Source organism: Actinokineospora globicatena (genome assembly GCF_024171945.1).
Classification (GTDB): domain Bacteria; phylum Actinomycetota; class Actinomycetes; order Mycobacteriales; family Pseudonocardiaceae; genus Actinokineospora; species Actinokineospora globicatena.
The window spans coordinates 2,918,316-2,975,986 of the sequence record NZ_JAMTCR010000002.1; the positions used below are offsets into that span (position 1 = coordinate 2,918,316).

General features: G+C 71.8%; 49 protein-coding genes (2 of these 49 cut by a window edge). 22 read left to right on the forward strand and 27 right to left on the reverse strand.

From position 1 onward, the window contains the following. The 3 genes in view from LV79_RS12960 to LV79_RS12970 are tightly spaced (at most 17 nt apart) and all read left to right on the forward strand, a layout consistent with a single transcriptional unit that may run on beyond the window. A protein-coding gene (locus tag LV79_RS12960; RefSeq protein WP_253835408.1) for a flavin reductase family protein crosses the window boundary here: on the forward strand, positions 1-501 show its 3' portion. The gene continues 27 nt to the left of window position 1, outside the view; 501 of the gene's 528 nt are visible here — the last part of the coding sequence; its start codon lies beyond the left edge, outside the window; the stop codon is at positions 499-501. Continuing rightward, the gene (locus LV79_RS12965) at positions 498-1,994 is read left to right on the forward strand and encodes an FAD-binding oxidoreductase (RefSeq protein WP_253835409.1); all 1,497 of its coding nucleotides are present in this window, start codon (positions 498-500) and stop codon (positions 1,992-1,994) included. Before LV79_RS12960 ends, LV79_RS12965 begins: the two co-directional genes overlap by 4 nt. A 17-nt stretch (positions 1,995-2,011) precedes the next feature. After that, positions 2,012-3,208 (forward strand): acyl-CoA dehydrogenase family protein, encoded by a 1,197-nt coding sequence (locus LV79_RS12970; protein ID WP_253835410.1) that lies wholly within the window; start codon positions 2,012-2,014, stop codon positions 3,206-3,208. Positions 3,209-3,384: 176 nt separating this feature from the next. On the opposite strand, the gene LV79_RS12975 is transcribed toward LV79_RS12970, so the two are convergent. The 4 genes from LV79_RS12975 to LV79_RS12990 all read right to left on the reverse strand — a co-directional run bounded on the left by LV79_RS12975 (position 3,385) and on the right by LV79_RS12990 (position 7,660). Further along, positions 3,385-3,876, reverse strand: a complete 492-nt coding sequence (locus LV79_RS12975) for a nuclear transport factor 2 family protein (RefSeq protein ID WP_253835411.1) — start codon at positions 3,874-3,876, stop codon at positions 3,385-3,387. A 53-nt stretch (positions 3,877-3,929) separates the two neighbouring features. Next, positions 3,930-5,423: an AMP-binding protein gene (locus tag LV79_RS12980; protein WP_253835412.1), complete on the reverse strand. Its 1,494-nt coding sequence runs from the start codon at positions 5,421-5,423 to the stop codon at positions 3,930-3,932. 66 nt (positions 5,424-5,489) lie between these two features. Further along, positions 5,490-6,968, reverse strand: coding sequence for an MFS transporter (locus LV79_RS12985; protein WP_253835413.1), 1,479 nt, complete (start codon positions 6,966-6,968; stop codon positions 5,490-5,492). 113 nt (positions 6,969-7,081) lie between these two features. Further along, positions 7,082-7,660, reverse strand: coding sequence for a TetR/AcrR family transcriptional regulator (locus LV79_RS12990; RefSeq protein WP_253835415.1), 579 nt, complete (start codon positions 7,658-7,660; stop codon positions 7,082-7,084). A 60-nt stretch (positions 7,661-7,720) separates the two neighbouring features. Between LV79_RS12990 and LV79_RS12995 the strand changes: the two genes are divergently transcribed. Further along, a complete protein-coding gene (locus LV79_RS12995) occupies positions 7,721-8,689 on the forward strand; it encodes an LLM class oxidoreductase (protein ID WP_253835417.1) in 969 nt (322 codons plus the stop codon). A gap of 141 nt (positions 8,690-8,830) precedes the next feature. Here LV79_RS12995 and LV79_RS13000 read toward each other — a convergent pair whose 3' ends face one another. Further along, positions 8,831-9,916 (reverse strand): amidase family protein, encoded by a 1,086-nt coding sequence (locus LV79_RS13000; protein ID WP_285469943.1) that lies wholly within the window; start codon positions 9,914-9,916, stop codon positions 8,831-8,833. 262 nt (positions 9,917-10,178) lie between these two features. Between LV79_RS13000 and LV79_RS13005 the strand changes: the two genes are divergently transcribed. Continuing rightward, complete coding sequence (locus tag LV79_RS13005; RefSeq protein WP_253835419.1) at positions 10,179-13,343, forward strand: S8 family serine peptidase; 3,165 nt, start codon at positions 10,179-10,181, stop codon at positions 13,341-13,343. Between the two features lie 42 nt (positions 13,344-13,385). Here LV79_RS13005 and LV79_RS13010 read toward each other — a convergent pair whose 3' ends face one another. Continuing rightward, positions 13,386-15,362 carry a sensor histidine kinase gene (locus LV79_RS13010; RefSeq protein ID WP_253835421.1) on the reverse strand — a complete coding sequence of 659 codons (1,977 nt, stop codon included), beginning with the start codon at positions 15,360-15,362 and terminating at the stop codon, positions 13,386-13,388. 44 nt (positions 15,363-15,406) lie between these two features. Here LV79_RS13010 and LV79_RS13015 point away from each other — a divergent pair, with 44 nt between their 5' ends. Both LV79_RS13015 and LV79_RS13020 read left to right on the forward strand, forming a co-directional pair. Continuing rightward, on the forward strand, positions 15,407-15,577 hold the full coding sequence (locus LV79_RS13015; RefSeq protein ID WP_253835423.1) for a hypothetical protein: 171 nt from the start codon (positions 15,407-15,409) through the stop codon (positions 15,575-15,577). A gap of 69 nt (positions 15,578-15,646) precedes the next feature. Continuing rightward, a complete protein-coding gene (locus tag LV79_RS13020; protein ID WP_253835425.1) occupies positions 15,647-16,126 on the forward strand; it encodes a WD40 repeat domain-containing protein in 480 nt (159 codons plus the stop codon). A gap of 57 nt (positions 16,127-16,183) precedes the next feature. Here LV79_RS13020 and LV79_RS13025 read toward each other — a convergent pair whose 3' ends face one another. Both LV79_RS13025 and LV79_RS13030 read right to left on the reverse strand, forming a co-directional pair. Further along, positions 16,184-16,984, reverse strand: coding sequence for a DUF1684 domain-containing protein (locus LV79_RS13025; protein WP_253835427.1), 801 nt, complete (start codon positions 16,982-16,984; stop codon positions 16,184-16,186). A gap of 95 nt (positions 16,985-17,079) precedes the next feature. Beyond that, positions 17,080-17,904 (reverse strand): SMP-30/gluconolactonase/LRE family protein, encoded by an 825-nt coding sequence (locus LV79_RS13030; RefSeq protein ID WP_253835428.1) that lies wholly within the window; start codon positions 17,902-17,904, stop codon positions 17,080-17,082. A gap of 324 nt (positions 17,905-18,228) precedes the next feature. Here LV79_RS13030 and LV79_RS13035 point away from each other — a divergent pair, with 324 nt between their 5' ends. From LV79_RS13035 to LV79_RS13055, 5 genes are all read left to right on the forward strand, one after another. Next, positions 18,229-18,369 carry a hypothetical protein gene (locus LV79_RS13035; RefSeq protein ID WP_253835430.1) on the forward strand — a complete coding sequence of 47 codons (141 nt, stop codon included), beginning with the start codon at positions 18,229-18,231 and terminating at the stop codon, positions 18,367-18,369. Then, positions 18,366-18,701, forward strand: a complete 336-nt coding sequence (locus tag LV79_RS13040) for a MafI family immunity protein (protein ID WP_253835432.1) — start codon at positions 18,366-18,368, stop codon at positions 18,699-18,701. Before LV79_RS13035 ends, LV79_RS13040 begins: the two co-directional genes overlap by 4 nt. Then, positions 18,691-19,173: a hypothetical protein gene (locus LV79_RS13045; protein WP_253835434.1), complete on the forward strand. Its 483-nt coding sequence runs from the start codon at positions 18,691-18,693 to the stop codon at positions 19,171-19,173. Before LV79_RS13040 ends, LV79_RS13045 begins: the two co-directional genes overlap by 11 nt. Positions 19,174-19,257: 84 nt before the next feature. Next, on the forward strand, positions 19,258-19,692 hold the full coding sequence (locus tag LV79_RS13050; RefSeq protein ID WP_253835436.1) for a hypothetical protein: 435 nt from the start codon (positions 19,258-19,260) through the stop codon (positions 19,690-19,692). Between the two features lie 79 nt (positions 19,693-19,771). Then, positions 19,772-21,046, forward strand: a complete 1,275-nt coding sequence (locus LV79_RS13055; RefSeq protein WP_253835437.1) for a hypothetical protein — start codon at positions 19,772-19,774, stop codon at positions 21,044-21,046. Positions 21,047-21,101: 55 nt separating this feature from the next. Here the strand turns inward: LV79_RS13055 and LV79_RS13060 are convergent, their stop codons facing one another. The 19 genes from LV79_RS13060 to LV79_RS13150 form a co-directional block, all read right to left on the reverse strand. Then, positions 21,102-21,377: a hypothetical protein gene (locus LV79_RS13060; protein WP_253835438.1), complete on the reverse strand. Its 276-nt coding sequence runs from the start codon at positions 21,375-21,377 to the stop codon at positions 21,102-21,104. 29 nt (positions 21,378-21,406) lie between these two features. Next, positions 21,407-23,809 (reverse strand): caspase family protein, encoded by a 2,403-nt coding sequence (locus LV79_RS13065; RefSeq protein ID WP_253835439.1) that lies wholly within the window; start codon positions 23,807-23,809, stop codon positions 21,407-21,409. Positions 23,810-23,833: 24 nt separating this feature from the next. Next, the gene (locus LV79_RS13070; protein WP_253835440.1) at positions 23,834-26,707 is read right to left on the reverse strand and encodes an ATP-binding protein; all 2,874 of its coding nucleotides are present in this window, start codon (positions 26,705-26,707) and stop codon (positions 23,834-23,836) included. A 25-nt stretch (positions 26,708-26,732) separates the two neighbouring features. Next, a complete protein-coding gene (locus LV79_RS13075) occupies positions 26,733-28,217 on the reverse strand; it encodes a hypothetical protein (RefSeq protein WP_253835441.1) in 1,485 nt (494 codons plus the stop codon). 70 nt (positions 28,218-28,287) lie between these two features. Next, entirely contained in the window at positions 28,288-31,011 is a 2,724-nt protein-coding gene (locus LV79_RS34425; protein ID WP_253835442.1) for a CHAT domain-containing protein, read from the reverse strand. A gap of 49 nt (positions 31,012-31,060) precedes the next feature. Further along, the gene (locus LV79_RS13085) at positions 31,061-31,993 is read right to left on the reverse strand and encodes a hypothetical protein (RefSeq protein ID WP_253835443.1); all 933 of its coding nucleotides are present in this window, start codon (positions 31,991-31,993) and stop codon (positions 31,061-31,063) included. Positions 31,994-32,156: 163 nt separating this feature from the next. Next, complete coding sequence (locus tag LV79_RS13090) at positions 32,157-32,813, reverse strand: 4Fe-4S single cluster domain-containing protein (protein WP_253835445.1); 657 nt, start codon at positions 32,811-32,813, stop codon at positions 32,157-32,159. Continuing rightward, positions 32,810-34,021 (reverse strand): hypothetical protein, encoded by a 1,212-nt coding sequence (locus LV79_RS13095; protein ID WP_253835447.1) that lies wholly within the window; start codon positions 34,019-34,021, stop codon positions 32,810-32,812. Before LV79_RS13095 ends, LV79_RS13090 begins: the two co-directional genes overlap by 4 nt. A gap of 15 nt (positions 34,022-34,036) precedes the next feature. Beyond that, a complete protein-coding gene (locus LV79_RS34430) occupies positions 34,037-34,606 on the reverse strand; it encodes an FHA domain-containing protein (protein WP_253835449.1) in 570 nt (189 codons plus the stop codon). Further along, entirely contained in the window at positions 34,603-36,543 is a 1,941-nt protein-coding gene (locus LV79_RS13105) for an AAA family ATPase (RefSeq protein ID WP_253835450.1), read from the reverse strand. The genes LV79_RS34430 and LV79_RS13105 overlap by 4 nt, the downstream gene beginning before the upstream one ends. Beyond that, a complete protein-coding gene (locus tag LV79_RS13110; protein ID WP_253835451.1) occupies positions 36,540-37,886 on the reverse strand; it encodes a hypothetical protein in 1,347 nt (448 codons plus the stop codon). Before LV79_RS13110 ends, LV79_RS13105 begins: the two co-directional genes overlap by 4 nt. Before the next feature lie 10 nt (positions 37,887-37,896). After that, positions 37,897-40,191, reverse strand: coding sequence for a serine/threonine-protein kinase (locus tag LV79_RS13115; RefSeq protein ID WP_253835452.1), 2,295 nt, complete (start codon positions 40,189-40,191; stop codon positions 37,897-37,899). A gap of 19 nt (positions 40,192-40,210) precedes the next feature. Then, entirely contained in the window at positions 40,211-41,413 is a 1,203-nt protein-coding gene (locus LV79_RS13120; RefSeq protein WP_253835453.1) for an OmpA family protein, read from the reverse strand. Then, positions 41,410-42,243 (reverse strand): hypothetical protein, encoded by an 834-nt coding sequence (locus LV79_RS13125; protein ID WP_253835454.1) that lies wholly within the window; start codon positions 42,241-42,243, stop codon positions 41,410-41,412. The genes LV79_RS13120 and LV79_RS13125 overlap by 4 nt, the downstream gene beginning before the upstream one ends. Next, positions 42,240-42,686 (reverse strand): hypothetical protein, encoded by a 447-nt coding sequence (locus LV79_RS13130; RefSeq protein WP_253835455.1) that lies wholly within the window; start codon positions 42,684-42,686, stop codon positions 42,240-42,242. Before LV79_RS13130 ends, LV79_RS13125 begins: the two co-directional genes overlap by 4 nt. Continuing rightward, on the reverse strand, positions 42,683-43,492 hold the full coding sequence (locus LV79_RS13135) for a hypothetical protein (protein WP_253835457.1): 810 nt from the start codon (positions 43,490-43,492) through the stop codon (positions 42,683-42,685). Before LV79_RS13135 ends, LV79_RS13130 begins: the two co-directional genes overlap by 4 nt. Further along, entirely contained in the window at positions 43,489-44,262 is a 774-nt protein-coding gene (locus LV79_RS13140) for a hypothetical protein (protein WP_253835459.1), read from the reverse strand. The genes LV79_RS13135 and LV79_RS13140 overlap by 4 nt, the downstream gene beginning before the upstream one ends. Positions 44,263-44,290: 28 nt before the next feature. Then, complete coding sequence (locus LV79_RS34435; RefSeq protein ID WP_253835460.1) at positions 44,291-47,431, reverse strand: CHAT domain-containing protein; 3,141 nt, start codon at positions 47,429-47,431, stop codon at positions 44,291-44,293. Continuing rightward, positions 47,424-48,470 (reverse strand): hypothetical protein, encoded by a 1,047-nt coding sequence (locus tag LV79_RS13150; RefSeq protein WP_253835461.1) that lies wholly within the window; start codon positions 48,468-48,470, stop codon positions 47,424-47,426. The genes LV79_RS34435 and LV79_RS13150 overlap by 8 nt, the downstream gene beginning before the upstream one ends. 129 nt (positions 48,471-48,599) lie before the next feature. Here LV79_RS13150 and LV79_RS13155 point away from each other — a divergent pair, with 129 nt between their 5' ends. The 10 genes from LV79_RS13155 to LV79_RS13200 form a co-directional block, all read left to right on the forward strand. Continuing rightward, positions 48,600-50,648, forward strand: a complete 2,049-nt coding sequence (locus LV79_RS13155; protein ID WP_253835462.1) for a hypothetical protein — start codon at positions 48,600-48,602, stop codon at positions 50,646-50,648. Between the two features lie 1,258 nt (positions 50,649-51,906). Then, positions 51,907-53,379, forward strand: coding sequence for an AMP-binding protein (locus LV79_RS13160; protein WP_253835463.1), 1,473 nt, complete (start codon positions 51,907-51,909; stop codon positions 53,377-53,379). Further along, on the forward strand, positions 53,372-53,635 hold the full coding sequence (locus LV79_RS13165) for an acyl carrier protein (RefSeq protein WP_253835465.1): 264 nt from the start codon (positions 53,372-53,374) through the stop codon (positions 53,633-53,635). The genes LV79_RS13160 and LV79_RS13165 overlap by 8 nt, the downstream gene beginning before the upstream one ends. 38 nt (positions 53,636-53,673) lie before the next feature. After that, the gene (locus LV79_RS13170; protein ID WP_253835467.1) at positions 53,674-54,051 is read left to right on the forward strand and encodes an ectoine synthase; all 378 of its coding nucleotides are present in this window, start codon (positions 53,674-53,676) and stop codon (positions 54,049-54,051) included. A gap of 72 nt (positions 54,052-54,123) precedes the next feature. Further along, the gene (locus tag LV79_RS34440; RefSeq protein ID WP_253835469.1) at positions 54,124-55,266 is read left to right on the forward strand and encodes an acyl-CoA dehydrogenase family protein; all 1,143 of its coding nucleotides are present in this window, start codon (positions 54,124-54,126) and stop codon (positions 55,264-55,266) included. 10 nt (positions 55,267-55,276) lie between these two features. Continuing rightward, positions 55,277-55,951 (forward strand): transglutaminase-like domain-containing protein, encoded by a 675-nt coding sequence (locus tag LV79_RS13180; protein WP_253835471.1) that lies wholly within the window; start codon positions 55,277-55,279, stop codon positions 55,949-55,951. 69 nt (positions 55,952-56,020) lie between these two features. Then, positions 56,021-56,629 (forward strand): DsbA family oxidoreductase, encoded by a 609-nt coding sequence (locus LV79_RS13185; RefSeq protein ID WP_253835474.1) that lies wholly within the window; start codon positions 56,021-56,023, stop codon positions 56,627-56,629. A 20-nt stretch (positions 56,630-56,649) separates the two neighbouring features. Then, complete coding sequence (locus tag LV79_RS13190; RefSeq protein WP_253835476.1) at positions 56,650-56,967, forward strand: DMT family transporter; 318 nt, start codon at positions 56,650-56,652, stop codon at positions 56,965-56,967. Between the two features lie 29 nt (positions 56,968-56,996). Continuing rightward, positions 56,997-57,395: a DMT family transporter gene (locus tag LV79_RS13195; RefSeq protein ID WP_253835478.1), complete on the forward strand. Its 399-nt coding sequence runs from the start codon at positions 56,997-56,999 to the stop codon at positions 57,393-57,395. Beyond that, positions 57,392-57,671 carry the 5' portion of a nucleoside deaminase gene (locus LV79_RS13200; RefSeq protein WP_253835480.1) on the forward strand. The gene runs 194 nt beyond the window's last position, so the window shows 280 of its 474 coding nt (coding positions 1-280); the start codon lies at positions 57,392-57,394; its stop codon lies beyond the right edge, outside the window. The genes LV79_RS13195 and LV79_RS13200 overlap by 4 nt, the downstream gene beginning before the upstream one ends.

The following is a 57,671-nucleotide window of genomic DNA, read 5'->3' on the forward strand; positions in this document are numbered from 1 at the left end:
CGGAACTTCGCCACCGGGGTGTGCGTGATGAGCACCAAGGTCGACGGTCCGGACGGGCCGGAGCACGACGCGGTGACCGTCAACTCGCTCACCTCCCTCTCGCTCGACCCGCCGCTGGTCTCGGTCTGCCTGCGCCAGGACTCGGTGTTCCTGGCGGACCTGCTGGTCAGCGGTAGTTGGGCACTATCCATTTTGGACATAGGGGCGTCCGACGTCGCCCGCGCGTTCGCCACCGGCCGCGACAACCGCAGGGCCGCGCTGGCCACGGTGTCGGCGGTGCCCGGCGAGCACACCGGGGCGCTGGTGCTCGACGGGCCCGGCTGGCTCGAGTGCGGGCTGCGCCAGGTCGTCGAGGTCGGTGACCACACGCTGCTCATCGGCGACGTGCTGGCCACCGGCAGCCAGGACCGGCGACCGCCCCTGGTTTTCCTGCACGGCGAGTACCACGCCGTTGGCGCAGGCGGCGCCAACCGGCACGACAGGGAGGTTCGCACCCGATGACGGCATCGCAGACCAGCGCCGAGTCGCACACCGGCGACGCGCAGACCAGCGCCGATCCGCAGACCACGGGCGCGGCGGCGGCGCTGGCCGCGGCCGAGGAGATCGTCGGCGCCGACCGGGTCACCAGGGGCGGACCGGGGGACAACACCGGGCTGTTCCGCCAGCGCGACACCGCGGCCACCGTCGCGCCGCGCACGGCCGAGCAGGCCCAGCGGGTCGTCAAGGCGTTCGCGGCCGCCGGGGGCGAGGTCTCGCTGCACGCCTACAGCACCGGGCGCAACTGGGGTCTCGGATCCCGGGAGTCCGCCACGGACAACGTCGTCGCGCTCGACCTGTCGGGACTGGACGCCATCCGCGACATCGACGTCGCCGCGGGCTGGGCCGTCGTGGAGCCTGGCGTCACCCAGGGCCACCTGGCCGGACTGCTCGCCGACACCGAGCGGATGGTCAACGTGACCGTCTCGACCGCGCACTCCAGCGTGCTCGGCAACGCGCTCGACCGCGGCGTCGGCCTGCGCCACCAGCGCGTGGAGGACCTCGTCGGGCTGGAAGTCGTGCTGCCAGACGGTGAACTCGTGCACGTCGGCTGGTGGCCGGAGGGTGACCGCAAGACGCCGGTCTACCCGCACACCCTGGGCCCGTCGCTGGTGCAGCTGTTCGTCCAGTCCAACCTGGGCATCGTCACCGGCGCGACCATCCGGCTGCTGGCGCGGCCCGAGGCGCTGCGCGTGGTGCGCCTCAACTACACCCCGGAGAACCTCGGCCCGGCCACCGCGCTGCTGCGCCGCTGGGTCGCGCAAGGACTCGCGTCCGGGGTGCCCAAGTTCTACAACCCCACCGCCGCGCGGGGCTACGGCAGCGCCCCCGGCCAGTTCCTCGCGCACGTCCCGGTCGACGGCACCGCGGCCTCGGTGGCCGCGCTCAGCGCGATCATCGCCGACGAGGCCGTCAAGTCCGGTGTGTTCACCGAGGTGTCCACCACCGACGCCACCGACCCCGACGCGCAGCACCACGAGGTCACCAGCCTCGTCGAGCGCTCCTACCTGGGCGACCCGGACGTCTCCGACCGGGTGTTCGAGCAGAAGATGGGCATGCGGGCCGACCAGCTCGACACCGACCTGGGCTTCCTGTTCTTCCTGCCGCTGCTGCCCTTCACCGCCGAGGCCGTGGTCACCGCCGAGCGGCTGCTCGGCCAGGTGCACGCCGAGACCGGGATCCTCGCGGGCGGCACCGGCAACGTGCTCGGCGACGACCTGGTCGACCTGGTGGTCGCCATGAAGTTCGACCGCGCGGACGCCCAGGCGGCGCACCGCGCGCTGGACCGGTTGTACGAACTGTTCGCCGAGCAGGGCTTCCTGCCCTACCGGCTCGACGTCGACCACCACGAGTGGATCGACCGGGTCGGGGGCCGACCGAGCGCGCGGGCGTTCGCCAGGCGGCTCAAGGACTCCCTCGACCCGACCGGGGTCATCGCGCCCGGTCGCTACCTCTAGGCCAGGAAGGGCACGCAATGACCATTGTCGACACCGTTGAGACCACCGCGCCGCTGACCGCGCAGGACGTCCTGGCCAGGGCCAGGGCCGCGGTGCCCCTGCTGCGCGAGCGCTCGGTGGACATCGAGCGCGAGCGCTGTCTGCCCGCCGACGTGGTGGAGCTGCTGCGCTCGACCGGCGCGTTCCGGGTCGCGCTGCCCAAGGACAAGGGCGGCCCCGAGCTCAACCCGATGGAGCAGACCCAGTTCATCGAGACGCTGGCCACCGGCGACGTCTCCGCCGCCTGGTGCGCCATGATCGGCATGGACACCCCGCTCTACGCCAAGTTCCTCGGCGAGGAGGTCTCCGCCGAGCTGTTCACCGACGACGACATGGTGACCGCGGGCCTGATCCTGCCCATCGGCCGCGCGGACCGGGTGCCCGGCGGGTTCCGGCTCAACGGCCGCTGGGGCTTCGGCAGCGGCATCACCCACGCCGACTGGGTCGTCGCGGGCGCCTTCGTGCACACCGACGGCGAGCCCGAGGCCAGCCCCACCGGGCAGCCGATGCACTGGCGGATCCTCATCGCCCGCCGCGACCAGTTCGTCGTGCACGACACCTGGCACACCACCGGCCTGGCGGGCAGCGGCAGCCGCGACTACGAGGCGGTGGACCTGTTCGTCCCCGAGGCGCACTCGTTCAGCTTCGCGACCGCCACGGTCACCGGCCCGAACTCCACCCCGGACGCGATCCTGCGCAACATGCCGGGCGTGCCGCTGGGCCTGGCCCGCGCCGCGCTCGACCACGTGCGCGACATCGCGGTCAACCGCACCGACCGGATGACCGGCGTGCCGTGGTCGGAGATCTACCGCATCCAGTACACCATCGCCGAGGCGGAGATGGAGCTCGGCGCGGTCCGCGAGCAGGTCTACGGCTCGCTGCGCACCCAGTGGGAGCTGCTCAACGCGGGCATCGAGCTCACCCCGGACCAGCGGGTGGCCACCGTGCTGGCGCGCACCAACGCCTACCGGGTCGCCCGCTCGATCGTCGTGAAGCTGTGCGACCTGGTCGCCACCAGCTCCATCTACAAGCCGTCCCCGCTGGACCGCTGGCTGCGCGACGCGCAGACCATGCGCCAGCACGTGATCGCCCAGGACCAGGTTCTGCAGTCGGTCGGCGCGCACCTGCTCGGCGGCACGCCCAGCAACCCGTTCAGCCTCGGGATCGTGCAGTAAGGACAGACCCGACGAAGCGCAACGGCCCCGCGAAGTTCATCGCGGGGCCGTTGCGCTGCTGCCGTCCCCGGCGGGAGGACGGCGGACCTCGTTGGTACTACTGGGCCATCACACCGGTGTCGCGGGGATCCCGTTCCCTGTATCGGTTCCGGGACGCTCCGCTGTCACCACGGGCTTCACCCTCCGACGATGACCTGCGGGTCGCCGGTGTACCAGACGTTGTCGATGGTCACGTGCTTGATGCGCCAGCGCTTCCCGTCGCGCACCAGGGTCGCGGCGTAGAGGTTCTTGAGCAGCGCGTGCCTGCTGTGGTCGGCGGCGGGCAGGTGCTGCGCCTCGACGATCGCCGACAGGCTCGCGGTGTCGCCGTCCACGCTGACCCGGGTGTTGGTCACGCTGTGCGTGGTGTGCAGCCGCGGGTCGAGCACGATGCCCGCGATCATCTCGATGCCCTCGAACAGCGGCACCTCCAGCCCGCACTTGGTGGCGGCCGGGCGGAAGTCGAACTCGGCGTCCGCGGTGAACGCGGACTCGAACAGCGCCCGGTCACCCAGGTCGCGGCCGAACGCGAAGCGGTGCAGGGTGTCGACGATCTCCTGCCGGTCCACCAGTTCCTGCAGCGCGGTCGCGCTGTCGGCGGCCAACGCGTTGTCGGTCGTGACGTACACGGTTCTCCTCATCCCATCGGGGTGTGTTGTTGACTGACTGTCCGGTGTGGAGGTCAGAACGCGGCGAGCTCGGCGAGCGCGGCCCGGCGCGGCTTTCCGGTGCGGGTCTTGGGGAACTCGCCGTCGGCCAGGTACACGACCCGGCTCGGGGCGAGCCCGTGCGCCTCCCGCACCCGGGAGCGGACGACGCCCTCGTCTGGTGCTCCCTCGACGAACAGCACCAAACCGTCCACGCCGGTCGTGGCCCCCACGGATCCCTTGCGGGCACCGGGGACCTCCGACACGGTGGCCTCGATCGCGCTCGCGTGGTGCACCGCGCCGCCGACGCGCAGCGCGCCCGCGGTGGTGCCGGTGATGACGAGCGACCCGTCGCGCACCACCGCGATGTCGCCGGTGTCGAGCCAACCGTCCTCGGTGAACGGTGTGGCCGTGCCGTCGACGTAGCCAGGGGTGACCGAGTCGCCGCGGACCTGCATCCGGCCCTCGGTCCCGATCGCGACGACGCCGTTGTCGTCCACGACGCGGACCGAGATCCCGGCGTGCGGCCTGCCCACCGGAACCGGGTCGGCGAGCGCGCCGGGGTCGACCCGGTGGTCGATGACGCCCGCCGAGGTCTCGGACATGCCCCAGCCGGGCCGCACCGCGGTCGCTGGGAGGCCGAACGGCGCCAGCGCCGCGGTGAACCGGCGGATCGTGGCGGCGCGCACCGGCTCGCCGCCGTTCATGACGTAGCGCAGGCCGGACAGGTCCCAGGTCCCGGTGCCCGCGCGCTCGGCCACCGCCTCCAGCGCGGAGGTGGTGCCCCAGGCGGCGGTCACGCCGAACCGGTCGGCGATGTCGAGCCAGCGCGCCGGGTCCGCGGTGATCCACAGCCGGTGCGCGTGCACCTGCGTGCAGGCCAGGTGGGTGTCGCGCAGGTGGAACATCACCAGGCCGCCGACGTGGTCGAGCGGCATGGAGTTGAAGGTGACCGCGTGCTCGTCGAGCCCGTTGTCCTCGATGGTGGCCGCCGACCGGCTCAGCACGTTGCGGTTGGTCAGCGGAACCGCCTTGGGCGCGCCGGAGCTGCCCGCGGTGGTGGTGAGCAGGACGGTGTCGTCGAGCTCGGCCTGCACCCAGTCCTTGTCGGGTGGGCCCTCGACCAGCGCGGACACCGGGCCCACCCAGCGCGGACCGCGCGGCAGCGGCTCGTCGGAGACCAGCCACCGGTACTCGGGCCCGAGCCCGGTCGGCGCCGAGCCGGTGGGCACGGCGACGAACCCGCCGAGCACGCAGGCCCAGAACGCGGTCACCAGCTCGCGGTTGTCCGCCTGGTGGACCACGACCCGCTCGCCGACCCGCACACCTGCCCGGCGCAGACCGCCGAGCACGCGCGAGGCGGCGTCGAGCAGGTCGGCGTAGGACAGCCGCGACTCGGTGCCGTCGGCGGCGATGAAGACGACGGCGGTCCCGATCGACCGGGCCGCCGCCCTGGTGAGCACCTCGCCGAGGCCGTGCGCGTCCAGTCGCGGGCTCGGCCCGCCGTGGATGACCGACAACTCCGACATGGAACCCTCCTTCTCCGCAGCAGTGCGGGGCGCGCCCGCAGGCGCGCCCCGCACTCCAGTGGGCTCTTAGGCGTCCGCGCGCTTCTTGCGCAGCGCCGAGACCAGGGTGGCCAGCAGCGTCAGCGCCGAGACACCCGTGATCACGTACATGCCGTTGTGGTAGCTGTCAATGGTGTTCGTCGCGCCCGCGCCGCCCTGGCCCGCGGCCATGGTGGCGGTGACCACGGCGAGCAGCAGCGCCGCACCGACCTGGTAGCCGGTCTGCAGCACACCCGCGGCCAGGCCCTGCTCCGAGTCGGCGACACCGCTGGTGGCCTGCACGTACGAGCCGGTGAACGACAGCGGGAAGGCGACGCCGATGAGCAGCATGGTGGGCAGCAGCACCGCCACGTAGCTGGAGTCGGTGTCGATGCGCAGGAAGGAGATGTAGGCCAGGGTGTAGGCCACGAAGCCGGCGAACATCATCCACTTCGGGCCGAACTTGCCCAGCAGGCCACCGGCGCGCGGAGCGATGATGGCGATGAGGATGCCGCAGGGCAGGAACGCCAGCGCCATCTCCAGCGGGGACCAGCCCCGGGTGTCCTGCAGGTAGAGCGAGCCGATGAACTGGAAGCTCATGTAGGTGCCCAGGATGGCCGCCGCGGTCAGCGCCGCGCCGATCAGGCCGCCGTTGCGCAGGAAGCCCAGGCGGATCAGCGGGTTGGCGGTGTTGCGCTCGATGAGCACGAAGGCCACGACCAGCACGATGACGCCCGCGAACTGCAGCAGCGTCTGCGCCGAGACCCAGCCGACCTCGGGGGCGCGCACGATGGTGAAGACCAGCAGCAGCATGGCGCCGGTCACGCTGATGGCGCCGGGGATGTCGTAGTGGCGCTTGCCGGTGGCGGCCTCGTCCTTGCGGACCAGGACGGAGGCGCCGACGAGGATGGCGAGCGCGATCGGCACCGGCAGCAGGAAGGTCCAGCGCCAGCCGATCTCGGTGAGCAGACCACCGGCGACCAGGCCGAGGGAGAAGCCGAACGCGCCGCAGGCGGTGTAGATGGCGACGGCCTTGTTGCGCGCGGAGCCCTCGGGGAACTGGGTCAGGATGATCGCCAGACCCGCGGGCGCGGTGAACGCCGCGGCGACACCCATGACGAACCGGGCCGCGATGACCAGGAACCCGTCGGTGGCCAGGCCGCCGATCAGCGAGGCGATGCCGAAGATGGCCACGGCCACCAGGAACACCTTGCGCCTGCCGACCAGGTCGGCCATCCGGCCGCCGAGCAGCAGGAACCCGCCGAAGCCGAGCACGTAGGCGCTGACCACCCACTGCACCGACGAGGTGGACATGCCCAGCTCCTGCTGGATGGGCGGCACCGCGATGCCGACCATGGCGTTGTCCAGCGCGTCGAGGAACATGGCGCTGCACAGCACGATCAGGGTGGCCCAGAGCTTGCCACTCCACTTCTCGCCGTCGGTGGCCTTCGGCTCGGTCACCTCGGACTTCGGGTCCACCACCGGCGGCGGCGTCTCCTGCGGCGTCGCTTCCTGTGACGCGGTCATGGCTTTTCCCCACTCCAGGTTGAACTACAGGGTCTCGGGCGCGAACATTTTTTGAACTTGAGGTACAAAACTCCCGCGCGGTCAGCCGCCCTGATGACCGTGCGGGGGTGCGGTCAGATCGCCATGATCGCGGCGTCGATCGCGGCGTCGAACCGGGAGCGGTCGACCCTGGCCTTGGCCAGGACGCGCAGCCCGATCATGGTGCTCTGCATCAGGCAGGCCAGCGCCTTGGGGTCCTTCTCGGCCGCGATCTCGCCCGCCTGCTGCGCGGCGATGAACGCCGTGTGCAGCACCGCCTGCGACGAGTCGAACGACCGACCGAGCAGCCGGGCGGCGTGCTCGTCGTGCGGCCCCATCTCCACCGCGCTGTTGACCACCAGGCAACCGCACCGGTCCGGGTCCGCCAGGTCGGCGTCGACAAAACCGGTGAGCATCGCCCTGATGCGGTCGCGGATGGGTCCCCCGGTGTCGAGCACGGCCCTGAGCTCGTGCAACGACACCCCCGCGTAGTGCTCCAGGCTGCGCAGGAACAGCTCGTGCTTGCTGCCGAAGGTGTTGTACAGGCTGCCCTTGCCGATCCCGATGCTGTCGGCCAGGTCCTGCGGGGAGGTCTCGGCGTAACCGTTGACCCGAAAGGTCTCGGCGGCCTGCGCCACCGCCCGATCAGGGTCGAATTTCCGGGGTCTCCCCATGGTCGGGAACGGTAGACTGTTTTAGACCTTGAGGTCAAGTATTCGGCGAGGAGAGCGCTCATGACCTACACCTTCAGCGACCGACCCGGGTGGGACGCGATGTTCCGGCAGGGCGAGCTGACGCTGGGGCTGATGTACCCGCTGGAGTCCTACAGCGGCGCCGTTCCCCGGCTCGACGTCGCCGAGCAGGTGGAGCAGTCGGTGCTGGCCGACCAGCGCGGGTTCGCCGCGCTCTGGGCGCGCGACGTGCCGCTGCTGGACCTGTCCTTCGGCGACGGCGGGCAGCTCTACGACACGTGGGTCTGGCTGACCCACATCGCGGCCAAGACCAGCCGGATCGCGCTGGCCACCGGCTCGACCGTGCTGCCGCTGCGCAACCCGATCGACATCGCCAAGGCCGCCGCCTCGCTCGACCAGCTCAGCGGCGGGCGGCTGGTCATCGGCGCGGCCACCGGCGACCGGGGCGTGGAGTTCCCGGCTTACGGCCTCAACCGCGACCACAGCGGCGAGCTGTTCCGCCAGTCGGTCACCACCATCCGGCGGCTGTGGGGCGAGGACTTCCCGGACGTGGACTCCGTCTACGGCACCCTGCGCGGCACCGACCTGCTGCCCAAGCCGGTCGGGCGGCGGGTCCCGCTGCTGGTCACCGGCAACAGCCGCCAGGACGTCGAGTGGATCGCCGAGCACGGCGACGGCTGGCTGATGTACCCGCGCCCGGTCGTGCAGCAGCGGATGATCACCACCGCCTGGCAGCAGGCCACCCCGGAGTGGAAGCCGTTCGCCCAGTCGCTCTACATCGACCTCGAGGAGGACGCCAACGGCGTGCCCAAGCCCATCCACCTGGGCTTCCGCTCCGGCTGGAAGGCGCTGCTCGACCACCTGGGCCAGCTGCACGACATCGGCGTGAACCACGTGGCGATCAACCTCAAGTACGGCCGCAGGCCCGCGCCCGAGGTGTTGCAGGAGATCGCGGAGAACGTGCTGCCACACTTCCCGACCGTTTTCCCGGAGACGGCGAAGGTCCACTAGGGGTCCCCACCGGGTCGGGGCAGCGGGGTTCCCCGACCCGGTTCGGCATTCGGCGGACGTGGCGGCCGTCACTGTCCGCGAATGCGAATGCGCGTGCACGACCGGTCGATTCCCGGGTATTTCCGCACGTCGTGAAAAGAACTACGCGCTATCGCGGCCGGTGGTGCCCGGGTTGTGTGAACCTCCGAAAGGAAGTGCCGCGAGGAGGTCCTGTTCCCGATTTCGCCTGGCGACGACCTGGAGGCCGACCGGGCACCCGTCGGCGTCGAACCCGGCGGGCACGCTGGCGGCCGGGTGGCCGGTCAGGTTGAACAGCCAGGTGAGCGCGGTGCTCATCCGCGCGCCCGGCCCGTCGTGCCCGTGCGGCGGGTTCGGGGTGGTCGGGGTGAGGACGAGGTCCGCCTGGTCGAACACCACCGCGAGCCGCCGCCGGTTCTCCGCGATGTCGACAGGTCTGCCCGCTCGGTGGTCGAACCACGCCCGCTCGGGGTCGAGGAGGTCGACAGGCACGTCGATCAGGGGAAGCCGGACCGCCGCCCTGGCGATGGCGGCTTGCTCGGGGTCGGTGTCGGCGAACCCGAGGGTGTCCGACCAGGCGGCCGTGGGTGCGGTTGGCTCCAGGTCGCGGCCGAGCAGGACCTCCAGGCACACCTTGGTGTCTGCCGCCGACCTGGTCAGGAACCCGGGCGCGACAAGGGTGTCCGACGTGACCTTGACCCCGGTGGTCCCGCACCAGGCCGCCGGGATCCGGATCGACCCGGCCCCGTCGGCGCCGGTGGTGATCGGCACGATGCCCGCCGCCACGGCCGCCGCCGACCCCGCGGACGACCCGCCGGGTGACCGGTCGGCGTGCCACGGGTTCTTGGTGAGCCCCCGGTCCGTCCGCCCCCAGGTGCGCCAGGCCGGTCCCGGTCCGGGCACGCTCGTGCTCCCCAGCACGACGCATCCGGCCGCCACCAAGGCTTTCCCGGCCCTCCGCTCACCCACCTTGACCCCGATGGGCACTCCGGCCAGCGGCAGCACCTCACCCGCGCTTACTCGCTGGTCGACCGCCCGCGCGTGCTCGACCACCTGGTCGGCGTCGACCCGCTGGAAGGCGTTGATCCGCCCGTCCACGGCTCGCAGTGCGCCCAGTGCCATCCTGGCCACCTCGACCGCGGAAACCTGCCCGCTGGTCACCATTCGGGCGATTGCCAGACCCGAGGCGGCGGTGTAGTCAGCGAGCATCAGTCATTGTCCACTGTGGTCAGTCGGTCGTTGTTGACCATTCGGGCGATTGTCGTGGCGGGTGGAGCGGTGTAATCGGCGATCGGGTCTATCCGTCCACTGTGTCCAGTCCGGCGGGGCTTGGTGCCGGGCTTGGATCCCATCACACCTGCTCGTGGGTGCTCTGTCCGGCAGTTGTGGCGGGTCTGACAACCAGCGGGATCGATCTGGCGTTGTAGCGGGTGCGCGGCGAAGGGCGCCGCACGAGCTGGGGAGATGGCGCATGAGAGATCGACCTGGACGGGGTCGGATGGGGGTCGCCGCCGCCGTGGCGCTGGCGGCGGCGATCGCGATGGGGCCGGTGGCCGAGGCCGAGGCGCGAGCGGCTCCGGTCGCGGTCGCGGCGGCGGGGCAGCGGGGGCAGGTGACGCTGGTGACCGGTGATCACGTGACCCTGGTGGGCAAGCACGCCACCGTCCGGCCTGGTCCCGGGCGTCGGCACGTCACGTTCGTGCAGCGGCTCGACGAGCGCGGCGACGTCAACGTGTTCCCCTCCGACGTGGTCGCCGACATCGGCGCGGGCAAGCTGGACCGGCGGCTGTTCGACGTCACCGCCCTGGTGCGCGACGGGTTCGACGACCGCACGAGCAAGGCGACCCCGCTGATCGTCACCTACGACGGCGCCGCGCCGAGGATCGCGGGCGAGGCGCGGGCGCTGCCCAGCATCGGTGGCGCTTCCTTTGCGCTGCCCAAGGGAACCCCGCTGGGCACCACCCGGTCCGCCGGGTTCGCCAAGGTGTGGCTCGACGGCAAGGTCACCGCGTCGCTGGACCGCAGCGTGCCGCAGATCGGGGCGCCCGAGGCGTGGCGGTCCGGGCTGACCGGCAAGGGCGTCAAGGTCGCCGTGCTCGACACCGGGATCGACACGACCCACCCCGACCTGGCGGGCGCCGTCGTGCTGTCGCGCGACTTCAGCGGCTCGGCCGACGCCGACGACCGGATCGGCCACGGCACCCACGTCGCGGCCACCATCACCGGTTCCGGCCGCTACCAGGGGGTCGCGCCGGACAGCGCGCTGCTCAACGGCAAGGTCCTCGGCGACAACGGCGACGGCAGCGAGTCCGACGTCATCGCGGGCATGGAGTGGGCCGCGGCCGAGGGGGCCGCCGTGATCAACCTGAGCCTCGGCTCCAACCGGCCCTCCGCCGGGGACGACCCGGCCTCGCTCGCGGTCAACCGGCTCACCGCCGAGACCGGCGCGCTGTTCGTCGTCTCGGCGGGCAACTCCGGCGGCGAGATGGGCGCACCCGCGGCGGCCGACGCGGCGTTGACCGTGGGCGCGGTCGACCGCACCGACGCACTCGCGCCGTTCTCGTCCCGTGGACCCAGGTTCCGCGACGGGGCGATCAAGCCGGACATCACCGCGCCCGGTGTCGGCATCGTCGCCGCCCGCGCCGCCAACGGCCAGATCGGCGACCCGGTGGGGGACAAGCACGTCGCGCTCTCGGGCACGTCGATGGCCGCACCGCACGTCGCGGGCGCGGCGGCACTGCTGGCCGGTCAGCACCCGGACTGGAAGGCCGACCGGCTCAAGGCCGCGCTCGTCGGCACCGCCAAGCCCAACCCCGCGCTGACCCCGTTCGAGCAGGGCGGCGGCCGGGTCGACGTCGCGCGCGCGACCACCCAGCCGGTCACCGCCGACGCGGCGTCGCTGAGCCTCGGTCTCGCCCGGTGGCCGCACCACGACGACCCCGTCATCACGCGCACCCTGACCTACCGCAACACCGGCACCGCACCTGTGACGCTCGAAGTCGACGTGCCCGGACAGCCCGCCGGGCTGTTCACCGTGTCGCCGTCGCGGGTCGTGGTTCCCGCCGGCGGGCAGGCTTCGGTGCGGGTCAGCGCCGACACCAAGGTGCCCGCCGCGGAGAAGGTCCACGTGGGGGCCGTCGTCGCCACCGGTGGGACGGCCGTCGTCCGCACCCCGATCGCGGTCGACAAGGAGGTGGAGAGCTACGACGTCACCGTCGAGTTCAAGGACCTGCCCAGTGAGGTCTTCGGCCACGTGTACTGGCTCACGGACCTGAACCAGCCGCGGGGCTTCATCAACTTCGACAGCCCCGCCAGCTCCGTCACGCGGGTCCCGAAGGGCACCTACTACTTCGACGGCCACTCGATCGGCGAGGTGGTGGTCGCGGCCTACGAGCCCAACCTCGTGGTCGCCAAGGACGTGACCTTGGTCCTCGACAGCGCCAAGAGCAAGCGGGTCGAGTACTCGGTCGACCGCCCGGACGCCGAGGCCGGAGCGGCGGAGTCCCTCTTCCAGGTGACCACGTCGTGGGGCACCACGGGGAGCGGCATCGGCGGGCCGGACTTCGACTTCGTGCGCTTCATCCCGTCGACGACGTCAGCCCCGAAGGACAAGGCGACCTTCACCCTGCGCGGCCGGTTCGCCAAGCCGGACGGCGAAGGCGGGTTCGTGGGCAGCCCTTACCAGTACGGCGTCGGCGTCGTGTACCCCGGCCGCGTCCCCGCTGACCTCAAGCGGCACTTCCGCGACCGCGACCTCGTCAGCGTGCGCACCGAGGCGGCCGCCCAGGGCAAGGGCGCCGTCGGCACGTTCAGCGACCTCACCCGGCTGCCGCTACCGGCCCGGCTCGACCAACGCTACAGCCCGGACCTGCCCTGGTACGACTCGTTCACCCAGGGGACGTCGGTGTACGAGCCGGACGCCGTCCAGGTGGCCGACGAGCCCACGGTCTACCGGCGCGGCGAGACTGCCGTGCAGCGGTGGAACACGGGGGTGTTCGCGGCGTCGCTGCCAGACTCCCCGTACGCCGGGGTGTTCCGGATGGGCGATGAGGTCGCCGCCGATATCCCGCTCTACGCGGACCAGGAACCCAAGCACTCGGGGTACTCGCGCGTGGCGGTGGGCAGCACGGAGCTCTACCGGGACGGCGAGCTGGTGACCAAGAGCGAGTGGCCCGGGTCCGCTCGCGCGGTAGTCCCACCTGGCAAGGGTTCTTACCGGTTGCGCACTGAGGCAACGCGAGGGGCGCCGTTCGAGCTGACCACGAAGCAGAGTGCTGAGTGGACATTCACCTCCGAGCACACCACCGGTGACGTGCCCAGCCGCGTCAAACTGCCTGTCGTGCGGTTCGCGCCGCCGTTGGACGACTACAACCAGGCCAAGGCAGGGCGTCTGTTCGTCCTCCCCGTCTACACCCAGCGCTCCGGTGAGGCTGGGGTCTCCACCCCGACCGTGCAGGTCTCTTACGACGATGGCGCTACCTGGCGTCCGGCGCCGGTTGTCGCCAACGGGGACAAGTCGTTCGCGCTGCTGTACCACCCGGCGGGAGCCAAGTTCGTCTCTCTCAAGGCAACGGCGAAGGCTGTTGACGGCGCGACCGTCGACCAGACCATCATCCGTGCCTACGGGTTGAAGTAGTTGCTAGGGGCTGCGGTCGGCCGTGGTGGTCGACCGCAGCTCTTACGTTGTCGCGCTGAGCACCGATCGGTCCAAGGGCCAACGGGTAGCGGTGACGGCGGGCAGCGTGAACGTGAAGCGTGAACCGCCCGCCGGGTTGTCGGTGGCGGTGATGGTGCCGCCGTGGCGTTCCACGATCCGTTTGCAGATGGCGAGCCCCAGGCCCGTGCCCGCGTAGTCGGCCGTGTGGTGGGCGCGGTGGAAGTTGTCGAAGATCGCGTCGTGCTGGCCGGTCGGGATGCCGATGCCGTTGTCGATCACCGTCACCCGCACCACGTCACCCCGCCTGGTCGCGGCGATGTGCAGCCGGGGCGTGACACCCGGCGCGGTGTACTTGATCGCGTTGCCGATGAGGTTGTCCATCAGCTGGCGCACCAGAACCAGGTCGGCGTGCACCGGCTCCAGCGACTCTATGAAGAACTCCGGCACTGGGGCGTCAGAGGCTAGAGCCGTGTCAGTGCGCGCGGCGACGATGTCGTCGACCAGCACAGTCAGGTCTACCGATACCGGTGCCATGACGGCGTCCCGCGTGGTCGTGTACGCCAAGAGGTCGCTGATGAGCCCGCGCATCCTGGTCGCCGCGCGGGTGACTCGTCCCAGGCCGGCCTGGGCGCGGTCTAGGGCCGGGGGAACGGCGTCCAGCGACTCACTCGCTGCGTCAGTCCAACCTTGCACCACGGTCAGCGGGCTCAAGAGGTCGTGCGCGACCACACCTGCGAAGGTCGCCAGTTCGTCGCGGTGACGGCGCTCAGCGGTGACGTCGTGGAACAGCAGGACGACACTGTCGTGGCCGTGCCCGTCGGGGAGCGCGGTGGCGTTAACGCTGACGATGCGCCCACCCGGGACACCGTCGTTGCGGATCAAGATGTCCATCTCGTGCACGTCGTGCCCCGCCAGCACCTGCGCGTGGGGCATGTCCTCGTTCGCCACGGGAGTGCCGTCCAAGTGGAACACTCCATAGTGCTCACTGTCGCGCACCGTGTCATCCGGGCTGACAACACCACCCATCAGGCGGGCGGCAGCGGGGTTGCGCAGGGTGATCCGGCCGTCGGCGTCCACCACCGTGAGGCCGTCGCCCATGGAGTCGATGACGGCGCGCATCAGCTCGGCCCGCCGGGTCGCGTCCTGCTGGCTGGCGGCCAGTTCGCGCAGCAGCGCCGCCCGCTCGTCACGCCCGAGCGCGAGCGCCAGGCCGACCACGGCCACCAGGGCGATGAACAACTGGACGATCAGCGCCTTCGCCGCGTGCGGGCCGACGGAGGCGAACGGCCCGTCCCCGCGCAGCGTGTAGACGACCGCGATCGTGCCGACGGTGAGGTTGTGCACCACGACGAAAGTGGTGGAGAGCCGGTTCGCCGCCCACACGGTCAGCGTGATGAGCGCGAAGGCCAGCGGCAGCGTGTGGTTGATGCCGAAGACGAACAGGTAGGCGACCAGCGACCCGAGCGCGACCGCCAGGTACTCGCCGGTCCGCCACGGGGAGGTCCGCGCCAGCCGGGCCCTGGCCGCCGCCACCCAGCCCGGGGTGGTGACCGCGCGGCCCGCGAACAGCCCGAGCGCGCCGACCAGCAGGATCCCGGCGGTGTTGCGGGCCAGCCACACCGCGGCGGCCATCCACGAGTACTGCCCGGTGATCAGCCACAGCGCGGTCGGGCCGATGGCGACACCGCTGAGGGTGGCCAGCGCCGCCGCGCCGAGCAGGCCCCACAGGTCGCGGGGGCCGATGGCGGAGCCGCGCGTCCAGAGACCGGGGTTCCAGCGCGCGAGCAGCACGACGAACACGCCCGCCTGGATGAGGTTGGCGGCGACCGCGACGACGGCCAGGCCGAGGTTCGCGCCGGTGGCCATGTTGACCGAGACGGTGATGGCGGCCAGGACCGAGGCGTCCACCCACAGGGTCCGGACGTGGCGCTGCACGCAGAACCAGAGCACGGCCACGCCCGCGGCGGGCCAGACCATGCTCAGGTTCGTGCTGTCCATCGCCGTGCGACTCCGCGCCCACCGCGGTCGCCACCCTCGGTGACATGGTTCTGACCCTGGAACGCTGCGGGACGGTCCGTCGTGACGGCGTGGTGCAACGGCGGCTGGAGGATCCGTCGGGCTTCCTTCGGCAGGTAGGGCAGACCGTCGTCGCAGGTACACAGAGCGGGACGCTGGTCGACGCTCTCACCGGCTGTTCGCTTTACCGGCACTAGTCAGGCTTGACGAGCTCGTCGACGTTCTTGGGTCACATCGCGCTAGGGACCAGTACGGGCGAGGTAGTTGTGCTCACCGCGGGCTTCCAGCACACCGCGACGCTCGACTTGGACGGCAGCCCACTTACGGATGTCGCGGTGGCTGGCGGGGTTCTGTTCGCCCTATCGGCCGACGGCAGTGCCACCTGGTGGGATGTGTCGACGGGCGAACAGTTGGGCCACAAGCGTGGTGTGTTGGCGAACGCCTGCATCGCCCTACCGGACAACCGGTTCGCGACGGTCGGCCCAGAACTACGACTCTGGTCGGAGTCGGAGGTCGCCGTCGTCCCGACCGCACGCCCGCTCACCACGCTGGCGGTGTCCGCCGACGGCATGCTTATCGCCGCAGGTTCCCCTACCGGCCCACTCGCGGTGTACGACCTACCTACGCGTCAGTGGGTCACAGTGCCCATCGCGGCCATCGCCGCCCTGCACTACGCCACTGATCGCTTCCTCGCCTGCACGACCGACGGCCGCTTGCGCGAGATCCCCGCAGACACTCTGTTCTAGCGCGGAGCTCTAGCCGCGGACCCCGGGAGCGGCATGGCTCCCGGGCCCCGCGTGCACTTAGTGCGCCAGCGCCTCTTGCTCGTAAGGGGTCTTCTCGCCCGCCTCTACCGGGAACGGCAGCTGGTTGCCCTCTGGCGGCAACGGGCACGTCGCGTAGGCCGTGAACGCGCACGGCAGGTTCACCGCGCGGTTGAAGTCGAGCACCACCGTGCCGTCCTCGTCCGGGTCGGGCACCTCCAGCGACCGGTTCGCCGCGTAGGTCGTCACACCGCTGGTGGCGTCGGTGAACAGGACGCTGAACCCGCCCTTCTTCCCGTTGAACGCCGTCAGCGTGTGCTCCGCGCCGTCGACGGTGAACCGGATGACCCCCGGCGCGGTGTAGACGTGCGTCAGCCCCGCCACCACGGCACCCACCGTCGTCGGGCGCGGCTCGTCGAACGGCTCGTACACCCCGCGCAGCACCCACGCCGGGTCCGGCTCGTAGGCGGGCACGCCGCGGAAGGCCGCCAGCACCTCCGCCGCCGGGTCGTGCACCCGGATCAGGTAGCCGCCGCGCCGCGCGACCTCCACCTCGACCGACCCGGCCACCACCCGCGTCCCGGCGCCGCTTGGCACCAGCTCGAACCGGGTGACCTCGGTGATCGCCGCCCCGCCGTGCGCCAGCTCACCGCCAGCCGGGTCGACGTAGGCGGCGTCGGCGTCCTGCCACCACAGCCCCGGCAGCCCGGGGTAGGCGGTGGGCTCCTCGGTCAGCCAGTCCAGCGACACCAGCGCCAGCCAGCCGACCGGATCGGCCAGTCCGCGCTCCCGCTCGGCCTTCCACGCCTGCCACTGCGCCGCGAACTCGTCGGTGCTCATTGCGGTACCCGTCCCTTCCCTGGCTGGTCGAACCTCGTCCCCAGCCAATAGCCCCCCGGCGCCACCCGCTATTCCGGCTCCCACATCGCGGGAGCTCAGAACCGGGGCACGGCGACGGCGGTGTAGGTGGTGGTCGGGGTCGGCGGGGTGGAGAACCGCGCGTTGACGGCGTAGAGCCTGCTCCCGTACGCGGCGACGGTGGTGGCCACGTCGAACCGGTGGTCGGTCAACCGCCGCTCGACGACCCCAGTCGACCCATCCGCCGCGAGCCCGACCTTCGCGATCCGGTTGCTGCCGTTCTCGACGACGTAGAGGTCCCGCCCCAGCCGCAGCAGCCCGTCGTTGCCCACCACACTGCCGCCACCGAGGTCGACCGCCTTCGCCACCCCGGTCGCCGGGTCGACGCGGAACAACTTGCCGGACGAGGTGTGCCCCACGATCAACGCCCGCCCATCCGGCGTCGTCGCGATCCCGTTGGCGTTGAACGAGTTCGGCGTGTTCTGCCACTCCCCGGCCAACGGCACGGTCACCGCCGCCGCGGGCAGTTCCCCACCACGCCCCAGCGGCAACTTGTAGAGCTGCGCCTGGAACGAGTCCGTCACCCACACCGCGTCCTTGGTGATGACCACGTCGTTGAGGAACCCGCCGTTGGCCACCGCGTACCGCGCCAACACCCCGCCGTCGCGGGTGTCCACCACCCGGATCTCACCACTACCACCGGCGACGAACAGCCGGTGCCGCCCCGAATCCACCTTCAACCCCACCGACGGCGTCCCCGCGGGCCCGCTCAACTCCCGCCCCCGCCCCGTCCGCAGATCCACCCGCTGGATCCGCCCATCCGCCAACGACCCGAAATACGCCACCGCCTCCTCCCCGATCGCGATCCCCTCCGGCCTGAACCCATCCGGCAACCCCAACACCTCAGGCCACCCCCTGCCGGTGCCACTCCCCACGCTCCCTTCAGCCGGAACCCCACCTCCCACGACCGCGACAGCCGCCAACAACCCCGCCACCACCCGCATCCACCTCGTCATCCCCCGAGTCTGGCCCACCCGGCCCCCACCGCCAGACCACCACCTGAGTGACACCATCCCCAGAACTCCCCACCCCTTCTCCCCATAACGGTAGCCCGCACCACATCCACAGTTGTTCTCCGGACGTTGACGATTGATCACCTCGCGCTTTGTCGCGAGCACCGCCGGTTCCGAGTGGAGTAGCCTGCGCGCACAGGGCGGAGGTGGAAGATGTGGATCCCGGATCCGTCGCAGGCCAGCGAATTCTCGATCGACCCGCGCGAGACCGCCAACGAGGACGGGATGCGCATCTCCGACTGGACGACCGACGTCCAGTCGATCAGGGACTTCTTGTCCTCGCGCCTGCCGTGAGCGGTCGCCTGGAGGCCGGGATACTGGCCCTGCTGAAGGCGTCGCCGATCACCAGGGAGTCGGTTCGGCGTGATGTGGTCGAGTTGGTCTACGCGGGCGAGCCGGGGCTCGCGTTCGAGTGCCTGTGCTCGTGGTTGTACGAGGACGAACTGCCACTGACCCAGAAGTACTACGAGCGACTCCTGCCGGTAGCAGAGTTCCTCGACGTGCCGCACGCGATCAACAAGTTGATCGAGTTCGTGGAGAGCCGGAGTAGGCGTCTGGGTGTCAGCACGGGGAGCGGTGCTCGAGGGGCGCACGTAGTGGATCAAGGAGGTCGCGATGGCAGATGACGCGCTTCGGCGGTTGGTGGACGTGCGACCGGGCGAACTCCGACTGCGGCAAGCGATCGTCCTGGATTGGCACGACGGTCCGCAGGAAGGCTTCCTGGGGTTTGCCGACTCTGACTCGCGTTGGCACTTCCGCAGCTTCGCGCACCAGCACAACCCGGATGGTCTAGACGATCGCCTCTACCTGCTCTCGGCGGTGCCGTCCGAGCTGGTGGGTGAGTTCGCGGCCGTGCTGTCGGAGGAAGCTGAGTCCAGGTCTCCGGTGTGGGTTCCACGCTGGGAGTTCTCCGGACCCGACCAACTCGAGAAGGTCGAAGGTGTCCTTGCGGCCGCCATGGCCCAGGTCGGCCACCCAATAGCCGTGCTCGAGTCCGCTGATCTGGTCCACATAAACAGAATCTGGCCGATCGACGTGGCGATCGAGTTCGCCGCCAAGCAACAACCCGTGGGAGGGGCCTGCGTTGCTGGTTGTTGAGTAGGGTTGCGCTAACGAGGCTGGGGAGCTGGGGACGAAGAGGTGGGGAATATCCGCCATCGCTGCGACTGTGGCGGTGGGGTTGTGACGGTCATCGTGGCGTTGCCGGGGGAGGCTGAGGTGGATCCTCGGGCGTACCCGGGGAGCAGGCCCGGGTTCACTTTGGCCGACCTGGAGCGGATATCCGTGATGTCGCTGCCGGAGTGCGCGCGGACGCGGCTGCGGTACTACATCGAGCCGATGTTCGCCGACAGCGTGGCGTTCGACTTCGTTGCCACGCCGGAGTGTGTCGACCAGTTCTTCGCGGGGTTTGGTGCTGACGCGACAAAACCGGACTTTCCGGAGTTTCGCGGCATATACGTCTCCGCTTCCGGCGTCGACTGGCATCTGGAGCCCGACGCTCGGCTGGAAGGTTTCGCTCAGGTGCTGCGCGGTCCACAATGGGATGAACAGGTCGATGTCTACGTGGACCGATCCGGCGAGCCGCACGTGTACGTCAAGACGATAACCCTGGGCTGAGTAGTTCCACGGATGTCGCCGCGGGGGAGTGCCGTGCGAGAGTGTCCGGGTGGTGGAGACTGGGGAGCCCGCCGCGCCTGTGAGGCGTGGGGTGTGGCTGGCGTTGGCGCAGGTCGGGTTGGCCGGGGTGGTCGGCGGGGTGTTGGCCTTGCTGGGGACCGGGGTCGTGGTCGCCATGGTGTTCGGCGGCAGTTCGATGGGCTACCTCGCGGCGTTGGTGCTGTTCGTGTTGCTCGTCGCGTTGCTGATGGCGGTGTCGCGGGTGGCGCCGGAAGCATCGTTGCTCACCCGGACCCGCGGCGGACGCCTGTTCTGGGGTGTGGCGGTTGGGGGCGCGGGCTTCGGCTTGTGGTTGCTCGCGTGGCAGATCAGCGATGAGGCTGGCTTGGGGTTCAGCAAGTTCCCGCTGCTCAGCGTCGTGCCGTTCACGCTGGTGGCCGGTGTCCTCTTGCGACGCTGGTACCTCGCGCTCGGCTTCCTCGCGGTGTCGGTCACGCTCGCCCTCGTGACGCTGCACGCCCTCGCGGCGGCACTTCCGTCCGATGTGGACCAACGACTGGCGGCCGCGCAGCTGACCCGCGAGTCGATCGTGGTGACCTCCGTGCCCGGCTACCACGCGTTGCCCCAGCTGAAGTCGTGGCAGCTGGAACCCGACGGCGCCGACCCGTACCCGCTGTCGCCCTACGTCACCCTGTACTCACTGGTGGACACGCCGGGCCCGGACTGCGCCTTCGACGAGTCCGATTCCCGGTTCCCAGCCGTGCTGACCTGCACCGCCGAGCGCCCCGGCCTCGCGTACATCGACGGCGCCGCGGTCACCAACGCCTACATCCACCGCGTCGCGGGCACCCAGCTGCTGCTCACGGCCCCCAAGTACGTCGACCGCGCCGTCCTGCGCGACGCCATCCTGACCGTCCGCGCCACTGACCCGCCGGGCACCTTCACCACCACCATCCCCGGCTACACGGTCGAATCGGCGAACCCCAGCGGCACGTCCTTCATCCCCGACGACCGGACCCTGCTCCCCGGCTCCGGCACCATCCAGGTCCACACCAGACCGGCACCCACCAGTGACGACTGCCCCTCGACCTGCGAGCGCGAAACCCCCACCCTGCGCTACGAACGCGACGCCTACACCCACCAGTACGTCCAGCGGGCCAGCACCCTGGAGATCATCGTCCAAGGTGGACTAGCCGTCCCCCGCGACACCCTCCGCACCGCCACCCAAACCGCCCACCCCGCCACCGACGACGACCTCCGCCTCGTCCTGCCGCCCGCACCCCCCTCCCGAACCCAAAGCCACTCACCCCTCGAATCCATCCGCTCCCTGGCCCGCACCCTCTTCGGCCCTTAGCGACTACGCGAAGGGCCGGGGCGCCGTGATCCGACGCCCCGGCCCTCGCCTGGGATCACTTCTTCGTTGGGGGGTCCACCTTGGCCGCGTCGGCGTTCGCGTTACCGGAGATCTCGGTCGGCCTGGGGACCGCTCCCTCGTCGATCGTGGCGAGGAGAGCGACCTTCCCGTTGAAGATGACCGTGGCCGGGGTGTCGTCGCCGGACAACAGGCTGAGCCGGACGACCTTCTCCTCGGACATCGCGGCCGCTATCGTGTCCGCGACCGAGGCCGCGTCTGCCGAGTTCACCTTCCACATCTGGTCGCCGAGCTTGACCCGCTTGGTCGTCATCGTCGAGTCCTTCCGCCTGGGGTGTGCCTCTACTGGAGTATTGACGGACCGCGGACCGGTACCGGCTCCACGGTGAGGTCGAAGGTGTAGTCCGCTGTCCTGACCCTGCTCTCCACCGCCAACCGGGCCGCACCGAACCGATCCGCGGCGTGGAACCCCGCCCGGTACAGGCCGTTCGCCCGGCCGACCGCCGCCGTGAGCCGCGCGTCGACGGCGTCGACGATCCGGGCCGTCGACTCCCCGGTCACCGCCGAGAGGTCCACGTGGTGCCCCGTGTCCGGCGACACCCACACGGCGACGTCCAGCCGGTCGCGGACCTCCCCTTCGAACACCGGGTTGTCCGGAACGGTCAGCCGGGTGCCGTCGACGACCCCGCTGAACCGCGCGGTGTGCGTGTGGTGGCTGGGTTTCCCATCCGCGCCCGTGGTGAGCACCAGTGTGTCCAGGCGCAGGTCTTGGCCGCGGAACGCACGGTTGTGGTGCACGACCAGAGTGGGCAGCCGCACGACGACCCTGCTCGGCACGGCGGTGTCGTTCGCGTGCGCGACCGGGCTCGGGCGGTCGTCGACTTCGAAGACGGTTCCCTCGGCGGGCGGCGCGGCGGTGGGCACGACGTCGAAGGCGATGGTCCGCACCGCGAAGCGCACCGCCCTGGTCTGCATCGGCGTGATGAGGTCCCTGTCGTCGTTGCCCAGCCGCCGCAGTTGCTGTTCCAGCCGGTTCAACGATTCCCGGGTGCGGACGCCCCCCTGTTGCAGCACAACGGTGTCGGTGCGCTCCTCGCTGATCAGGACCAGGATGTTCTCCGGCCGCGGCCGCACCGGTGGGACCGACTCGGGCCAGCTCAGCTCCAGTCCCGGCAGCGCGCCGGTGACCTCGTCCCCGCCGAAGACGTACCGCGTGCCCGGCGCGATGGGGACCCCGCTGGGGTGCGCCGGGTTCAGCAGGGTGATCCGCGAGGACACCCCGACGTCCAGCAGCGACACGTACAGGTACCGCTCGTCGTCGTTGTGCACCACCACGCACACGGCCTCGCCGGGGTGCAACACGGAACCGCTGGCGGGCAATGGGTGCGCCACGCCGTGGACGACCCGCGCCAACTCGACGCGCACCCGCGTGGGCAGCGCCATTCCGGGGTCTTCGGACAACCGCAGCAAAGCCCGCGCCCTGGCCACGCGCTTGAGGTCAGCCATCAGTTGGCGCACCGTGGGTTTCGGTCGGTTCAACGGTCCGAGGGTGTCGTGCAGCGCGAAACCCTCGGTCTCGGCCACCACCCGCACCCCCGCGGTTTCGCCCGCGGGAGCCACGCGCAATGCCGGGTGTTGGTGCACGACCTCCGCCAGCGAGTCCGCGCCCACGCCAAGGGAGACCGGCAGGGTCGGGACCGCCGTCACGACCAACTGAGCTCGGGTGCCCACCGGGAGTTCGACATCGGGATCCGGACCCTCCAACAGGCCGAACGCGGCGTGACCATCGGTCCACTCGACCACGACGGCGCCCAACAGGGTGTCGTTGTGGTAGATCGCGAACTCGTCCCCTTCGCCGTGGCCGAGCAGCCGCGCACCCGCGATGCGAACCCATTGGCGCTGCCGGGACGCGGGCAGGAACGCGACCTGGTCCACGGGCTCGGTACCGAACAGCTCCCGCTCGCCCGGCCCCTCCACCTCGGGCCGCTGCACGCCGTTGCGCTCGAGGACGATCTGGCGGACCCGGTCCACGACGGTGGACCACGACAACGGTGCCGCTTCCTGGTCGAGCGAGTTGAGCACCCGGGTCACGGCGTCGGTGAGGTACCCCATCACGACGTCGTCATCGTTGGGCACCTCGTACGCCAGTTGGTTCGCCGCGCAGGCCACGACCCGGACCGCGTTCGGGTTGCCGCTGGGGTCCAGGCGGGTGAGGTCGAGACTGCCCCGGCGCAGCGAGTCCAGGTGCGCGCGAGCAAGGTGCGGGGGGATCGCGCGCGGCCAGGCCCGCGCCGCCGCACCGGTCTCCGGGTCTCGGGACATGGCCTCGGAGTGGCAGCAGTCCAGGATCACCGTGGCGTTGCGGGTGCGCTCGGTCAACCTGCTCAGCAGCACCGACAGCTCGATGTTGGCGATACCCCGGAAATCGTCCTCAGTGGACTCCGCGTAGTCCGTCGGGACGATGAACTGCACCACCCCCGGCCCCGGCATGCCGTCGGCGAGCGCCGGGTCCTTGGCGTAGGCGCCGTGGCCGCTGTAGTAGACGACGACCGCGTCGTCCGGTCTTGCCTGGCCTATCAGCTCCTCGTAGGCGTCGAGGATGCCCGCTCGACTGGCGCGCACCCCCGTACGCACATCGCAGGTGAAGCCCCACCTGGCCAGTGCGTGCTCCATCGCGGTGATGTCGTTGTCGGGGCCGACCAGGTCGCCGGTCGACGAACCGATCAACAATGCCCTGCGTGCCATGGTTCCTCCAGGTTGGGCGCACCGTCAGTCCGCCAACAGTCCGTGTTCACGAGCGATGCGCACCGCGTCGGGAGCGTTCTTGGCCTTGAGCCGCCGCATCGCCGACGCCCGCTGGTTGGCCACTGTGGACGTTGCCCGCCGCAGCCGGGTGGCGATCTGGCTGTTGGTCAACCCCTGGGCGACGAGGGCGATGACCTGCACCTCGCGGTCGGAGAGCCCGAACGGTCGGCGTGCGGGGGTGGGGGCGCGCTCGACGAGCTTGTGCGCGCGCCTGATCCCCTTGACCAGCTCCGCCAACGGCGCGGCCCCGAGCAGGTCCGCGATACCCGCCGCCTCGGTGGCGGCCGCGATCGCCGTCGGCCTGTCCTCAGCGCGGGCGGCGGCGTCGGCGGCCCGCGCCCACGCGTAGGCCTTGGGATAGGGCCGTTCCAGGGCCGACCACGACTCCGCCAAGTCCGTCCACATCGTCGCGGTGTCCGCCCTGTCCGCCCGTGCTCGCTCGGCCGCGCACAGCGCGACGAGCACCCGGGTCTCGGCGTCACCGTCGCTCGGCGCCCGAGCCGCCATGTCGTCGGCGAACTCCCGCAGCCGCGCGGGCGGACCCGGGTCGGGCCAGTCCGCGGTCAGGCGCAGCCCGTAGGCGCACAGCTGCAGTACCAGCAGCGGGTCCTCGCAGGCCGCCACCACCTCGATGCCGTGCCGGACGGTGTCGAGCGCGGCGTCCAGGTCACCGCGGGCCGCCGCCAGTTCGGCCAGGCAGCGGTAGAGCGGGCTCAGGAAGCGCGGCTGCGCGCTGGGCAGCTCGCGCACGCTGCGCAGCAGCCGCTCGGCCTCGTCGAGCCTGCCGGTGGCCAGGTCGACCTCCGCCTTGGTCAGCCGCTGGAACGTGGTCTCCCGCGCCGGGTGGTAGCGCAGCACCTCGTCGACGAGGACCACCGCTTGGTCCCACTCGCCGATCTGGAACAGGGTGGCGCAGGCGTTGTTGGCCAGCAGCGCCGACTGCCGGGAGTCGAGCAGCCCGAACTCCCGCGTCTTGGCCAGGCCGGTCTGGAACTGCGCGGCGGACTCGGCGACCCGGCCCGCGCGCTCCAGGCAGACCCCGAGGTTTCCCCGCGCCCGCAGCTGGTCCTCCAGGTGGTCCTCCGCCTCGGCGATGGCCAGAGCGTCCTGGACGGCCGCGATCGCCGGTGTGTGCTCACCGAGGCCGGACAGCGCCAACCCCTTGCTGTTGCGCGCGCGCCCGACCGCCGACTTGGCCCCCGCCGCCTCAGCCTCGTCTTCCGCCTGCTGGGCCAGCGCGAGCGCTTCCGCGCACCGGCCGGACTTCACCGCCGCCGTGGCGAGCGCGGCCCGGACGCGGGAACCCGCCGCGCTCGGCCGGACCTCGGCCAGCAGCCGGTCGGCGGCGCGGAGCTCGGCGAGCGACTCCTCGTCGTAGCCCGCCTCCCACAGGTAGCTGCTCAGGCGTTCGTGCAGGCGGCCGAGCACGACGGGACCGGTCCCGACCCCGGCGTCCACCGCCCAGCGCGCCCAGGTCAGGCACTGGCGCAGGTGCCCGGCCCAGCGCGCGGCGTTCGCGGCCACGCCCAGCAGCCGGACCAGTGTCGTGCCCGCCACCCGATCGGCGTCCGGGAGCCGGGGCCACAGCGCCAGCGCGCGGCCGTACTGGGTCTCGGCCTCGGTGAACGCGCGCAGCCGCATGGCCAGGTCCCCGGCGCCGACGGAGGCGCGCAGGGCCTGGGGCACGTCGTCGGCGGCGAACCAGTGGTAGGCCAGCTCGGGCAGCAACCGCGGGTTCGCGGGCGCGTCCTCGGCCAGCGCGGCGGCGAACTGGGCGTGCAACCGCTTGCGCTCCCTGGTGAGCACCGTCCCGTAGGCGGCCTCGCGCAGCAGCGCGTGCTGGAACCGGTACGACTCGTCCTCCCGGTCCTCCACCAGCACGCGGTTGCCGAGGCACTCGGTGAGCGCGGCCTCGAGCGCGGTGTCGTCGAACCCGGCGACCCTGGCCAGCAGCGCGTCGCTGACCCGCCTGCCCGCCACGGCGGCGACCTTGGTCAGCCTGCCCGCCTCCGGCCCGAGGCGGGCCAGGCGCTCGCGCATCAGGTCGTCCACAGAGGGCGGGACGCGGGTCGCCCCGGAGCCCGACTCGGCGACGAGCTGCTCGGTGAAGTACGGGTTGCCCTCCGAGAGCGCGAAGTACTCGTCGGCCCGCTCGGGGCTGATGTCCTCGCCGGTGATCGCGGCGACGAAGGCCCGCAGCTCCTTGCGGCTGAACGGGCGCAGCGTCAGCAGGCTGGCCCGGCGCACGAACTCGGGCTCGGTCAGCCTGACCCGCAGCGGGTGCCCGGTGCGCAGCCCCGACCGGTGGCTGCACACCAGCATCATCCGCTGGTCGGACTTGGTGAGCACCAGGTAGGCGATCAGGTCGAGCGTGGCGGTGTCGGCCCAGTGCACGTCCTCGAACACCAGCACCAGCGGCTGCCTGCTGCCGAGGTGGTCGAGCAGCCGCGACACCGCGCCGAACACCCTGGTCTGCGCGCCGTACCCCGGTGCGGGACCGGGGCCCGCGGTGAAATCGGAGATCAGGTCCGACAGCTCCGACCACGCGGGCCCGGCCAGTTCCCCGGCCCGCTGGGCGCCCTCGGTGCGGACCAGGGAGCGCAACGCCTCGGTCAGCGGCCCGTACGGGATGCCCTCGCCCGCCAGTTCCAGGCACCCGCCCGCCAGCACGAACGCGCCGGAGGCGCGCGCCGTGCGGGCGAACTCCTGCACCAGCCGCGTCTTGCCGGTGCCCGGCTCACCGTCGAGCACCACCGTCGCGGGCCGTCCCCGCGCCGCGTCCGCCAGCAGCTCCGCGAGCAGGCGGAGTTCGGCGGCGCGCCCGAAGAACCCGTTCACCATCGTGTTCCTCTCCCGTGCCGTGTCAGCCGAGCAGGGTGACCGCTGCCTTGAGCGAGACCGGCCACGGGTAGTCCGCGGGCAGCCCCGCGACCGCCTTGCGCAGTTCGGCCGCGGCGAACGCCGCCCGGCACGCGCAGCGCAGGGCGTGCAGCTCCGCGGTGCGGTCGGCGGGGAGGTTCCCGTTGGCCAGCAAGGAGTCCAGGCGGCCGGTGAACCCGGCGGCGAGCGCGTCCAGCCCGGCCAGCGGTCGCTCCGGCGCGAGGAACGCGCCCAACGACCGCAGCACGACGGGGACCGCCGGGTGGTCGGCCGGGAGAGCGCGCACGGCGGAGAGCAGCGATCGCGCGCCCAGCTCGTAGTCGGTGCTCTCGAACTCGTACTCGACGCCCGCGGCGTCCGAGCGCTGCCGCAAGCACAACGCGATGGCGTAGAGGAAGTGGGCCAGTGCGGTGTCCTCTTCGGACAACGCACCGCCGTCGCTCTCCAGCACCTCGCTGGCCATGGCGATCGCGGTGTCGACTGTCTCCACGTCCGGCGCGGGGGCGTCCGGCACCAGGAGGAGGGACGCCGCGTGCCACGGACCGCGGTCGTCCCGGTCAAGCGACAGCACTTCCACCAAGGACCGCAGCATGTCGTCGCGAGCGGTCGCCCGCTGGACGGCGACCGGGTCCGCGTGGCTGGGCCGCTGGTCGCGCGGCGTGCTCGGCGGTGTCGGGGTGTCCTCCATGATGATCACCGGCCGCTCCTCCGGCGCGATGTCCAGGATGCCCCCTGATCCCGGCTGCAGCCCGTGCCTGAGCATCCCGAGAATGCCTGAGCCACCGGCGGAGCCCATCCGCCCCTGCAGGTCGGCGAAGGTGGCGAACATGCCCTGCATCGTCGACAGGTCGAGGGGAGCGCTGCCCAGACCGAGCAAGGCCTTCATCAGCCCGCACATCTGCGACAGCAGGCCAGCCATGTCCAGGATGTCCTTCGACACCCCGGGGGTTCGCAGCACCTCGTCCAACAACTGTTCCGCGCGGTCGGCCTCCGGCGCGGGCGCGGGTGAGCGGCGGCCCGCGATCATGTCGATCGGTGAGAGCGAGGTCATCCCGGTCAGCCGGTCCTGGGCGCTGTTGATCAGCGCCATCGCGAGCAGCACGCGCAGCAGCGCGAGGAAGGAGGTCGGGAACTTGCCGTGCGCGATGGACTCCTCGAGCAGTGCCGTGGTCCTCGGCCGGTCGGCCCCGCCGCCGCGCGTGCTCTCGCGGAAGGCGAGGGCGTACGCCAGCACCGCCCCGACCTGCGGCCGCAGCGGGTCACCCGCGCGAAGGTGTCCGTACGCCTCGTCCATGTGCCGGATCGCCTCGTCCAGGTCGGCCCGCGACGAGGCCGACTCCAGCGAGGTGGACGTCGCGCGCTGGAGCAGCTTCTGCGCCAGGTTGCCCAACGGCTCCACCCTGGCCGGGCCGGTGAGGCCCGCGAGCCGGGCGCGCAACTGGTCGATGGTCTCGGGGGTGTGGGACATCCGGATCTCCTCTGCTCGGTGCCGGTCGGCGCTGGTCGGTGGCGGTGCTGGTCGGTGCCGGTGCCCGCCGTCAGTGCCCGCCGTGGACGAACCCGGCCCAGCCGACGACACCGGTGTGCTCCCCGCCGCTGACGAGTTCGCGGCCATCGGCGAGCTCGCGCAGGTGGGCGGGCATGGTGTCGGGCACCGGGGTCTCCGGGCGGAGCATGTGCAGCTGGGCCGAGCGCAACGCCTGCCACGGCGGCACCCGCTCCGTGCGCAGGTAGTGGTGGAACAGGTACATCAACATCGACGTGGCCTCGTCCGGAACCGCCCATTGCGTCGACAGCACGGTCCGGACCCCACCGGCCAGGAACGCCGTGCCGAGGCTGTAGGCCTCGTCGTAGCCGTGGATGGACCGACCGGTGTGGCACGCGGCCATCACCACCAGCCCGACCTGCCGGTCCGGGGTGCTGTGCAGCAGGCTCACGATCTCGTCCGCGCCCAGTTCACCGGACTCACCCGGTCCCCCCGGTGCCAGCAGCAGGCATGCCTTCGCCGCCCGCTCGTCGGAGCTGAACTGGCCGTGGCAGGCCAGGTGCAGCACCGTTCCCGCGTGCGCGGCCTCGGCGGTCAGCCAGGACCGGACCTGCTCGGCGGTGCCCGGTCCCGATCTGCTGACCGTGCCGTTGGGGCGGCGCCCCACGTACTTCGCCGCGCGCAGGAACGCCCGGTGGACCTCGTACGCCTCCAGCCGGGCAGCGGGCAGGTCCTTCGCCGGACCCGCCGTGTGCGGATCGCCGACGACCAGCCCGGTGGAGGTCAGCCGGACCGGGGGCCTGGCGGCGTTGGCGCAGAACTCGCGTGCCGACACCGCGTGGGAGAACGCGGCGAGTTCCACCGCGTAGGTGCCCTCGCTGTTGCGCGCGGCGTGCCAGGGGATCGCGGCCAGCCCCGCCATCGGGATGAGCACGATGCGCGGTACCCGACCGCGCCGCGCCGAGTCCCTGGCGAAGTAGCGCTCCAGCAGCGGACCGATGGCCACCCGCCAGGCCCACTCGCACAGCTCGTCGAGCTGGTCCTTGAACGGTTCCCCGGCGGCGGGTTTCAGCTCCCGCGACAGGCGTGAGAGCGCGGTCAGGTACCGCTCGACGCCCGCCTCCGCGTGCAGGCTGAGGAAGGTCAACGGCAGGTGGGCCATCGGCCCCTCACGCGGCACCACCAGCGCCATACCGGGTTGCTGTTCCTGCGCAGGCACGAGGTAGACGAGGGCGTCGGCGTCCACTGTGGTCAGTGCGGCGCGCACATCGGCCTGGGACGGCCGCTTGAGCAACCCATCGATCCCACCCGCGGCGTTCACCAGCACCTCGATGGCCTCGGCGCGCAACCCCGGGACGCGTGCCCCCGCGGCCTCCCACCGGTCGGCCAGGTCGGCGCGTCCCACCGCTCGCAGCTTCGCGCCGAGGTCGAGCACCTCGACCTCGGCGAAGAGCATCAACCCCCGGCCGATGTCCAGCGCGTCCATGGCACCCGCGTAGTCCGCGAACCGCACGCGGGCCCTGGCGAGCTCCATGCCCATGTGCGCGGCCTCGCGCAGGCCGTCCCTGGCGACCGCCGGATCGGATTCGAGCAATGCCCGGTGGGCGAATCGGAACAGGCCGCTCAGCTCGTCCGCACCTGACCCGTGCTCGTCGCCCGAGCGCCTCTTGACCAGCGCGAGCTGGTGGTGGACATCGGTCCACATCGGGTGCGCCGAGCCGCCGAGCCCGCGCAGGTCGTCGACGAGGTCCTCGAGCACCGCCCGCGCCTCGTCGAGCCCCTCGGTGGTGCCCAGGACCTCGGCCTTGCGGTACAGGTTGAGGGCGATGCCGCTGCGCGCAATGAGCTGCATCGGGCCTGGCTCGGACGCTGCTTGCCTGGTCAGCTCGATGGCACGATCGATGCGGTCGAGATCGGTCCCGCCCCCTCCACCCATCAGCACGTAGCTCGCGGTGAGCTTGCCCGCCGCGCCCGAGCCGGGGACCGCGTACTGGGCGACGACCTCGTCGGTGGTCAGCTCGGTGTGCGTGGGCGGCTCGTCGGACGACATGTCCAACATCGCCTTGGCGCCCGGGGGCAAGGTGAAAGTCGCCGGGTCGAGGCCCATCGCCGCCGCGCCATCGCGCATCCGGTCCATGACGGCCACCACGGCGCCCCAGTCCTGGGTGCGCTGGGCCTCGAAGAGCTCCTGCATCGCCTTCCCCATGTCCCGCAGGGTCCCGGATCTCGGCACGTCACCGAGGTGGTCGGCCAACCGCTCGAACGTGGCCACCAGCTCCCTCTGCGTGCTCTCGTCGCCGCGCTTGCCTGCGGTGACCAGCCGGGCGGACATCTGCGCGGTCCGGATCGCCGCCGAGGTCGGCGTCACGCCCGGGTGCCTGGCCGCGAGCTCGTCGAGTTCTGCGGTGGCCGCCGGGACCGGGATCACCTGCTCCTGAGCCTCGTGCACCAGTTGGAAAGCACGCGCCGAGTCCCGTGCCTCGGGCCAGGCGAGCAGGTGCGCGGGCGCGGTCCGCACCATGTCCAGCAGCGGGCCGAGCTCACCCAGGACGCTCAGCCTGGGATGGCCGCCGCCGTTGGTCAGCAGCACGATCATCGTCGCCGCGAGCGCGCCGCGCTCCGGGTGCCCGGCGGGCAACGTCGCCAGGTCGGCCGCGAACGCCGCCACGGACATCGGCTCCGGCGCACCCGCGGCCATGGCGTCCACCACCGCCCGACACCGGGCGACGACGTCCACTTCCCCGGGAACACCGCTGCCGCCGACACCTTCGCCCACTGCTGCCTCCTCGGTCGGTTCTGCTGGTGCTTGACGGACGGGCGACGCCTCAGCGCGCGGTCACGGCCGCGAGGATGCGGTCCACCGCGTCGGGTCCGGCCGACCACGGCTCGCCGTCGAACACCACCGACACCACGGCCGCCACGACGGCCTCGGGCACCTCGCCGTCGGCGATCCCGCTGTCGATCGCCGCCACCGCCAGGGCCGCCCGCCAGAGCATCGGGTCGCTCTCCTGCTGCCGCAGGGCGAGGTCGACGGGGAGCTCGGCGCCGTTCTCGGAGGAGAAGCGCGGCAACGGGATCGCGAGCGGTCGCTTGCGGCCCAGGGGGCGCTCCACGTAGTCCGCGTACCACCCCGGCCGTCGGCGCATGGCCGAGAGCACGACCTCGGTCTCGCGGGCCACCACTCGCGGTGCCGTCGCGGCGTCGGCGCCGGTGGCCACCCGCCGCTCGGCCCACCGCGCGATCGGCCAGGTGTCCGGGCCCACCGCGGTGTCGGTGCCGACGAAGTCCAGGATGTCGACCGCCAGCGCCAGCAGCACCGGGTTCTCGCCGAGCGCGGTGGCCAGCCAACGCGGGACCCGGGGGCGTTGCAGGGCGCCGCGCTCGCTGCGCCTGCGGCGGTAGCCGTCGACGGTGGCGTGCGTGAGGCGGCCGCGGATCCAGCCCTCCAGCGAGGTGATGGGGACGCGGGCGTTGCGCAGCACGTCGGCCACGACGGCGTCCATGTCGTCGTGGAAGCGGTCCAGGCACTGGTCCTCGAGGCGGTGGACCGCGGTGGCGCACCGGTAGTGGCCGCGCTTGAGCTCCAGTGCCCTGGTGAGGTTCCAGAACACGACCGGCTGGGCGATCTCGAACACCGACGCCCGAAGCCGCCTGCGCTCGTCTCCCGCTGCCGCGCCCACCCGCTCGGCCAGCTCTCCCCGGCTCGCCAACAGCCGGATCTCGTCGGGCGAGGTGCGCAAGAAATCGTTGTCAGCCATGGGAAGGCTCCTCCTGGCGGGGATGCTTCGGTGATCTCGAAGCTAGGAGCCGTTCGCCGCGGACTCGATGGACCGACCGGCAATTGATGACAACCAACCAGCCGGGCTGACCGCGCGCCGGGTGCCGCGCGGGTGGACTGGAGCGGCGGCCGGAGTGGACCGCTCAGGGCCGCCACGTGGTGTCGGTGACGCGCAGCCCGAGGTCCTTCATCGACCGGCCGAGCTCGCGCAGCGCGCCCTGGCGGGGCGTCCCGATGATCCAGGGATCGCCGTCGCGCACCTCCACCTGCAGCGGTCCGCGTTCGGGGGCGTGGTCGACGAGATCGGCGTAGCGGCGCCTGCCCAGGTCGGTCCGGGGGACCATCCGCTGGTTCGCCGATCCCCGCCACACCAGCGCGGTCGGCTTGGTGACGTCGAACCGGCCGAAGACCACGACGTCGGCCAGGTCGACCGCGGCCAGCCTGGTCTCGTCCAGCTCGTCCTCGTCGTAGCCGGTGTAGACGAGGAAGTCGAGCTCGCGGTCGGCCCGTCGGCGGACCTCGTCGGCGGCAGTGAGCAGATCGGCCAGGCCCGCGGCCTGCTGCAGCGGTTCCCCGCCGCTCACCGTCAGCCCGTCGGCGCCGCGCGCGACTGCGGACCGCCACAGCTCGACGAGGTCGTCGACCGGTACCCCGGTGCCGCCACCGGCGCTCCAGGTGTCCCGCGACATGCACCCCTTGCAGGCCAGCGTGCAGCCCTGCACCCAGACACCGAACCGGGTGCCCGGTCCGAGGGCGCGCACCGGGTAGTGGGTCTGGCTGATCCGCAGCACCGCGCTCATCCGGCCGCCGCCCGTCGCGGCAGGCCGAGCCGGTGCTCGACGGCCTCGGTGAACGTCGGGTCGCCCGTGGTGGCCGACAGGGCGTCGAAGTAGGCGTACTCCGCCGCCCGGTAGGCGGCCTCGATCGCCTCGATCAGCGTCTCCGGTTGGCGTCCGCCGGTGTCGGGGACCACCACGTCGAAGTCGGCGAAGCCGGGGTCCAGGTGCAGGATGGTCGCCTGCAGCCGCGCGTCGAGCTCCTCGAACCGGCGCCTGCTCTCGGCGTAGGCCTCCTGGAACGGGTGCCTGCGGGCCAGGCCGATCATGAACGACACGGCGCCGCCGACCAGCAGCCCGGCCACGACCATCACCACCAGCGTCGTGCCGGTGATGTCCAGCGCCGCCAGCCGCACGTGGTCGACGCTGACCACGGCCGCGGCGACCAGGCCGAGGAAGACGGCCATGGTGGCCCAGGCGAGTCCGAGCACCACCGCCGCGGGGACGAGCGTGCGGTCGCTGCCGGTGGCCCGGCCCGAGCGCAGCATCAGCGCGGCGACGTGCGGGCCCACCACCATCAGCACCGCCGAGGAGACGCCCAGCGCCCAGATCCCCGCCGGGGCCAGCGTGCCGCTGAGGAAGTGCTGGAACACCAGGTAGTGCACCGGGCTGAGCGCGGCGACCAGCCCGGTGAGGATGAGCACCCGCCAGGGCAGGCCGAGGGCGGTGGTCTCGCCCTCCCACGCCGGATCGTCGTCCGGGATCTCCTGTGCCGCTTGGTCTTCCTCGGCCGAGGGGGGCCTGTCCAGGTCCGGTTCTCGCAGCCACGCCTCACGGCCGGCCAGCCTGCTCATCATCTGCCGCGCGGCCGTCATCCGCTCCCGTGCCTCTTCACGCTGCTCCCGCAGCGGCGCGGTCTGCTGCAACACCGCGAGGTGCAGGTCGCGCGCGGAGGCCACAGCGGCCCTCCCGCGCTCGCGCAACAGGTTCGCGTAGTCCTCGATGCCCGCCTCGGCATCGCGGGTCGCACTGGCGGCGTCGGTGAACGACCAGCCGTCGCGCACGTGCTTGCGGGCGTCGGCCTCCCCGCGCGCCCGCGCCTCGGCGATGAGCGCGACCGCCGGGGTGCGCGGCTGCTCGACGGGGTCGGGCCTGCGCGGCTCGGGCCGGGCGACCGACCCGCGGCGGCCGAACACCCGCGCCCAGAACGAGTCCTGCGGGGGATGGGTCACAGCGTGCGCTCCTGGCTAGTGCTCGAAGAGGGTGATGGTGCCCTTGGCGTCGCGGCCGAGCCGGATCCGGTCACCCGAGGCCACCTGCCGCTCCAGTTCGACGGTGAGCTCGACGTCGTTGAGGAACGTGCCGTTCACCGCGCGCAGCGGCGTGACCCACGCCGTCCCGTCGCCGTCGACCCGGAGCACGGCGTGGGCGCGCGAGACGTTCGCGTGGGTGGCGAACACGCGCTCGTGCTCGCCGTGCCTGCCCAACTGGGTTTTCTGGCCCACCTCGAGCATGACCTCACCGCTGTCGAACACGACCAGCAGCGCGGGTGGGGTCAGCGACCGCCCGCACCCCAGGTTCGTGCACCGGGTGTTGCCCTCGGCGGCCCCGGTCCCGCAGTGCCAGCACACCGCCCTGCTCCACGACTGCCGTCGGCTGCTCTGCTCAGCCTCGGCCCTGCCGGGTGCCGGGGCGGGTTCCGGCGGCGGCACGGGCGGTAGGTCGACCGCCGTCACGAGAGGTGCCAGGTGCTGCGGGCACAGGGACATGCTGTCGTCGTAGACCTCCGACCGGTCCTTGGAGCAGACCCGGCTCACCGCGGACCACCCTGGGTGACGCGCGTGGTCAGCGTCGGGCCCCGCTCGTCGTCGCCGGGGTGCACCGCGACGACCTCGACCAGGTCGCCCTGGCCCGCGCCGCTGTCGAACAGCTCCCTGGCCAACGGGTTCACCAGGTTGCTCTCCAACAGGTTGCCGACCCCGCGACCGCCGTTCTCCAGGTCCGACGAGCACGTCCGGACCAGGTCCGCCCGGGCGGTGGGGGACAGCCGCAGCTCGATGCCCAGTTCGACGTAGACCTTGGTCACGACGTTGTCCAGCTGCAGCTCGCAGATCCGCGCTGCCACGTCGGGGCTGATGTAGTCGAAGACGACGATGTTGTCGCCGAAGCGGTTGAGCAGCTCCGGTCGCTTGAGCTCGGTGGTGAAGTGGCGGCGGATCTCGGTGCGGACGCTGCGCTCCAACTCCGGGTAGGGGGTGTTCGGCTCGACCAGCCTACGGGTGGTGCCGGTCTCCCGGTCGGTGCGCAGGATGCCGAGGTTGGAGGTGAACACCAGCACGCACTCGGAGAAGTAGGTGGTCACGCCCTGGCCGTCGGTGAGCCTGCCGTCCTCCAGGATCTGCAGGAACTTGTCCAGCACCAACGGGTGCGCCTTCTCGATCTCGTCGAACAGCACCACCTGGAACGGCCGCCTGCGCACCGCCCCGGTCAGCTCGCCGCCCGCCTCGAACCCCACGTAGCCGGGCGGCGCGCCGATGAGCCGGTCGGCGGCCTGCTCGGCGGAGAACTCGCTCATGTCGAAGCGCAGGTAGGCCTGGGCGTCGCCGAAGAGCAGCTCGGCGACCTGCTTGGCCAGCTCCGTCTTGCCGACGCCGGTGGGGCCCGCGAAGAACAGCACGCCGCGCGGCCGGTGGCCCGAGGTGCTGGCCTGGGCGCCGGACAGGCCGAGCGCGGCGCGCTTGAGGATGTCCAGGGTCTTGCCGACCGCGCGCTCCTGGCCGAGCACCCGGCCGGCGATGACCCGCTGGCCGGTGGTGATCTGCTCGCGGACGCTGCCGCGCCGCCAGAGGTTGTCGTCGATGCCGAGCTTGAAGATCCGGGTGGCGTCGGCGACCCGGTCCGCGCCCAGCCCCCGGTCGAGCGCGAGTTTGATGATCTTGAACAGCGAGTCCAGCGCCATGCCCTCGGTGAGCCCGGCGAGTTCCTGCGCCGGGGTGATCCGACCCGGCCGGGGGTGTGCCGGGGGCAGCATCGGCACCAGCAACCCGGCCATGGTCGTGCGCTCGTCGAGCGTGGGCATCGGCACCGCCACCGTGCGGATCGCCTCGCCGCCCGCGGTGAACCAGACCGGCAGGTCCCGCTCGCCCTCCACCAGCCAGATCACCGGGTTGTGCAACGCGCGCGGCCGGTCGGGGTACTCGTGCGCCTCGGCGGTGAGCGCGAGCTTCTGGAAGAACAGGAACTGGTCGCGCTCGGCCTGGTCGAGCTGGGTCGGCGAGCGCACCAGCCGCGACGCGTGGTCGACGACGAAGGCCAGCCGGGCCGCGGGGCGCTGCGCGCCGCAGGCTTGCGCACCGGCCGCCGGGCGCGCGTTGTCGGTCTCCGGCGGTGGCTGCTCGGCCGTCCCCACCACCTTGGTCAAGTGCGCGCGCAACCGCTCCGGGGAGGGGCGCCTGCCCAGCACGTTGGCGCCCAGCACCTGGTCGACGGCCCGGTGTCCCTCGGGGGTGGCCGGGTAGACGCCGAGGCCCGCCACGGTGTCGTAGGTGACCAGCGCGTCGAACCCCGCGGGACGCAGCACGTGCCACAGCAGCGGCACCAGCTCCATGATCTGCGGTGCGCCGCCGTCCGACACCAGGAAGCGGTCCCGGGTGTTGCCGTGCAGCACGTACTGCGAGTGCACGGCCAGGGTGCCCGCGATCTCGCCCGCGAAGGCCGGGACGGTGTGCGGCCGCGTGCCGAGTTCGGTGCTCATCTGCTGTCCCTCTCGCGCAGGCGGGGCCGCTCGGTGTCGATGTCGTCCTTGGTGTCCGAAGTGGACGTGTGCCAGGACTCGGGTACCCGCCACGCGGTGCTCACCTGCTGCGGCGGCGACTCCTGCAGCCGCACCCGCACCCCGGCGGCCGCCGCCGCGTCCGCGACCGCCTGGATCCCCGCGTTGGCGATGGCGCAGCGCTCCTGGTCCACCAGCTCGTCGCTGTCGCCGCGCGGGGCGCGGGTGGACTCCAGGTGGTGCTCGATGATGTTGCCGTCGCGGACCCGGACCACTGTGGAGTGCTGGTCGCCCCAGTCGGCACGGGCCAGCCGCAGCCCGGTGTAGCCCTCGCCGTCGAAGGTGTCCAGCACCTCGTGGCCGCTCTCGTTGAGGCACTTGCGGACCAGTTCGCGCACGAAGGCGCGCCCCGCGACGTCCTCGGCCCACGCCGCCAGGTCGGTGCCCTCCGCCCGCAACCGCGGCGTCAGCTCCCGGGTGCCCGCGACGACCTCGCGCAGGGCATCGGCCGTGCCGCGCAGCCTGGCGGGCGGGTCGATGCCCGCGACCACCTCGGCGAGCGGACCGTCGTCGAGCGCCGCGACCCAGGTGGCGGCCAACCGGCGGCTCCGGACGCGGGGGTTGAGCGTGTCCACGACGGTGGTGCGCAGGTCGCTCAGGTACAGCGACGGCTCGTCGCGCCCGCTGATGGCGGCCGCCGCGGCCAGCACCTCGTCGCGCTCGCTCGCGGTGGCGTCCGGGTCGAGCAGGCTGATCACGTCGGTGATCGACGACGTCGCGACGGCGGCGGGTCGGGTGGCGTGGCGCCGCGCGGCGGCGTGGCGGTGCCGGTCGAGCTCGGCGGTCAGGTCGGCGTCCGCCAAGCCGGTCTTGCCGGAGACGGTGATCCGCAGCGGTGGCGCCGCCGCGTCCAGCTTCGCGCTCAGCCGGGCGATCTCCCGCTCCACTTCGGACACCCACTGGACCGCCCTGGCGGGGCTGATCTCAGCCGACAGCGCGAGCGGGCGCGGGACCTCCAGGGCCACCCCGGCTCGCTCCGCGCGTTCGCGGACCAGGCGCAACCGGGCGTTGACGACGACGACGTCGGTGACCGCGCGCCTGCGCCACTGCTCGGCCTCCTCCGCCGCCTCGATGGCGGCGATGTCCGCCTCCAGCTGGGCGCCCGACTCGCCGATCGCCCGGACCGCGCTCTCGGCCGCGGCGTTGACCGCCCTGGCCACCAGCACGGCCCCGGCCGTCACCGCGATCGCCCCCGCCGCCAAGACCGCCCCCGCGGCGACGACGGGAAGACCTACCGGCGCGACTACCACCGCTCCAGAACTCATGACTACCTCCTCAACGGTTAGGTGACGGACGGTCTGCCCGCGGGCGGGCCAGGATCTCGCGCTCGCGGCGGTCCTGCGCCCGCCACGCCAGGTACCGCTGGACCGTCCACGGCAGCAGCAGGAACGCGACCAGGAACGGCGTGACGACGGGCGCGAAGATGGTGAGGGCGCCCAGACCGGCCAGCGCCGCCAGCAACGCCGGTCCGGCGATCCGGCGCGCCACCAGGTTCCTGGCCAGCCTGCCCAGCGCGACCCGACCGGCGCCGAGCAGCGAGTAGGCCGGGTGGAAGCGGCCACCGCAGTCCCAGGCCAACGCGCTCTCCGACACCAGCCCGAGCAGGAGCGCGGCCACCACGCCCACCCAGGAGTCGACGACCTGGGCGTCGGTGGCCACGTCGACCACGTCACCGAGGCCGACGAGCGCGAACAGCACCGCGGCGATCGCGGCGACCCCGGCGGCGGCGTGGCTGAGCGCCTGCGGGCGGTTGTGCCTGCGCGACCAGTCCCGCAGGCCCTCGGTGCGGCGCAACCAGTCCTCGTGCGCGGCCCTGGCCCGCTCCTGCTCGGCGAGCCGCGCCGACTCGACCTCCGCGTGCTGGGTGAGCACCATGGCCACCCACTGGTAGTTCGGGTCGCGCACGAGCCGGGTGAACCAGTCCAGATCGAACTCGCGTGCCCACTCGTCGAGTTCACGCCGGATCCTGCGCCGATCGGCCTCGGTGGCCGTCGCGGCCAACAGCGCCACTGACAGGGCCCGGCCCCGGTGCGTGCGCAGGAACCCCTCCGCCGCCCGCCGCGCGTCGACGTCCTGCACGGCGTGCGCGTGCGCGGCCAACTGCTCCTGCTCCCGCCGCCACCGGGCCTGGACCTCGGGAAGACCGAGGCCACCCGCGCCATCCGCGCCCGCGGTCCCCGTCGCCAGCAGGCGCAGCAGGTCGTGGTCCCAGAGCTCGGCGACGATGTCCGGGCTCGGCACCACGTCCCCGTAGCCGTCCCTGGCCAGCTGGGCGAGCGGCCCGGGGGCGATGTTGCACCTGCGGTACCAGGGCGGGAAGGTCGGGTCCACCGCCCGGATCAGGTGCAGCAGCCGGACGTCGGCTGGCGCGCGGCGCGGGGGCGGCGGTACGCGGACTCCGTTGTCGGGGAACGTCGCCAACCACGCGAGCAGCGCGTCCCGCGGTCGGCTGTCGGACTCGCACAACACCGACAGCGACATCCCCCAGTCCTGGACCAGGTCCGCCGCGAGCTCCGTGCGCTCCCAGTACTCCGCCCCGGCGAAGACGTAGGGGTGCGCGGCCCGGGGGACGTTCCTGGGTGGGGCCGCCGCGGTGCTGACCGCGGGTCGGTCACCGCTCAGCCACGCGGTGACCTGCTCGGCGCCCCAGCGCCGCGCGGGGTCGATGGTCAGCAGGCCCGCGCAGAGCAGCCGGATGCCGTCGTCGGCGATCACGTCGGTGTCGATGGGCCGTTCGACGAGCCGCGAGCGCACCACGCCGGGCTCCTTGACGTCGGCGAACAGCGGTTGGCCGGTGGCCAGTTCCCGCACGCACACCCCCAGCGACCACCAGTCGAACGCGGGCAGCACGCGCCCGGCGACGAACTCCGGTGGCGTGTAGGGGAGAGTGCCGATCCGGCGGTCGTCGGTGAAGGTCTCGCCAGCGGGCAGGTGCATCGCGATGCCGAAGTCGGCGATCGCCACCCGCAGCGGTTCCCCGCTGCTGAGCAGCAGGTTGGCGGGCTTGATGTCGCGGTGCACGACACCGGCGGCGTGGATCCCGACGAGTCCGGCCGTGAGCTGCCGGACCAGCTCGGTGAGCACGTCCGGGGCGATCCCACCCGGGTGGGATCGGCGCATCCGCAGCAGCGTCCCACTGGTCAGGTACGCCATGACCTCGTAGAACCGGTCGTCGTCCACCCCGGTCTCGGCGTAGCCGACGACGTGCTCCGGGCAGTGCCGCGTCAGCAGGTCCACAACCCCGTCATCCGGTCGCCACCCGGGCCGGTGGACCTTGAGCGCCCAGTGCGTGCCGTCCGAGCGCCGCACCACGTGGTAGACGTCGCCCTGACCTCCGCTCATGGTGGGCTCGTTGAGGTCCTGCTCGACCCGGAACCGCGCGGCGAGGCCGGGCGGCAGCACCCTGGGCTCGCCGACCGGCCGCGTGCGCCCCGGGTCGACCTCGGTCGGCACACCGCTGTCCAGCGGCGCGCGGCCGGGGTCGACCTCGGTGGGCGGGCCGCCGCGCGGCGCGCCCGGACCCCGCCCCGGGTCGACCTCCGTGGGCGGCCCGCCCCGCGGTGCGCTCACCCGGCGACCACCTTGTGCCTCACCTGGCGCACGACAGCTCGACCACCACGGACCGGTTCTGCGCGGCCGCGACCGGGTCGAGCGCGCCGTTGGGACCGAGGTCGGGCTTGTGGTACTTGCCGGTCTGCCCGTCGCCGACGGTGCTGATCCGGTCGGCGGCCACGCCCGCCTGGACCAGCAGCGCCTTCACCGCCTCGGCCCGTTGCCGCGACAGCGTGACGCTGGCCTCGGGTGTGCCGTGGGTGGCGGTGTTGCCCACCAGGGTCACCCGCTGCGAGCCCCCGGTCAGCAGGGTGGACAGCTCGGTCAAGGTGGTGCGCGCGGCCGCCTCGTCGCGCAGTTGCGCGGTGTTCGGGCGGAAGCCGACCGCGCCGCTGTCCGCCAGCACCGTCGTCCCGCACGGCTCGAACACGACCGGCTTGGGCAGCGCGACCGCCGAGACCGGTTGGTCGGCCTTGGCCGCGTCCCGCCCCGGTGCCACCTCCACGACCCGGGAGCAGGTCGCCCCCGCCTTGGCCACGATCGCCTCCCACAGCGCCGTGACCCGCAGCTTCAGGTTGCCGTCGAGTGCGGGCTGGGGCTCGGCGGTCTCACCGAGCCCGACGAGGAGCACCGTCTTGCCGCGCAGCGCGGGCAGCAGCTGCTTGCTCGCGAGGAACTCGGCCACCTCACCGGGATCGGCGTCGAACATGCCCGTGGTGAGGAACGACACCGCCCCCGACGTGGCCAGCCCGGAGTCCATGACCACGACGGTGCCGCCGTCGTCGGTGAGCCTGCCCGCCTGCGACAGCGCGGACAGCACGTCCGCTTCCGGCTTCTTCGGCCCCAAGTCGGTGACCACGCTGGTGACCTGCTTGACCGCGGCAGCGACCTGTTGCCTGCGCTGGGAGGGGTTCTTGCCGTCGATCACGGGGGAGACCTTGATGGCGCGTGAGGGCTCGCCGTCGACGCGGAACACCTGGAGCCCTTGCTGGTTCTCGGCCGCGCCGTCGAGCAGGGTCTTCACCTCACCCGGGATGGTCGGCTGCTTGCTGCCCATCCGCGCGCCGACGACCAGGCTGACCGGCTTGTCCGCCGCACCCGTGCACGAACCGTCGGGAGCGCCCCCGCCCGGTGTCGGGGTGTCGCCGGAGCCGCACGCGGTCAGCAGGGTCGCGGCGGTGGCCGCCACCACGATGTGGAGCAGGCGGCCGCCGTCCCCACGGGTCCGGAGCGAGGTCATCGTTGGTCCTTCCCGTTCTGGTTGTCCCCATCGGTGCCGTTGAGCTGGTTCCGGTACGGGCGCACGGTCATGCCGTAGCCGAGCATCTTCAGCCGCGCGTCCGCGAGGACCTTCTCCACCAAGCTGTTCGGTAGCGCCAGGTACAAGGCCATGTCGTCCTCGGCCCGGCTCCGCACCCGCGCGACTTCCTCGACGAGCGTCTCCGCAGCCACCAACCCCGACTCCAGTTTGGCCAGCCGGGTCGCCGCCTTGGCGCGCTTGGCGACCGCCCGCGCCCACTGCTGAGCGGCCGGGTTGTGCAGCTTGTAGGCGGTGGCACCGGAGAGCACGCCGGTGCCCAGGTAGAGCACCAAGAACAAGATCGCGGACATGTGACTGCTCTGGGTGGCGCCCTCGGCCAACTGCGCCTGCGCTTGGCTCTCCGTCTCGACCGCCGTCCCACCCGCGGGCGGCGCGACGTAGAGCCAGCGGAACAAGAAGGCCGCCAGCCCCAGCGTCAACCAGACCACGGCGCACACCGCGGCGATGGAGCGCGAGTTGGGGGCTTGGCGCTGGACCGACTTCTCCTTCCACTGCTTGCCCGCGGTGTGCGAGAGCGCGAGGCACACGACGGTGAAGCCGCCGACGAACCCCCAGAGCACCCACTCGTAGTCGTCGATCGCCGCGGTGAGGATCTGGTTGAAGGCGACGACGTCCACCGCGGCCGAGGCCAGCAGCACGAAGTACTGCAACCCGGTCGTCCACGGCAGGCCGACGATGAGCGAGGCGTCGCCGCTGATCACCCGCTTGCGCTGGGACAGCACCACTATCGGGCGCCTTGACTCGCTCACCGCCTCCCCCCGGTGCGCTCGCTCCTGCGGATCGGCTCGTGGTAGGGCGTGTCCGGGTTGGTCACCCGCTCGAGGGCGTGCGAGACCGCGGCGTCCAAGTCGTCGAGGAGGTCGCGTTGGTCTTCCCAGCGGATCCGGCGGTACTCGACCAGCGCCTTGGCCTCGGCCTCGACGCCACCGATCTCGGCCAGGTACTCGTTGTGCTTGGACTTGGTGCGCAACTCCCACTCCGCCGTGTGGGCCCGGACGTAGTCGGTGATGCTCGGAATCGGGTCGACGTCGCGGCCCTGCGTGGCCATGTCCTTGATCGCGACCACCTTGGTGTCGATGTCCTTGGTGAGGTCGGCGACCTCCATGTCGGGCAATGCCCGCTTCTCCAGGTCCCGCACCCGTTGCTCGAGGGAGCGCGGGACGCGCTTCGACCAGCTCTTCCTGATCCTCATGCCGATTCCTTGTGCTCCTCAGGCCCGCAGCCGGGTTCGGGTCCGGTGTCCTGATCCGGCGGGTGGACGCGCTCGATGACCTGCCGCAGCTCGTAGTCGCCCTGCCCGAGGGTCTCCGGGGCGCCGGTCGCGGGCTCGAAGACCCAGGTGGGCAGGACCTGGCTGGTGTACCTGATCAGCGGTGCCAGGTAAGTGCCCTCGGCGTGCGCGTGCACGAGGTGCTCCCAGTACGCGCTGACCCGCATCGCGCCGCGCGCGCTGACCTGCTTCGCCCTGGTCTGGGTGAGCACGAACTCGGAGCGGATCGCCTGCGCGGTGGCGGCGATCTGGTTGTCCAGCTCGCCCAACCGGTTGTGCGTCTCGAGTTCGGCGGCGTGCGCGGCCGTGATCCGCCGGGCCCGCGCGGCCGTGCGCCTGCTGCGCAGGACGACGGTCTGGTCGGACCGGGCCTCGGCCCGGCTGCGCGGCAGCAGTTCTTCCTCGGTGAGCGGTTCCTCGGCGGCGTCGACCCCGTCGGTGGCGCGATCGAGTTCCTTCTTGGTGTTGGCGTACCTGGTGCGCAAGACCTCGAGGGCTTCCAGGCGCGGTTTGCTCTGCCGCACGAAGGTCGCCAGCAGCTCGGTCATCTCGTCCAGCGCGATGCTCTGCAGGTACTGGGGGTAGGGCGCGGTGATCACGCCATCGCGCGCGACCATCGCCAGCACGTCGTTGAAGGCGGGCGTGCGCTGCTTGCCGTCCCGGCGCCCCCGCCGCCGGTCCTCGCGCCGCTCACGCCTGCCGTAGGCCTGCTGGGCCGGTTTCGTCATCGCCACTCCTCGTGGACCTCGGTCGCGGTCCGCTCCGATAACGCCGCGCGGTGCCGGATCCCCAACCGCGCCAACGTGTTCACCTGGGTGCGCAGGTCGTCGGCCACCGCCTGCCCTGGAAAGCCCGCCTCCGGCACGGGGATGTCGACGGAGGTCAGCGCGGCGAGGGCGGCGAGCGGATCCCCGTCCTCGGCGAGCCGGGCCGCCTCGCCCACCGCCACCCGAGCCCGTTGCAGCGCGGCGCCGAGCGACTCCCTGGCGTCCGGCTCCGGTAGCCCGATGCCCGCACCCACGTCGACGACCATCTGACCCATGGCGACCAGTCGATTGCCGCTGTGCGACATCCGTGCGACGACCTCGTGGAGGTCGGGGTGCGCACGCACGCTCGGGGGCATGGCCGTCTCCTCCCACACGGTGTCGTCAGGCGGCTGTGCGTGCACCGGTCCGACCGTCGTGGTCGCCGCGTCCGCCGCGATCAACAGGGCCAGGTCCTGCGCGTTGCCTGTCGGGTCGTCCAGTTCGCACGGTGACAACGCCGCCTCCTCCTGCCGCAGGAGCACCGCGACCACATCGCGGCCGAGGCCGCGCAGCCTGGGCTTGGTGTCCGGCTCCGCCGCCAACGCGCACATCCGGTCCAGTGCTTGCGCGATCAGGGCCCGGTGCCGTCGGAGCCTGACCACCGCGGCGATCCTCGCCCCGCCCACGAGCAGCAGCGCGACCACCGCGGTCGCCCCGGCGATCCACGCGATCTGTTCGCTGTTCCACCCCACACTCCTGTTCTGACGGACAGCCGTGTCCTCAGGCGCCGACGTGGGCGAAGCCGCCCCAGTTGGCGATGTCCGCCGGATCGGCGAGGTCGCTCGCGGACAGTCCCGTGGGGAGCACGCGCCGCGGGTCGAGCAGCCACAGCTGCGCGGCACGCAGCGCGGCGGCGGGCCGTGTCGGGTTCTCGCCGAGGAAGTGCTGGAACAGCGCGAAGAGCGCCGAGTCGGCCGCGTGCGGCCACACCCCGCGCACCACCGAGCGCGTACCCGTGGCCAGGAGCGCGCAGGCCGGTTCGGACGCCTCGTCGTAGTCCGATCCGGGCATCCGATCCGGACCGCCGCGCACCAGCACCGGGTCCTGGGACCCCGCGGGAGCGGTGGCGAGCAGGCGTGCCGAGGGGAGCAGGGTGATCTCCACGTCCTGGACCAGGTACCGGCGACCGGTGCCGGTCTTGCGCCAGGCCGCCGCCCACGGCACCGCGCCGAGCGCGCCGACCGGCACCAGCGCGACGCGGGGAACCCGCCCCGGCGCGGCGGCCCTGGCCGCGGCGAACACCGCAGCGCCACCGGCGAGCCAGGCCCAGCCGCCAAGGGCGTCGAGCGTGGCCGCTGTCGTGGTCGGGGCCTCGGTGAACCACTCCTCGGACAGCAGCGGCAGGTGAGCGCTGGACACCTCGCCCTCGGCGGTGACGACAGCCACCACCCCGCCCGGCCTGCCGTGGCTGCGCGCCAGGTACAGCAGGGCGTCCAGCCCCCGCGCGCGCAACAGCGGTTGGATGTCCTCCGGCCCCAGTGGTCCGGTGAGCGCGGCTTTGTCCTCTTCGGACAGCAGGGCGGCCAGGCCGAGGCGCCGGGCGGCCCAGGCGTCCTCGGTCGCGGCGGCCGCCACCCACTGGTCGGCCAAGGCAGCACGGCCAGTGCCGACGAGGAGTTCGCGCACCAACTGGACTCCCGCGCTGTGCGCCACCGCGGCGCAGCGCTGCGCCTCCACCACCCGGACGAGATCGCCGTCGTCGCCGTCCTCGTGGCACCACGCGCCCACCACGCGGGCGAACCTGGGCGCCTGGGTGTTCTGCTCCTGGCGCGGGCGGGTCATCGCGCGCCAAGCCTGTTCGCTCAGCGCGCGCAGGCCGAGTCGCCTGGCCCGCGCCGCGTCCCCTGGGCCGCCGCGCTGGCGCAGGAGGTCGCCGAGCCGTTCGACGATGTGCGCCCCGTCGTCCGGCCACCGCCCGTCTTCCCGCTCGAGAGCGAGTTCCAGGTCGCCGATGGCGGGCTCCACCTGGTCGCCGTCGTGACCGCCGACCGCCAGCTGGGCGGACAGGCCACCCCGCAGGCGCTGGACGAACGGGCTCGACGCCACGGGTTCCGGCAGTTCCTCGCACCGCCGCAGGATCCGCTGGAAGGCGGCCGCCCGCGCGGCCGCGCTGCCCCGGGAACTCGCGACCACGTCGGCGAGGTCCTCCATGATGGGCACGAGGGCGTCCATTCCGGCGGCCCGGTGCGACTCCGACATCCCGCCGAGGGCCGTGCCCACCATCTCCTTCAGCTGAGCGCCCACCTCCTGGTCGTCCGTGCCCTTGGCGAGCATCGCCTTGAGCTTGGTCTGCTGCTCCACCCACTCGACCAACCCAGCCACCTCGGCGTGCTCGCGCAGGCTCGCGTGCTGCAGCGCGGCGTGGAACGGGCCGGGGTCGCGCTCACCCAGCACCACCGGGACCATGTCCTTGAGCAGGGTCGCGGCGGCCCGCAACGCGGGCACCCGGTCCGGCTCGACGTGGTCGGCCATCCGCAGCACGGCGTCGGCCATCTGCGCGGAGGTTTCCTGGAAGAGGTCGAGGTCCAGGGGGAACCGGTCGGCCGCCCACTGCGCCCGCAGCCGGGCCGTCCGCAGCTCCAGCTCGGCGCGCTCGACGTCGTCGTCGGCCAGCGCCTCGATCCTGGCGCCCGCCAGCACACCGTCCACATCGCAGCGGGCCGCGACCTCGGCACCGCCGAAGGCCTCCAGAGCCGCCGCGAGGCAGTCGATCCTGCTGCTGTGCAAGGAGAACACGACGTCGGCGGTCAGCTCGGCGCCTGCCAGCGCCCGGGTCGCCCAGTCGATGCCCGACCAGGCGTGCCGCGGGTCGTCGAGGTGCACCAGCAGCCCGTGCAGGCCGGACAGCACCATCTCCGCCCCCGGTGCCCGCGCGGGGTCCTCGAGCACCGCGACGGCGGCGGTCAGCGCGGGGACGTCCTCGGCGTCGCAGCCGCGGATCTGCAGCAGCAGCGCGTAGGAGACGGCCTCGTCGTCGTTGAGGCCGACCGCGGCCCGCTTGGCGGCGAACGACGTGACCGCCGTGTCCAGCGCGGCGCTCGCCTCGCCGCCGCTGGTCCAGAAGATCTCCTCGGCCACCGCCGCGACGATGCCGTGCGCCACGGGTAACCGCTCGTGGTCGGCGGGCCTGGAGTCGCGCACCGTCACCGCGGCGGCGAGCAGCTCGTCGAGCAGCCCCCGGTCCCCGGTGTCCAGGTAGACCGTCTCGAGCACGCCCGCGAACAGCTCCCACTCCTCGACGCAGTCCTGCCCCGCCTCCGCCAGCACCGGCGCCGCCAGCGCCCGCCGCAGGATGTCCGCCGCGCGGCGCACGTACGAGGTGTCCTCGGTCAGCGGCTCGGCCCACCACAGCGCCCGCGCCATGTTGAACTCGAAGTACGCGGCGTCCAGGGAATCGGTCCAGGTCAGCGCGATCTCGTCCAACGCCTGGATGAGTTGCCGCGCTCGATCGGCGGTCACGCCCTCCAGTCGCAGCAGCGAACCGGTCAGGTGCGCGGCGTCCACGGCGGCTCCCTCGGCGACCTCGGGTGGCGCCTGTGGCGTGGACACCGCCATCAGCGAGCAGGTGATGGCGGTGTCGAACTCCGCGGCGGACCCCGTGTCCTCGGCGATCCAGCCGTGCGCGAACCCGAGTTCGCTCCACCACCGCGGAGCCGACGGGTGCTCGGGCGCGGAGTGCAGGGCGAACCCGAGGACCGTGGTCACCAGGCGCACGGCACCGGTGTCGGCGCTCTCCTCGAGCGCGTGCAGCAGAGCGGTCCCCACCTCGGCCGCCGTCTCCGGGTCGACCCGGTCGGGGTCCTCCCGCAGCAGCGCGGCGAGTCGGATCGCCTCCTCGTGCGCGGTGGGCGTCTCAGCCACGGTTCACTCTCCCGCCTCGTGCCTCGATGACCGTCTGGACCCTGGACATCAGGTCGTCCATCCCGTCCGGGTCGGACAGCAGGGACTCGGCGCGCTGTCGGGGCAGGAGACCGCCGTCGGCCAGGCCGAGCAACGTCGACCGCAGCCCGGCCTCCCACGCGCTGGGGGAGACCTCGGACATCCGGCGCACCACGGTGTCGACCACCACCGAGTCCGGGTCGGGGTCCGCGTCGCGCACCTCCACCGCGGTGAAGGCGGACTGGGCGTTGGGGTCGGCGACCTGGTCGTGGCCCCACCGCGCGGCGCCGTCGTCGGACAGCGACGTGACCGCCGTGTCCGGCCTGCGCCCGAGCGGGCGGTCGATGTAGGCGTCGTACCAGGTCACGTACTCCGGGGCGGTGCGGGTGCCGACGTTGACCCTGGCGCCGGTGTCGCACACGCGCCGGATGGTGCTCATCATCGCGGGCACCCGTTCGAGGTAGTACGGCACCGGTTTGCCGAACTCGGCCGCGCACCGCTCGGCGAGCCTGCGCACCAGGTAACCGCCCCCGGGCAGCGGCGCGGAGTAGCCCGCCTCGTCGACCAGGTGCCCGAGCACCGCGCGGTGCTCCTCGTCGGGCAGCGCCCGCCCGTACCTGTTGGAGCGCACCTGCTTGGGCTTGGCCTGGGCGCCGCGCGCGCAGCGGTAGGACCGCAGCACGTCGTGCACGCGTTTGCGCACGTGGACGCGCACCGCCCCGGGTGGGTTCGTGATCGTGGCGCCGTGCTCCGTCAGGAAGGTCGTGGCGACGTGCAACACGTCGACCACGAGGTCCCGGCACACGCAGTCGCCGGAGAGCACGAGACCGATGGGCGCCTGCCTGCCCCGCCGCGCCGCGGGGCCGTACCGCAGTTCGCGCAGGACCAAGCCCAGGTCGCAGCGGGTGACCAGGTGGCTGGCGTGCAGCCGCGACCGGATGTCCTTCAGCTCGTCGAAGGCGGCTCGGACCACCTCGGTGGACAGTTCAGCGGAGTGGAGGGGGGACGGGAGCGAAACCATGGAGATCTTTCTATACTCACAGAAGTTTATATGCGAGGAAGTGATCCAACTGTGACAGACCAGGTCGTGGGGCGCGCCGGTGCTCCAGTCCGCTGTGACACCATTGGCCTAGCGGAGGTGGAGAGCAGGATGGTGTTGCTACCCGCGGTCGTGCCCCAACTGGTCGAGAAGCGCTCGGAGTTGGTGCCTGCCCGGTTGGCCCGAAAGGTCGCGCCGCTGTTCGGCGTCCCCTTCGAGCGCAACCCGTTCCGCCCGCTGACCTGGGTCTGCGACTTCACCGCGATCACCGTCTCGGAGATCGCGCGCGGCGCGCCGCTGCCGACCAGGGCCGACGCGGCCCGGTTGCGCGGCACCGAGCACGAGGGCGAGTGGTTCGTGCACGACCGCGCGGTGCTGCCGGGCGATCGGGGCGCGCTGCCCAACGAGATCGTCGCGGCGACGGTCAACCGGTTCGGCCCCGACACCAAGGCCGCCGTCGTGCTCACCGCGACCAACGTGCTGCTCGCCCCGGCCACCGAGGCCATCCGGACCGCGCTGGGGATGCTGCGCGCGCTCGACGGCGGTGACCTCCCGCAGGTGCAGTGGATCGCCGCGTGGGCGGCGACCGCGATCGAGGTGTACCGGTCGCAGCCCGCGCTGGTGTCCGCGGCGCTCACCGCCCGGGTGATCCAGCGCGCGTCGCTCGCCGCGCCGAGGTTCCCGCTCGCGCCGGGGATCCACGGGCGCCCCAGGGCGCGGTGCGAGATCGGCGCCACGATCCCGGAGTCCACTGTGGACCCGGTGACCCGGCCGAGGGACCTGGGGTTCCTCGACGGGATCGCGGCCGCCCGGCTCAACGCCGCGGGGACGCTGCCCGAGGTCGGCACCGAGGAACCGACCGGTATCGGCGCGGGCGTCGGCGACCGGCTGGTCGAGCAGTTGATCGGGTTGCTGGTGGACATGGGCACCCCCGACGGGGTGGCGCACATCTGGGTCAGCGAGCGGGTCGCGGGCCAGGAACAGGTGTGGGCCATGGTCCCGTCCTCCGGCCTGGTCCGCGAACTGGTCGAGACCTGGGCGCACGGGCGCGGGTCGTTGCCGGGGGCGTCCGGGGGCGCCGACGCGCTGGCCACCGCGATGGCGGTGCCGTTCCGGCTGCCGCTGCCCACCGAGCTCGCCTCGGTCGACCTGCTCGCCAGGCGCGCCTTCGTGCTGGCGGTGATGGGGATCATCCGGCAGATGGGCCTGCTGGCGCAGTCGACCTGGTTGGCGGGCGAGGAGTTCACCGACCTGGTACGCGGGTTGGACCGCCTGCTCGACGAGGCATTCGACCAGGACGACCCGGTCGTGGTCGACACCAGGCTGCGGTTGGCGGTGCAGCGCGCAGGGGCCGAGCGGCACGCCGGGCGCAGCACACCCGAGGCCGCCGCGGCGGTCATCGCGGCGGCGGACGCCTGCGTCGCGGCGGGCGCGGCCGACCGGATCGACCCCGGGCTGCTCGCCGACCTGTTGGCGGTGGCCTGCATCGAGCTCAACTCGCTGCGCTCCACCGGCCTGCGCCGGATGGGCGTCGGCGCCGCGCTGCGCCGGTACTGGGCCGCGTTCGCGGCCACGGTCGAGGTCGACCTGTTCGAGCCGGGGGCCGATCACGGCGGCCTGAGCTTCCAGTTGCACAACTACGCGGCCTTCCTGGGGGCCAACAAGGACAACGCCGAGGACCTGCGCGCCGCCCTGCACCTGTTCACGTCTTCGGTCATCCCTGGGCGGTCCCGGCTCTACAACCGGGACCGCGACATCCGCCCGCTGGCCCGCAGCCGCTACCTCGCCGCGGACGCCGCCGCCGGACTCGCCTCACTGCTGACGGACAGCGGCGAGCACGCCGCGGCCCAGCAGTGGGCGCGCCAAGCCCACACCTGGGTGCACCAGGTGCTGGCCGACCCGCTCTACCAGCCGCACCACCTGCGACCCGAGCTCGACGACTGCCTGTTCGCGCTGCGCGTCGCGCCGGTCCTTGTGCTGGCGATCGAACTCGGTGTCGCCGACGAGCCCGAGTCGGACGCGACCACGGCCGACGCGTTGGCGCGCCTAGTCGAGCGGTGGTTGCGGGAGGCGACCAACGGCGACATCGAGCGATCCGACCACCTGCCCGCCGTCGTCGACCTGCGCACGCGGCTCACCGCACTCGGTTTCCCCAGCTGATCCCACCCGCGCCCCTCTCCTGGCGTTCGGCTCCACCGCACCCGCTGACGACCACCACGCCCGCGCCACCCCCAACCGGACCGTCAATGTCCGGTCGGAGGTGATCAGCCATGCGAACCGGTGGCGGAAACGGCGACGACAGCAAGTGACAACGGAGAACCCGAAACAGCACCACATTTCCACGCGGTGATCGGGATGGGGCGGTGGCATCAACACCACCCATCCCGACCACCCGCGCGTTTCGACTTGTGGACACCCGCCCCACGGCGAGCACCGCGATCACCACATCGGTCCGAACCCGCGAAGTGCTACATCGGGTTTCGCGCTGCCAGTGGTCAGTGGCAAGCCGCCACCTGGGTTCGACTGCCCACTGTGGCCGGTCGTGGGCGATCGGGTTGACAGAAACAGGACAGCGCGGCCCAATCCCCGGTTGACCGCATTGGGTGGGCCCAGTCGATATGACCCGTGCTCGTGTTCGCGCCGAGTTCGGATTATCGATCAAGTGGTGACGAGCGCATTGTCCGGTTCGTGGGCGGACCGCCTGGGGCGCGGCCACGCCTATTCGCCCATGGCCGTCGCGGCCGAAGCGGAACCGGATTCGCCTCGCGACGAATGTCGCTGAAATCGAACTGGGGAACGCCTGCGCGGCCGCTGGTATGGGTCAGCCGCCAATCGTTCGACGCCTGGGTCGCGTTAGGTCTGATTGGCCAAAATTCCTGTGGGGTCCATCACGCCCTCTTTGGGGTGGCGTGCCTCGGCGCGTCCACAAAGGATGACCGCTGGCCGGACGGTGGTGTTCGCGCTGGAAAGGTGAGGTGGTTCCGGTTTGGGGGGTGTGCGGTTTGTGTGGTTCGGGGTGGGTAGTTCGCTATTAGGGAAACTAACGAATAAGGGTGAGTGGTGGGATAGGTGGTCTACCCCTAGGTCGGGTGGGGTTGCTTGACATGGGCGTGGAAACCATTTGACGTTGAGTTCAGTGGGTGTTTACGAATTCTGCCGGTTCGGCACGCTGCGAACTCGGGATGGTCGCACGTGGTGATACTGGCTGCTCAGGGTTGGTATTTGTAGGAACCGTCAGTGGTTGGTGGGTTTCCCACTTTGATCCGTTCAGGGTATTGCGCGAAGTACTTATATGCGCAAACATGGACCGTGCCTGGGGCGTTGCTGGTGTGGGTCGCGATGCCCGGGGCGGGGGTCCCATCTCATCGCAGTCTCTTTGGCTCTCAGTCGGCCTGTGTGTGGAAACCGAGGGAGAACTATGTGGTCGTCCGACCTGTTGCGTGCTGTGCGTGCGCACGCCGGGGGTGAGCGGACCGCGGTCTACGACCGTGGACGTGCGTGGTCCTACCGGCAGCTGTGGGAAACGGCGCGTGGCGTCGCGGGGGAATTGGCCGCGGTCGGGGTCGTGCCGGGACGTCCGGTGCTGGTCAACGCGAAGAAGTCCGCCGGTGCGGTCGCGCTGGTGCTCGGGTGCGGGATCGCCGGGGTGCCGGCGGTGTTGGTCTCGGTCGATCTCGGGGCCGACGCGGTGGAGTTGCTGGTGGAGCGCACGGGGAGTACCCACGTGCTCGGCGTCGACGTTGAGCCGGAACCCGGTGCCGTCGTGGGACTTCGCGCGCGGGCCACCGGAGTTGCGGTGGCGGAGGCCATGCCCGGTGATCCGCCGCTGGTGCTGACGACGTCCGGGTCAACCGGGGCGCCGAAAGTGGTGCCGCTGAGCCGGGTCGGTGTGGAACGGTTCACCGACTGGGCAGCCACGACCTTCGGCATCGGCGCGGGTACGGTGGTGCTCAACTACGCGCCGCTGAACTTCGACCTGACGTTGCTCGACATCTGGGCGACACTGGTCGCGGGCGGTTCCGTGGTTCTCGTCGACCCGGACCGTGCCGCCGACGGTCGACACCTGGCGGAACTCGTTGCCGCGCACCAGGTCGAGGTCGTGCAAGCGGTACCGTTGTGCCTGCGCCTGCTCGCCGCGCAGGAGCAGCGGTTCGAGTCCGTGCGGCAGGTGATCACCACCGGCGACGTCCTGCCCTCGGCCGTGCTCGCCACCTTCCCCACCGTCTTCCCGAACGCGGCCGTCCACAACCTCTACGGCTGCACCGAGACCAATGACAGCTTCCTGCACACCGTCACCGACTTCGACACCACCGCGCCGCTGCCGGTCGGCCGTCCGATCGACGGGGTCCGCGCGCTGGTCCTCGATCCCGACGGCACCGAGATCCTCGGCGCGGGTCGCGGCGAACTGCTGGTGTCCACACCGTTCCAAGCGGACGGTTACCTCGACCCCGATCTGACCGCCGCGCGGTTCGTCACCGGCGTCGCCGGGCACGACGGTGTCTTCTACCGCACCGGTGACATCGTCCGCCGCGACGCCGACGGCCTGCTGCACCTCGACGGCCGCGACGACTTCCACGTCAAGGTGCGCGGCGTGCGAACCAACCTGCAAGAGGTCGAGCACGTGCTCGACCAGCACCCGGATGTCTCCGAGGTCGCCGTGGTCGCGATCCCGGACCTCGAGGCGGGACTGCGGTTGCACGCCGCGGTGCGCGTCGACAGTGACATCAACAGCCTCGCGCTGCGCGCGCACTGCGCCAAGTCGTTGCCGCGCACCGCCATCCCCAGCTCGTTCGAGATCCAGCAGTCCGCGTTGCCCCGGACCTCAACCGGGAAGGTCGACCGCAACGCGATCAGCCGGTCACACCAGGAGGCAAGGAAAGCCCATGTCTGAGACCCACGCGATCAAGGTCTACATCACCACCAGCTTCGCCCCGGACGTCTCGCCCGACGAGCTCGGCGACGACTACGACCTGCTGGCCAACGGCGTGGTGGAGAGCCTGCACCTGCTGCGGCTCATCGCCTGGCTGGGCGAGCGCTTCGAGGTCAACCTGGAGGACGCCGACGTCGCGCCAGAGGACTTCCGCACCGTGGCCACCATCCACCGCACCATCGCCGAACTGCGCGGCGTCGCGACCGCGGCCCGCTAGAACCCCTGCCGCACAACAACTCTCAGTGGAGGTTACCGATGCTCATCCGCCACAAGGACACGGTCAACACCGTCGACTGGGGCAACGGCCTCAGCCACCGATTACTGGTCGAGTCCGACGGCATGGGGTTCGCCATGGCGCACACCGTGGTCGCCGCGGGCACCTCGTCTCGGCTGCAGTACCGCCAGCACCTCGAGGCCTGCTACTGCGTGTCCGGCAAGGGCGAGGTGCACTCGGCCGACGGCTCGGTCCGCCAGATCATCGAGCCCGGCGTGCTCTACGCGCTCGACCAGCACGACGCGCACACGCTGATCGCCGCCTCGGGTGACGACATGCACCTGATCAGCGTGTTCAACCCGCCCATCCGGGGCGACGAGCGGCACCGGCTCGACCCCGACGGGTACTCGCAGTACTGAGCCCGCCGCCACCGAGGACGCGCTCCTGGTGTGCGGCCCGGCCGCACACCAGGACGACGGAGAGGTCCGCACGTGACTGACTGGAACGAAGACCAGAAGCTGTTCCGCAAGACGATCGAGGAGTTGGGCCCGGTCCTGTCCGACGGGCACGTCGAGGCCGATCGCGACGGCGAGTTCTCCCGGGCGAAGTGGGCCACGCTCGCCGCGTCCGGGCTGTTCGGCCTGCCCTTCGACGAGGCCTTCGGCGGCCTCGGCCAGGACGTGCCCACCACGATGTACGTCCTGGAGGGCCTGGGCCACGCCAACCGCGACGGTGGGCTGAGCTTCTCCGCCTCCACCCACCTGGCCAGCACCGGCACACCGCTCAACCGGTTCGGCAAGCCCGCGCTCAAGGAACGCCTGCTGCCCGCGGTGTGCGCGGGGGAGATCATCGGCGCGCACGCCATCACCGAGCCCGCCCACGGGTCCGACGCCATGGGCATGCAGACCACCGCCGTACCTGACGGCGACCACTACATCCTCAACGGCAGCAAGGCTTTCGTCAGCAACGGCCCGGTCGCGGATGTGGTCGTCGTCTACGCGCGCACTGGGAATCCCGGTACCGCGTCTGGCATCAGCGCGTTCCTCGTGGAGCGCGGTACACCGGGGCTGAGCTTCGGCAACCCCATCGAGAAGATGGGTCTACGCTCGTCGCCGCTGTGCGAGTTGTTCCTGGACAACGTGCGCGTGCCCGCCGAGAACCTGCTCGGCAGGCCGGGCAACGGTTTCCTGGTGCTCGACCACGTGATGAAGCGCGAGATCCTCTACGGGTTCGCCATCAACCTCGGCGAGATGCAGTACCGGCTCGAGCAGGCGACGTCCTACGCCCGCGAGCGCACCCAGTTCGGCTCGCCGATCGGTTCGTTCCAGGCCGTGCAGCACCGCGTGGTCGACATGCTCATCGGCACCGAGACCGCGCGCCACTGGCTCTACTCCACCGGCCGGAAGTTGGCGCAGGGCAAGGACGTCACGACCGATGTCGCCATCACCAAGCTGGTGGTCAGCGAGGCCGCCCTGGCCAGCGCGCTGAACACGGTGAGCGTGTTCGGCGGCTACGGCTACATGGCCGAGTACGGCTTCGAGAAGGACGTCCGCAACGCCGTCGCCGGGACCATCTACTCCGGCACCACCGAAATCCAGAAGAGCCGCGTCGCGGCGATGCTCGGGCTCGGCTGAGGGAGAAGACATGACCACCGCCAGCGCGTTGTTGGCCGCCACCGACCTGCTCGACCACGAGTCCGACGAGGTCCGCCGCTTCGTCGCCGCCGCGGTCCCCGACCCCGGCGTCTCCGACCGGGAGAAAGCCGTCGCGCTGTTCTACGCCGTGCGCGACGGCGTGTTCTACGAGGTATACGGCGCAGACATGTCCCACGAGGGCTTACGCGCCAGCTCCGTCGCCACTGCCAAGACCGGGTTCTGCCTGCACAAATCCATCCTCTACGCGGCGGCGACCCGCGCGGTGGGCATCCCCAGCCGGGTGCTGGCCGGTGAGGTGCGCAACCACCTCGCCTCGGACAAGCTCAAGGACCTGGTGGGCGGTGAGGTGTTCCTGCACTGGCTCAACGAGGTCTGGCTCGACGGTCGCTGGCTCAAGACCACCCCGGTGTTCAACCGGATGCTCTGCAAGCTCTACGGCATCGCGCCGCTGGAGTTCGACGGCACCGCCGACGCCGTCTACCACCCCTACGACGAGCAGGGCCGCCAGCACATGGAGTTCGTCGGCGCGGTGGCCTCGTTCAACGACGTGGAGCACGCGGCGGTCATCGACCTCATGCGCGGCAGGCACCCGAACATGTTCGCCTCCGCCACGGCCGTGCGCTCCGGTGGGTCCCTTGTGGACGAAGCGCCCACTCGCGGGTGATCAGTACTTGACAAGAGCATGTATATGCATGCAAGTATTGTCCCGGCCGAGCCGGACAGGGGAGTGAGCATGAGCCCGCCCGAGATCACCGTGTACTTCGACTACGTGTGCCCGTACTGCCTGTTGGCCGAGGACACCATCGCCGACGCGGCGGCCGAGACCGGCGCCGAGGTCAGCTGGCGCGCCTTCGAGCTGCGCCCGCACCCGAACCCGACGCTGCGCCCGGAGGACGACTACCTGCCCCGGGTCTGGCGCCAGTCGGTGTACCCGATGGCCGAGCGGCTCGGCGTGCCGATCTCGCTGCCGACCATCTCGCCGCAGCCCTACTCCCACCTGGCCTTCGAGGGCGCGCACTTCGCCAAGGCGCACGGCAGCGACGGCGCCTACCACGCCGCGGTGCTGCGCGCGTTCTTCCAGCAAGACCTCGACATCGGCCGACCCGAGGTGCTCGCGGGCATCGCCGGGGACATCGGTCTCGACACCGCGGAGTTCACCCTCGCGCTCAAGGACCGCCGCTACGCCGAGGACCACCGCACGGAGCTCGCGGCCGCCTACCGGGCCGAGGTGCACGCCGTGCCCACCATCGACGTCGGCTCCCGGCGGTTCACCGGCGTGCCGGACCCGCGGGAGCTGCGCGCCGCCATCGCCGCCCTGTCTGCCGACCAGCAGGCCCAGTAAGAACACGAGAGGACAACGTCATGCAGTGGGTCTACCTCGGCATCGCCACGGTGTTTGAGATCGCCTTCGCCCTGGCCGCCAACGCCTCCAAGGGCTTCACCCGGCTCTGGCCGACCATCCTCACCCTGGTCATCGGCGCGCTCGGCACCTTCTTCCTGAGCCTGGCGCTGCGCACCCTCGACATCGGCGTCGGCTACGCGATCTGGACCGGCCTCGGCTCGGTCGGCATCGTGCTGCTCGGCTCGCTGGTGTTCAAGGAGCGCATCGACTGGCGCAAGGCCCTCGGCATCGCCGTGGTCATCGTCGGCGTCGTCGGCCTCGAGCTCAGCGGCGTCTGAGCCCCCCACTCGGACTTAAGGAGTTCACCATGACCGCTTCCTCGACCGAACTGGCGCAGCAGGGCTCCGACACGGCCCAGCCCACCGCCCGCGGCTGGCTCGTGCTGCTGGTGGCTGGGATCTTCGAGATCGGCTACGCCGTGAGCGTGGGCGGCAGCAAGGGCTTCACCGACCTCAACTGGTCGCTGTCGGCCGGTGTCTTCTTCTTCCTCACCGTGTTCACGCTGACCGTGGCGCTCAAGTACCTCGACGTGGGCATCGGGTACGCGGTGTGGACCGGCATCGGCGCCTCGGGCGCCGCCGTGGCCAGCGCCCTGATCTTCGACCAGCCGCTGACCACGACCCGCGTGCTGTGGCTGGCCGTCATCATCGCCGGTGTCGTCTGGATCAAGCTCGCCTCCAGCCCGAAGCACGCCGAGCAGGCATGACCGTGCTCGACGACGCGCAGATCACCGAGTACCTGCGGGAAGCGGTCGCGCTCTCGCAGGAGGAGGTCGACCGCGGCGGGATCCCGTTCGCCGGGCTGCTCGCCCGACCCGGTGCCGGGGTCCTCGGCACCGGGGTGAACCGGGTGCTCCAGCGGCGCGACCCGACCGCCCACGCCGAGATCGTCGCCCTGCGCGACGCCGCGGCCAACCACGACGGGGCGGCCATCGCCGAGTCTGTGCTCTTCGCCTCCGGCGAGCCGTGCGGCATGTGCTACC

Bases quoted from the DNA above. Each gene is read 5' to 3' on its own strand.
- LV79_RS12965 (WP_253835409.1), top strand. From the start codon at position 498: ATGACGGCATCGCAGACCAGCGCCGAGTCGCACACCGGCGACGCGCAG.
- LV79_RS12970 (WP_253835410.1), top strand. From the start codon at position 2,012: ATGACCATTGTCGACACCGTTGAGACCACCGCGCCGCTGACCGCGCAG.
- LV79_RS12980 (WP_253835412.1), bottom strand. From the start codon at position 5,423: ATGTCGGAGTTGTCGGTCATCCACGGCGGGCCGAGCCCGCGACTGGAC.
- LV79_RS12985 (WP_253835413.1), bottom strand. From the start codon at position 6,968: ATGACCGCGTCACAGGAAGCGACGCCGCAGGAGACGCCGCCGCCGGTG.
- LV79_RS12990 (WP_253835415.1), bottom strand. From the start codon at position 7,660: ATGGGGAGACCCCGGAAATTCGACCCTGATCGGGCGGTGGCGCAGGCC.
- LV79_RS12995 (WP_253835417.1), top strand. From the start codon at position 7,721: ATGACCTACACCTTCAGCGACCGACCCGGGTGGGACGCGATGTTCCGG.
- LV79_RS13000 (WP_285469943.1), bottom strand. From the start codon at position 9,916: ATGCTCGCTGACTACACCGCCGCCTCGGGTCTGGCAATCGCCCGAATG.
- LV79_RS13005 (WP_253835419.1), top strand. From the start codon at position 10,179: ATGAGAGATCGACCTGGACGGGGTCGGATGGGGGTCGCCGCCGCCGTG.
- LV79_RS13010 (WP_253835421.1), bottom strand. From the start codon at position 15,362: ATGGACAGCACGAACCTGAGCATGGTCTGGCCCGCCGCGGGCGTGGCC.
- LV79_RS13015 (WP_253835423.1), top strand. From the start codon at position 15,407: ATGGTTCTGACCCTGGAACGCTGCGGGACGGTCCGTCGTGACGGCGTG.
- LV79_RS13025 (WP_253835427.1), bottom strand. From the start codon at position 16,984: ATGAGCACCGACGAGTTCGCGGCGCAGTGGCAGGCGTGGAAGGCCGAG.
- LV79_RS13035 (WP_253835430.1), top strand. From the start codon at position 18,229: ATGTGGATCCCGGATCCGTCGCAGGCCAGCGAATTCTCGATCGACCCG.
- LV79_RS13045 (WP_253835434.1), top strand. From the start codon at position 18,691: ATGGCAGATGACGCGCTTCGGCGGTTGGTGGACGTGCGACCGGGCGAA.
- LV79_RS13060 (WP_253835438.1), bottom strand. From the start codon at position 21,377: ATGACGACCAAGCGGGTCAAGCTCGGCGACCAGATGTGGAAGGTGAAC.
- LV79_RS13065 (WP_253835439.1), bottom strand. From the start codon at position 23,809: ATGGCACGCAGGGCATTGTTGATCGGTTCGTCGACCGGCGACCTGGTC.
- LV79_RS13075 (WP_253835441.1), bottom strand. From the start codon at position 28,217: ATGTCCCACACCCCCGAGACCATCGACCAGTTGCGCGCCCGGCTCGCG.
- LV79_RS13085 (WP_253835443.1), bottom strand. From the start codon at position 31,993: ATGGCTGACAACGATTTCTTGCGCACCTCGCCCGACGAGATCCGGCTG.
- LV79_RS13090 (WP_253835445.1), bottom strand. From the start codon at position 32,813: ATGAGCGCGGTGCTGCGGATCAGCCAGACCCACTACCCGGTGCGCGCC.
- LV79_RS13105 (WP_253835450.1), bottom strand. From the start codon at position 36,543: ATGAGCACCGAACTCGGCACGCGGCCGCACACCGTCCCGGCCTTCGCG.
- LV79_RS13110 (WP_253835451.1), bottom strand. From the start codon at position 37,886: ATGAGTTCTGGAGCGGTGGTAGTCGCGCCGGTAGGTCTTCCCGTCGTC.
- LV79_RS13120 (WP_253835453.1), bottom strand. From the start codon at position 41,413: ATGACCTCGCTCCGGACCCGTGGGGACGGCGGCCGCCTGCTCCACATC.
- LV79_RS13130 (WP_253835455.1), bottom strand. From the start codon at position 42,686: ATGAGGATCAGGAAGAGCTGGTCGAAGCGCGTCCCGCGCTCCCTCGAG.
- LV79_RS13135 (WP_253835457.1), bottom strand. From the start codon at position 43,492: ATGACGAAACCGGCCCAGCAGGCCTACGGCAGGCGTGAGCGGCGCGAG.
- LV79_RS13150 (WP_253835461.1), bottom strand. From the start codon at position 48,470: ATGGTTTCGCTCCCGTCCCCCCTCCACTCCGCTGAACTGTCCACCGAG.
- LV79_RS13155 (WP_253835462.1), top strand. From the start codon at position 48,600: ATGGTGTTGCTACCCGCGGTCGTGCCCCAACTGGTCGAGAAGCGCTCG.
- LV79_RS13160 (WP_253835463.1), top strand. From the start codon at position 51,907: ATGTGGTCGTCCGACCTGTTGCGTGCTGTGCGTGCGCACGCCGGGGGT.
- LV79_RS13165 (WP_253835465.1), top strand. From the start codon at position 53,372: ATGTCTGAGACCCACGCGATCAAGGTCTACATCACCACCAGCTTCGCC.
- LV79_RS13170 (WP_253835467.1), top strand. From the start codon at position 53,674: ATGCTCATCCGCCACAAGGACACGGTCAACACCGTCGACTGGGGCAAC.
- LV79_RS13180 (WP_253835471.1), top strand. From the start codon at position 55,277: ATGACCACCGCCAGCGCGTTGTTGGCCGCCACCGACCTGCTCGACCAC.
- LV79_RS13185 (WP_253835474.1), top strand. From the start codon at position 56,021: ATGAGCCCGCCCGAGATCACCGTGTACTTCGACTACGTGTGCCCGTAC.
- LV79_RS13190 (WP_253835476.1), top strand. From the start codon at position 56,650: ATGCAGTGGGTCTACCTCGGCATCGCCACGGTGTTTGAGATCGCCTTC.
- LV79_RS13195 (WP_253835478.1), top strand. From the start codon at position 56,997: ATGACCGCTTCCTCGACCGAACTGGCGCAGCAGGGCTCCGACACGGCC.